This window comes from Corynebacterium sp. 11A, from assembly GCF_008930935.1.
In the GTDB taxonomy this organism is placed as follows: Bacteria; Actinomycetota; Actinomycetes; order Mycobacteriales; family Mycobacteriaceae; genus Corynebacterium; species Corynebacterium megadyptis.
Genome location: NZ_PQMR01000004.1, coordinates 57672 through 114815, shown reverse-complemented (window position 1 = coordinate 114815; position 57144 = coordinate 57672). Strand labels below are relative to the sequence as shown.

Genomic DNA, 57144 nt, shown 5'->3' with positions numbered 1-57144 from the left:
TGCGCGAGGGGCAGGCGCCGAGCGTATGTGTATTGGCCTGCTCGGATTCGCGTGCACCCATTGAGACCATCTTCGATCAGGGTCTCGGCGATGTTTTCGTGATCCGCACCGCCGGAGAAACCGTGGACAACGCCGTGCTGGCTTCCCTGGAATTCGCGGTGGAGGGCCTCGGCGTGCCGCTATTGGTGGTACTCGGCCACCAGTACTGCGGTGCGGTTGCTGCCACCGTCGGGGCGCTCGATGAGGGCCCCATTCCCGAGCGTTTCCAACGCGAGCTGGTGCAGCAGGTGGCCCCCTCCGTCATCGAGGCCCGCCGCAAGGGTGGTAACACCACCGATGACTTCGAACGTGAGCACGCCCTCCAAACGCTGAAGTCGGTCATTCACCGTATCCCCATCATTCAGGAGCTTGTCGACGCCGGCTCGCTCGGTGTCGTCAGCGCGCGCTACCGCCTCGACGACGGCGTGGTGGAGAAGCTCATCGCCTTCGGCGTGGAGTAGGTTCCGGCCAAGGATTCGGGCGCTGAGCTGTAAGAATGAGACAGACACGCCGGTGCAGTTGCGGGCTGTCTCACAGGGAGTGCAGTTAAGCTAGAGGGCGTGAACACTCCCAGACCGCAGAAGAGACTGCCCGATGAGATCTACATGCGCCGCCGCGTTGCGGCCGTGGTGATCTTGGTTGTCGTCATTGGCCTGCTTGTGTGGATCATCAGCGCGCTGGCTGGCGGGGACGATAACTCCACCGGACCGGATAACGCCGCACAGACCACCGCCACCTCTTCTAGCGATGAGGAGACGAATACAGACGGGGCCGACGCCGCCTCGGAGGAGGCGTCGACAAGCACCGAGACCTCCGCGAAGGAAGAGCCGAAGCCCAGCTGCCGCTTGGAGGATCTAGAGATTCGAGCGGAGATGAGGCAATCGGAGTTCGAACCGAACCAGACTCCGACCTTCTATATGATCGTCAATAATCCCACCAAGGTGGACTGTGCCATTGACCTGAGCAAGGAGCAGCTGCGCTATGAGGTGTATAACCTCGACACCAGCGAGCGGGTGTGGGCGGACACGGACTGCAATCCGCCGGAGGATGACTCCGAAAAGGTCTTCGAGGCAGGAACCGAGACCAACTATGAGGCGCAGTGGTCCAAGACCACCTCGGCGCCAGGGCAATGCGACAACCGGCAGCGGGTGCCCAGCGGCGCCTACTTCCTGCACACCGTCATCGGCGATAATGCCTCCGAGGCTGTGACCTTCAACCTGAAATAGTCGCTAGCGCCGAGAATCGAGAGCCACGATCGCATCCTGGATCGTGGCTACTTCTCTAATATCCATTGATCGGGCGCCCTTCGGTGCACCGGCTGGCAGATTACCCGCGGGAATCACGGCGCGGGTATAGCCGAGGCGGCTGGCCTCCACGAGACGCTTATCGGCGTCTGGGACCCGCCGAATCTCGCCGGCCAAGCCGACCTCGCCGAGCACCACGGTGCGGGAGGGCAGCGGGCGCCGATTCATCGCACTCACGGTGGCCAGCGCCACTGCGAGATCCGCTGCGGGTTCGTTCACCCGCATGCCCCCGACCGTGGCTACATACACCTCCTTATCGTCCGAGCGCTTCTGGGCGCGGGCCGCCAGTACCGCCAGGATCATCGGCACACGGGTGGCGTCGAGGCCGGTGACGGCGCGCCGAGGATTCTTCGATTGCGTGTCTACGAGGAGGGCCTGCACCTCGGCGAGTATGGGGCGGACCCCATCCATGGTGACCGTCACTGCAGAGCCATCGGGGGTGGTGCCCATGTGGGAAAGAAAGAGCCCGCTGGGGTCTTTCACCTCCTTAATTCCGGAAGAGGTTTGTTCGAAACAGCCCACCTCGTCCGTGGCGCCGAAACGGTTCTTCATTCCGCGCAACATGCGCAGCGAGGAGTGCTTATCACCCTCGAAGTTGAGCACCACATCTACGAGGTGCTCGAGTACCCGTGGGCCGGCAACAGTGCCGTCCTTGGTCACGTGCCCCACCAGCAGTACGGGGATACCGGATGCCTTGGCCATACTGGTCAGGGCGGCTGTGACCGCACGCGACTGGGCCACCCCGCCCTGCACGCCGTCGACATCGGCGGCGGTGACAGTCTGCACTGAGTCCACGATCACCAGCGAGGGCTGCAATTGCGTGATGTGGCCAAAAATCGTGTCCAGATCCGACTCAGCCGCAAGATAGAGGCTCTCCCGCAGCCCGCCGGTGCGCTCGGCGCGCATGCGGACTTGCCCCGCGGACTCCTCGGCGGTGACATAGAGGGCGGTGCGGGTGCTCTCTCCCTCACGTTGCGCGGCCCAGCGGGCGGCGACTTCCAGCAGCAAGGTGGACTTTCCCACTCCCGGCTCACCGGCCATCAGCACCACGGATCCGGGCACAATGCCCGCTCCCAGCACGCGATCCAATTCGGAGATGCCGGTGGTCATCGCCAGCGAGGAGGTGGGGTCGATGCTGGTGATCGATGCTGCTGCTGTGGTGGGAGTGAGTCCCTGGGTAGAGCGAGACGATGCTGCGCCGCCGCGTCCCGTGGCGTGCTGGGCGGGGGTGGCTCGCTCCGTCAGCGTGCCCCACTCGCCGCAGCTGGGGCAGCGTCCCAGCCACTTCGGGCTGGAGTGGCCGCACTCGGAGCAGACGAATGCTGTTTTGGGTTTGCGGGCCATGCAGCAGAGCCTTTCTAGACATGGGAAGTGGGCAAGAGAGGGACAGGCGGAGCAGCAGGGCACGCGGGCAGCGCTGCTACGGCGGGCACGCCAGAATGCAAAAATCCGGCATCATCAACTCTTGGAGGAAGTGTTGAGGATACCGGATAGGGTACGCGCCGTGGTGGTTTAGTTCTCCACTTCGCGTTCGCTCATGAAGGTCTCCTGCTGGTTGCCAGTGACGGTGGCGATCATGTCGATCGTGGCGTCATTGAAGGTGAAGGTGACGTTCACGTTGCCGCCGGCGGGGAAGCCCGGGTTATTCACGGTGGAAGTGGCGTAGGTGATGCAGGCATCGTCCTTGCCCGGCTTCTTTAGGGCCTTAATATTCTGCGCGGTATCGGCCACGAGAGAGCAGTTCTGACCCAGCGAGGGATTAGCGGAGAGCTGCACCTCATTGCCTTCCACCTCGACGGACTTAAGGGTATGCGAGGTGCCACTCGGATCCTGGTTGATCGCAGTGAACTTCAGGCCGGTGGTGGCGTCGTCCTCCACAATCACGTGGACATCCCGCACAGCCATGAGGCCATCCTCGGTGCCAGCGGAGGCACCGTCCACAGCGGCAACCTGATCAGAGGTCTGGGAGACCTGTCCGGCACCGCAGGCGGCGAGTGCAAGGGCCGAGAGGCCGGCCACCGCAGCCAGTCCGGCGCGACGGGCTGCCGAGTTCAGTGGATTCTTCACGTTCAATGCCCTCCATCTAAGGCTTCGCATGGATCTAGATTATTAACAGTCACTCTAGCTAATTCTAAGGTTATTCACACAGTTTCTTCCCCGTACGGGGGCGAGACTGAGACGGGTATTACCGCCTGCTTAGGGCACGCTATCCCACGTGTGTCTGCCTCGCGACGACCGCCGCTGCGGGAGGAAAAGCGGGCTGTTCCCGCGGTGATCGTGCGAGCTGAACTGGGCACTCTTTAGCGGCTGTGCTGCGGGCGCGTGCCCGCGGCTGTCGAGCTGCACCCGCCGGTGCGGTGTGATGTAGGAGGCGCTAGGGGAGCGGAGGGGCCCAGACCAGCTAGGCGGGCACCGCAGGTGGCGCTGCTGGCGTGCTAGAATAGACGCGCTTTACGTATCAGTGTCGTGGCGCGGTGCGCGCCGCGAACTGTGGAGCCGCCAACGCAGTGAGTCACACATTTCCCCAGTGAAGAGAGTGCAAAAGGTATGGATTTTAAGGTCGGAGACACGGTCGTCTACCCCCATCACGGTGCCGCCCGCATCGAGGCCATGGAGCAGCGGCAGATGGGAGACGACGTGCTCGACTTCCTCGTGCTGCAGATCCTGCAGTCCGATCTGGTGGTGCGGGTTCCTGCCAAGAACGTGGAGCTGGTGGGCGTTCGCGATGTCGTGGGCGATGAGGGCCTGCGCAAGGTCTTCTCGGTGCTGCGCGATATGGATGTGGAAGAGGCCGGTAACTGGTCTCGCCGCTATAAGGCCAATCAGGAGCGCCTCGCCTCGGGTGATGTGAATAAGGTCGCCGAGGTGGTGCGTGATCTGTGGCGCCGCGATCAGGATCGTGGCCTGTCCGCAGGTGAGAAGCGCATGCTGGCCAAGGCCCGCCAGATCCTGGTGGGCGAGCTGGCCCTCGCCAAGGAGCTGGACGAGTCCAAGGCGGAGGAGCGCGAGAAGCAGTACGCCGACGCCATCGCGCGGCACCGCGCCGCCGCGTCGGGAGTCACCGCCCCGGTGGAGGACGATGACCTCGATGATGTGGACCTCGACGACCTCAACTTCGACGACTAACCCTCAGCCCGCCGCGCCGCCATGTCCCCCACAGTGACTGCGATTATTGCCGCCGCAGGTTCCGGCACCCGCCTCGGTGCGCCGATGCCGAAGGCCTATGTGCCGCTGCGCGGAGTGACCTTGTTAGAACGCAGCATCACCGCGATGCTCACCTCTCAAGTGGTCGATGCCATCGTGGTCACCGTCAGCCCAGACATGGAGGACTACGCCCGCACCTTGCTGCGGAAACGGGGCCTTGACGGCGAGGTGACCCTCGTGCATGGCGGTGCCGAGCGCGCCGATTCCGTATGGCGCGGATTGCAGGCCATCACGCATGAGCAGGGCGTTGTGCTGGTGCACGATAGCGCCCGCGCGCTCACCCCGCCGGGCATGATCGCCCGCGTCGCCCGAGCCGTGGTCCAGGGCGCACCCGCGGTGATCCCAGTACTGCCGGTGGCGGATACCATCAAAGAGATCCGCGAGGTAGACGGGCAGCAACAGGTGGCATCCACCCCAGACCGCTCCACCTTGCGCGCCGTGCAAACCCCGCAGGGTTTTGATTTGGCGGTGCTCCGCGAGGCCAACCGCGCCTATTTCGCCCAGCCGAGTTTTGTGGCCACAGACGATGCCAGCCTCATGGAATGGTTCGGGGTGCCGGTGCGCTGTGTGCAGGGCGATCCCATGGCCTTTAAAGTAACCACCCCCATGGACATGCTCTTGGCCACTCAGGTGACCGATAGCGCAGAGTCCACGATTTTCGAGGTGCCCAGTGACTAGCCCCATCATTCCCCGCGTTGGCATCGCCACCGATGCCCACCAAGTCCAAGACGGCAAAGACTGCTGGATCGCCTGCCTCCTCTTCCCCGGCCAGCCCGGCTGTGAGGGACATTCCGACGGTGACGTTGTGGCGCATGCGCTTGTCGACGCCCTGCTCTCGGCCGCCAACCTCGGCGACCTAGGTAGTTTCGTCGGTGTGGGGCGGGCCGAATATGACGGCGTGAGTGGCGAGCAGCTCCTGCGCGAATGCCGCCAGCTGCTCGCTGAGCACGGGTTTGTCATCGGCAACGTTGCCGCCCAGCTTGTGGGCCAGTCTCCACGACTAGGACAGCGTCGACAAGAAGCAGAAGAAAAGATCTCCGAGATTCTGGGCTGCCCAGCATCCATCGCAGCCACATCGACCGACCACTTAGGCTTCACCGGCCGCCATGAGGGGCGCGCCGCCGTTGCTACCGCCGTGGTGTGGCAACCGTTAGACTAAGCGGCGTGACTTTACGCATTTTTGACACCGCAACCCGTAGCCAACGTGATTTCATCCCCGTGCGGGAAGGGCACGCCAGCGTCTACCTCTGTGGCGCTACCGTGCAAACCATCCCGCATATTGGGCACGTGCGTTCCGGTGTGGCCTTCGATATTTTGCGTAACTGGCTGGAAGCCAAGGGCCTTGATGTGGCGTTTATCCGCAACGTCACCAATATCGACGATAAAATCCTGAGCAAAGCGGCCGAGGCCGGCCGGCCGTGGTGGGAGTGGGCCGCCACGCACGAGCGCGCCTTTACCTGGGCCTATGATCAATTGGGCGTGACCCCGCCCTCGCTCGAGCCGCGCGCCACCGGCCATATCACCGAGATGATCGACTATATCCAGCGCATCATCGATAATGGCCACGGTTATGCCGCCGAGGGCAATGTGTATTGCCAGCCCACCACGATCGAGAACTACGGCATGATCTCCGGCCAGAAGCTCGAGGAGCTGGACCAAGGCGAATCGGCGGGCACCGGCAAGCGCGATCCGCGCGACTTCACTCTCTGGAAAGCCGCCAAGCCCGGTGAGCCCTCCTGGCCCTCGCCCTGGGGGCCGGGGCGTCCCGGCTGGCATATCGAATGCTCCGCCATGGCCACCGCCTATCTTGGCTCGGAGTTCGATATTCACTGCGGCGGGCTAGATCTGCAATTCCCGCACCACGAGAACGAGACCGCCCAAGCGCACGCCGCCGGCGATGGCTTCGCCAACTTCTGGATGCACAACGGCTGGGTCACCATGTCCGGGGAGAAGATGTCGAAATCCCTCGGCAATGTGCTTTCCGTGCCGAATATTCTCGAGCTGGTGCGGCCGGTGGAATTGCGCTACTACCTCGGTTCCGCCCACTATCGCTCCATGCTGGAGTACTCGGAGCAGTCGCTCACTGAGGCCGCCCAAGGCTATCGCCGCATCGAGGCCTTCCTCGATCGCGTGGGCCCGGTGGAGTCCACCACCTGGACCGAGGCCTTCGAGCAGGCCATGGACGATGATCTGGGCGTGCCCGCGGCGCTGGCAGAGATCCACAATGCGGTGCGTCGCGGCAATCAAGCACTGGCCGATGGGCGCACCGAGGACGCCCGCGCCGTTGCCGGTCAGGTGCGCGCCATGGCGGCGGTGCTGGGCGTGGATCCGCAGTCGCCAGTGTGGGCTGCCCGCCGCGATAGCGGCGACTCCGAGGCCACCAAAGCCCTGGACGTCTTGGTCGGAGCCGAGCTGGAGCGCCGCGCCGAGGCCCGCGCCGCCAAGGACTGGGCCACCGCCGATGCAGTGCGTGACCGCCTCCAGGCCGCAGGTATCACCGTGGTAGACGGCAAAGATGGCGCAAGCTGGACTTTAAGCTAAGCTAACCGGATGCGCTGGCACCGGCGCCACCGTAGATGCGAGCCCAGTGACAGTTCATCGCATACGCGGCGTTGCGCCCTGGAGAAGGCACCCGCGGTGTGCGCGAGACGATGTGTGAGGAATAGAAACAATCATGGGACAGAAGAACCGGCACGGCGGCGTTCGTAAATCTAATAAGAAGGGCGCGCCCAAGGGCAGCGGCGGTTTGGGGCGCAAGGCTCTGCGCGGCAAGGGCCCCACCCCGAAGGCCGAGGACCGCGAGTACCACAAGGCCTATAAGGCCAAGCAGGAAAAGAAGCGCCGCGATCAGGGCCGCCACTTTAAAAAGACCACCGTGGATGAGCTGGTCGTAGGCCGCAACCCGGTGGTGGAGTGCCTACACGCCAAGGTACCCGCCCAGACTCTATACGTGGTGGCGGGAACCGCCTATGATGAGCGCCTCAACGAGGCCGTCACCTTGGCTAAGTCCAAGGACATCGCCATCGTGGAGGTGCCGCGCCCCGAGCTGGATCAGATGACCGGCAATGGCCTGCACCAGGGTATTGGCCTGCTCATCGAGCCCTATAGCTACAAAAACGTGGAGGACCTTATCGCCGAGATCGCCGCACTCCCCGAACCGGGCATGGTGGTGTGTTTGGATAACATCACTGACCCGCGCAACCTGGGTGCGATTATCCGCTCGGTGGCAGCCTTCGGTGGCCACGGGGTAGTGATTCCAGAGCGTCGTTCCACCCACGTCACGGGCGTGACCTGGCGTAGCTCCGCGGGCACGGCCGCCCGCGTGCCCGTGTCGAAGGTGACGAACATGACGCGCACCGTCAAGACCTTCCAAGACAATGGCTACCAGGTCGTCGGCCTCGATGCCGGCGGCGATCACACCCTCGATACCTACGATGGCACCACTCCCGTGGTGATCGTGGTCGGCTCTGAGGGCAAGGGTATTTCTCGGCTGGTGCGGGAGAACTGTGACACCCTGATGTCCGTGCCCATGGCGGAGTGGGTGGAATCACTCAACGCCTCCGTGGCAGCGGGCGTGGTGCTCAGCGAGTTCGCCCGCCAACGCCGCGTCGGCCACTAGTAGCAAAACGCAGCACTACGCAGCAGCGCCTCCCGGTGTTTATTCGGGAGGCGCTGCTGCGTGCTGCGAAGAGGATATCCGCGCGGGGCTAGCCTGCCCATTGGGCATAGAGGCTGGCGTAGTGCTCCCCATTGGCGATGAGCTCCTCGTGCGTGCCGTCTTCGATGATGCGGCCCTGCTCCATGACGAGGATGCGATCAGCGCTGCGGGATTGATCGAGCCGGTGTGCGATCACCAAGGCGGTGCGGCCCTCGACGGCGCGCTGGGCGGCGGCCTCGAGATCTTGAGCATAGTCCGAGCCCGCCTCCGAGGTGGCCTCGTCCAGGATGAGAACGGGCGGATCCACCAAACTGATCCGGGCCAGCGCTATCTGCTGCATCACCTCTGGGGCGAGGTCCTCGTGCCCAGCACCGACCTTGGTGTCGAGTCCCTGGGGCAGCCAGCGCTGCCAGAGCGGAGACCGCGGCTGCAGTCCTGCGGCCGCCAGAGCCGCCATGAGCTCTGCGTCTTTCGCGCCGGGCCGAGCAAGCTGCAAATCCTCTCGCAAGGTGCCCGAGAAGACGTGCATTTCCTGGTTGGCCATGCTGATATGTCGCGCCACCCAGTTGTGCGAGACCTCCGCGGTGTTGATGCGGCCGGTGGGGGTGTCTACGTAGATGGCGCCGCCACTGGGCTCGAGCAGCCCGCTCAGCAACTGGGCGAGGGTGGATTTTCCGGCGCCGGAGGTGCCCACGAGCGCAGTGGTGCTGCCGGCCTCGAGCGTGAGGTTGAGGGGTTCAATCACATTCGATTGGCCGCCGTCATAGCTGAAGCTCAGATTCTCCACGGTGATCGCGGGAGGGGTGGTGAGATCCTCCTCGTTATCGTCCTTGTCCTGGCCGCTGAGCAGCGCCAAGGACACCGCGCGGCCCAAGGAGGTAGAGGCCGATTGGATCATGCTGGCGAAGTCGAGCACATTGAAAATATGAATTTCCATGCGGAACGCCAGGAGGATCACGGCAGCCGCTTGGCCGGGGGTGATGATCTCCTGCACCGCCATCCACGCGCCCAATGCGGTGGTGGAGAGCAAAAGAATCGAGAATCCGACATAGCCGCCGCTGAGGATGCGCGCATTGAGAGGAATGATGATGCGCTCGGCGTTGATGACCTGCCACGAGGTAGTAGTCATGCGGTGACGGGCCCAGCGGGACAAACCATAGTTGTGGATAGTGTCGAAACCCCGGATCGAGTCGAGGAGCACGTTATTGCGCTGCGCTTCGGCGGCAGCGGCACGGTTGACCGCGGCGGGTAGCTCGCTGAGCGAGCGGCGCAAAAATAGCCCCACGGGCACGGCCACGAGCACCCAGCACAGCAGGAACGCGGGGTGGATCGCCACCGTGGCGATGAGCGTGAGCGGAAACATCACCAGGGTGATCACCAGCCGCGCCCCAACCATGGTGACGGTGCGGTAGAGGTTATCGATATCGCGCGTCAGACGGGTGATCACATTGCCCGTGCCGAGCTCCAGAATGCGTGGTGCGGGGGCGCGGAGCACGGCCGAAAGACAGCGCTGGCGCAGCTCAACCGAGACCGTGCGGGTGAGAATGGACAACATATAGACCACGAGCTCGGTGGTGAACATCCGGGCTAGGGTGAGCGCGCCGATGGCGATGAGTGCCCAGGTGACCGCGGAGGGGCCGGAGCCAAAAATACTGAAGGAGCGCCCCGAGAACACGTCGATGGAGCGGCCCATGATGACGGAGCTGAGGTTTTGCGCCGCCACCGTCACAATCGCCACGGCCACCAGCAGTGCCCACCACCAGCGGCGGGGATAGGCGCGCAGGCTACGCAGATAGCGCAGGCTCTCGCGGGGAGTAGCGGGGGCGAGAGCATCGGCCCCAAGATTCTCGCTCTGGCTCATGAGGCGTCCTCCTTGTCCTGGGTCGCAGCGCGAGCGGGTGTGTCCTCGGCAGCGAGGATGCGATCGGCGGCGTGGCGCCATGCCCGCGAGCTGCTGATCACCACGGTGAGCTGGGCGGCACGTTGCTGCTTCACGTTGTGTATCACCCGCGAGAGCGTCACCGCGTCGAGGCCGGTGGTGGGTTCATCGAAGATGAGTACCTCGGCGTCGCTGAGTACGGCGCGGGCCACGCCGATGCGCTGGCGCTGCCCGCCCGAGAGATTCAACCCGGCCTCGCCGATGGCCCCGGTGGGCAGCTCGCCATGGGGCCCATAGCCGCCGAGGCGGCGCACGATGTCTTCACAGCAGGCGACGTCGAGGGCGTGGCGTAGTTCCGCGTCGCCGTGGCTGTGCTCGGGGTCCAAGTTTTCCCGCAGGCTCGTGGCGAAAATGGTGCTCACATGCGGCACCCGCAGCCCTGCCCAGCCGGGATCGCTATCGGCCACGACCAGGCCGGTGGCGGAGGTAGTGGTGTAGCGCTGTGCGGCGCTCGTGGTATCGAAGCCCGCCACGAGCTGGTGAATACGGCCGGCGGAGGTGCTGGCGCGGGCCACGGTTTCCACCGAGAGCCCCAGGGCCTTACCACTGATAAATAGTGCCGGTGGGGCACTGAGCATGATCGTCATGAACTCGCCAGCGGTGATATCGCCCGAGCTCACCAAGGTTCCGGCCAGAGCCACGCAGGCCACAATGAACACCACGGGGACGAACTGCCGGGCAAGCGAGGCATAAAACGCGATGCGAGCGTCGTGAAGCATGGCCCGCAGCGAGTGGGTGGCGGCCTCATCGAATCGCTTCTCGCAGGTATCGACCGCGCCGAGCCCCTTGATCACGCGGGAGCCCTGGGCAAAATCGGTGCCTAAGGAGACAACGTGAGCCTCAGCGGTGCGGCGCGAGGACGCAACCTGAGTGATGAACCGGCCGGTGTACATCGAGGCGGCGAGAGTGGTGAGGCCACCGAGGGGGATAAGCAGGGCTAGGCGGTAGTCGATGGGAATCGCCACGATCGTGGTGGCGAGGAGCATCATCACCATCTGCAGCGGGAAAGTATTGAGATACTTAGTTAGCGAGACGGTGTGGGAGTCCTCGTCGATGGTGTTCATCACCGTGCCCGGTGATGTGTGCAGATCATGGGCGCTTAAGAGCCGCTCAACCACGGCATTACGGATGCGGTGCACGAGACGGACACGCCCTAGCTCCACGAAGGCGGCGCTGTGTATCTCGGCGATCCAGCTGATGACGTAGAGAACCACGATGATCAGTAGGGGAATGAGCACCTCTGTAAAGGAGATGGCCTCGCCGAGGAGACGATCGGTGATGACACCAAGCAGGCGTGAGACCACGACAGACAGAGGGGTGATCAAAAGCCCCAAGGCCAGCGAAAGCGAGGTGACCTTGGGGAAGGAGAAGAAGGCGCGCCACGTGGCGCGAGTATTACCCGGCCACGGGCCTTCTGCCGCAGAGCGAACGAGGGCGATCTCTTCTTCCTCGGGTGGGTTCGTGGGCGCGAACCACAGCCACGTAGGAAGCGGGCGCGGCCTCGTGAGCTGAGAAAAAGATGTCCGAGCCATAATGCCCAAGCTACAACACGATAGTGAGATAGCGCACTAAAGGTTGCTCTGTGCTCGGCATGCGAGCACAGCAGGGTGTTAGGACACGGTGGCGGACTCTGTCTGCGGGGCCGGCTGGAAACGGAAGTGGCTTTCGGACTGGCGCGACTCGTGGGTGGGAGTCAAGGGAATGCCGGCTCGTTCCCGCAGGATGAACGCGCAGAAGAAGCCAACGCACGAGGCGACGACCAGGTAGACGCTCACAGCGAAGGTCGTGCCGGTGGCGCCCACCAGCGCCGCAGCGATGGTCGGGGCGAAGGCGCCGCCCACGATCGAGCCGAAGGCGTAGGTGATGGACACGCCCGAGGCGCGGATAGAGGCGGGGAAGAGCTCGGCGTACATGGCGGACTGTTGGCCATAGGTCAGGCCGAGGCCAACGGTGAGCAGAATGAGCGCCATGTAGAGCTTGCTCACATCGCCGGTATTGGTGAGCGGGAAGAGGGCAGCGGCACCCACGGCCTGCAGCACGAAGCCGATGAGATAGGTGCCGCGACGGCCGATATAGTCCGAGACCCAGCCCGCGAACAGAGTGAAGATCATCCACGTGAACGCCGAGACGGTCACAGCATTGAGCACCACGGAGCGTTCAATGCCCACATTGTCGCTGGCGTAGTTCTGAATGTAGCCGCCGGCCGTCATATAGCCCACGGCGGAGTTGCCGGCGAAGATGAGGGCGCCGGTGATGACCACGGGGAGGAAATTCTTGAAGAGCACACCGATGGGGTTGGTCACTTCGTCCTGCTTGCGTTCGGCGATCTCGGAGAACACCGGGGATTCGTCTACCCCGCGGCGCACGAAGTAGCCGATCACCACCAGCACGATGGAGAAGAGGAAGGGGATGCGCCAGCCCCACTCCATGAAGGCATTACCGGGTGCGATATAGGTCATCATCGATAGCGCAGCCGAGGACATCAGCAGACCCAAAGGCACACCGATCTGCGGGCCGGCGCCGTAGATGCCGCGCTTATTATTCGGGGCGTGCTCAACGGCCAGCAGCACTGCCGAGCCCCACTCACCACCGGCGGAAATTCCTTGGATGATGCGCAGGGTAATAAGCAGGATCGGGCCCCAGATGCCGGCGGTCTCATAGGTGGGCAACAGGCCAATGAGGGTAGTGGCCAAGCCCATGGCGAAGAGGGTGATCATGAGTACTACGCGGCGGCCGACGCGATCACCGTAGTGGCCAGCGAGGAAGGCGCCCAGGGGGCGGAAGAGGAAGGACAGGCCAACGGTGAGGAAGGCGATGACCGTGGCCAATCCACCCTCGAGGGAGCCGAACATGGTGGTCTTAAACACCAGTCCGGCAACCGCGGCATAGAGGAAATAGTCATACCACTCGATGGCAGTGCCGATAGTGGTGGCCGCGAGGACGCGGCGTCGCTCGGCAAAGGAAATGCCCTGAGTGTGTGGTTCGTGTGCCATATGTATATCCGTGAGGTAGGAGGGATTTATGGAAATTGACGCAAGTATATTTTCAGCCGCCCTCCCAAGCAACTGCGGGATGCATGACATGGGAGGTCGAATCGCGAGTCCAGAGCACCCTGAGGGAGGGTTATCTAGCCCGCGTTGTCGCGCATGTTGTGCGCTGACTCACTAAACACTAGCAAACGTTATTGATTTGTAATATTTATCCGCTGTGCACCAGCATCGCTGTCGCGGCGCGTGCGGTGTGCATCGGGAGTGAGTGAGGGGGCAGGGCGAGGGGAAGGGGATAGCGAAAAGTGCACGCCGAGCGTTCGAAACGCTGCGGTCGTGCACTCAACACAAAGATGCTGCCTTAGCGGGGCCTTAATAGGGATTTAGCTGGGCTTTAGCGGGGATCGCAGTGCGGTTCCTGTATGTACTGCGTGTGTTCCGCCGAGGTGATGCGGCGGCCCCGAACCGCGCCGATGCCGCGGCATACGAGATAGATGAGAAAGGACAGCGTAGTGACAAAGACCGAGACGGGAAGGCCTGGGGCGAGCGAGAGAATAATGCCGCCCACCGCAGATATTTCCGCAAACAGGGTGGAATAGATCACGGCCCGCACGGGGTGGGAGGTGATCTGCACGGCTGCCGCGCCGGGAGTGATGAGCAGGCTCATCACGAGCAGGGCACCCACAATCTGCACCGACTGGGCGGCGGTGAGGCCAACCAGAACTGCGAAGCCCACAGCCACCCAGCGGGTGGGGATGCCGCTCGCGGCGGCCAGCTGCGGATCGGCGCTGGCAAAGAGTAGGGGCCGCCAGAAAATCACCACGGCCCCCACCACGACCACGACCACGGCGGCAAGAAGCCACAGCGAGGCGGAGGAAACGCCCACGATTTGGCCCGTGAGAAGGGAAAAGGCAGTCGAGGTTTTACCGGGGTAGAGGTGAATGAACAGCACGGACAGGCCCATGCCGAAGCTCATCACCACGCCCACGGCGCTGTCTTGGCGTTTCATGCCCAAAAGTGCCAAGACAACCGCGGCGATCACGGAGCCCACCACGGCTCCCATGCCGATATTGATTCCGGCCAATAGTGCGGCGGAGGCGCCCATCAGTGCGAGCTCCGAGGTGCCATGCACAGAAAAGGACATCTGCCGCAGCACAATCAAAGGTGTCATCACACCGGAGACGATGCCGAGCAGGGCGGCGGCGATGAGCGCATCCTGCACGAAGCCGACGCTCAGCAGGTAGGCGGTGTCTTCCATGAGAGTAGAGATAGTCATTTACACCACCACCAAACGGCCATCGACCTCGGCGACCGTGACCTTGGTTCCGTATAGCTCACTAAGAATTTCAGAGCGCATCACCTCAGAGACGGTGCCCAAGGTGTGGCCCCTGGGGCCGATGTAGAGCACGCGGTCGGTGACCGAGAGAATCGGGTTAATCGAGTGCGTCACAAACACCACCGCCATGCCGGCGCGGCGCCGCTCATCTAGGCGTTGCACCGTCGCGCTCGAGGCGCGGAAGTCGAGCGAGAGCAAGGGCTCGTCACAGAGCAGCAGCTCGGGGTTGCCGCCAAAAGCCTGCGCCTGACGAATCAGCTGCTGCTGTCCGCCGGAGAGTCGACCCACGCGTGTCGAACCGAAGCCGCTTGCCCCCACCATGTCGAGGAGCTCATCAACTTGGCCGGCCCGGGGGCGGCGATGCCGCAGCACCCCGTGCGCCAAGGACAGCGATACCAGGTCGCGGGCGCGCAGTGGCAGCTCGGGATCAAACATTCGCTGCTGGGGAATGTAGCCGATCTTATTGGTTGCGAAGATCGAGCCTGAGGAGAGTGCTCGGTTGCCCATGATGGCGTGGAGCAGCGTGGATTTTCCCACACCATTGGGGCCCAATACGGCCAGAAACTCCCCTGGCGCGAGATCAAAAGAAAGATCGTGCCATAGGGGAGTGACCGCCGCGCTAGTCAGCGAAAGAATCATTGCTGCAATTCTAGCCTTCGTCTCCGCCGGCCCTGAGGCGATGATCGTCCCAGGGCTGGCGGGTTGGCGTTGAGGTAGGTGAAAGAGGGGCTGGCCTACTTCTTAATCTGTTCGGCCTTCTCCTTCAGCTCCTTGACGATGTTGTCGAGGAAGTCGAAGAAGTTCTCGCCCTGTGCGGGGGTCTCGGTGATTTCCACGATCGGAATATCCTGCTCCCCCGCGGCGTCGCGCAGGCGCTCGGTGTACTCGGTGGAGGTCTCCGGGGTATCGACCATCAGCTCCACCTCGCCACCGTTGACAGTCTCCAGCGCTTCGGCGAGGGCTGCTGCCGAGGGCTCCGAGTGGTTCAGGGTGGCCTTGCGGTAATCCTTGGGGGTCACATCGTGGAACTCGGTGTGCAGGAAGAGCTGGTCTGCGATCGGGTGAGTCTGCAGGAAGTGAATGTGCGGCAGCTCGTGAAGCTGATCGTGCAGGCTGTCCATGCGCTTATCGACGCGCTGTGCATCCGCATCAACCTCAGGGTGATCCTTCTCCAGACGCTGGTCCAAATCGTTTGCCACGGACATCACGAGCTTCGGGTTGAACCAGGAGTGCTCGTTCTCGGCGGCTCCAACGAGGGAGTGACTGTGGTCGTGGTCGTGGCCGTCTTCGCCTTCGTGGCCGTGGCCGTGGTCGTGGGCAGCTTCGCCCTCATGGTTGTGGCCGTGGTCGTGGGCAGCTTCGCCTTCGTGGCTGTGGTCGTGGTCGTGGGCGTCCTCGCCCTCATGGCCGTGGTCGTGCCCATGATCGTGACCGTGGTCGTGGTCATGGTGGTGCTCGGTGAGCGGCAGGGCGTGGATGATCTTGTCGTTGTTATCGAGGGCGTTGTAGAGCCAGGCGTCGTAGCCGCCGCCACCGACGATGACATAGTCGGCTTCTTCAACCTTGGCCATGTCAGAGGCGGTGGGTTCGAAGGAGTGGGGATCGATGCCATCGCCATCGATGATCGGGGTGATGGTGACGTCGTCGCTGTCCACTACCTCGTCGGCCACATCGGACCAGATGGAGGTAGAGGTGACGATGGTGATGGCGTCAGCATTCTTGCTGGAATCCGAGGCCGAGCTAGAGTCGGCCGAATCGGAGGCTGAGGAACATCCGGCTAGTGCAAGGGCACTGGCACTGGCGATACCAATGAGGGCTTTTAGGTGCTTCATACTCAACAGTGAACGTGTACTGAAAAGCATTGTCAACTGGAAATCAGTGAAAATGGGCGGCGTGCTAGATTTTGGCTATGGCCACCAACTCTCGCAGGCGTAATAACGGGCGCAGTAGCACCGGCAGTAGAGGGACTCTTGCCTCCATAGCGGCGGAACTCGGCATCAGCCGCACCACGGTGTCGAATGCCTATAATCACCCCGAACAGCTCTCTGAGGCACTGCGCGAAAAGATACTGGCCACCGCGCGTCGCGTGGGCTATACCGGCCCCGACCCCACCGCCCGCTCGCTGCGGATGAAGAAGACAGGCAACGTGGGCGTGCTCCTTACCGAGCACCTGCCCTATGCCTTCGAAGATTCCGCCTCGGTGGACTTTCTCGCCGGGCTCGCGGAATCCACCGTCGGTCGCGATGTGGCTCTCACCCTCGTGCCCTGTGGTCCAGAAACCAGCGAGGATAAGGACCTCGCCGCGGGAGTGGTGAACTCCAGTTCTGTCGACGGATTTGTGGTCTACTCCGTCTCCGCTGCTGATCCTTATCTGCATGCGGCGCGGCAGCGCGGACTGCCGCTGGTGGTCTGCGATCAACCCGACCGGTATGAGGACCTGCCCTATGTGGGTATTAATGACTACGACGCGATCGCCCCGGCCGCCCAGGCGCTGATCGACGCCGGCCACCAGAAGATCGGCATCCTCTGTATCCGCTTGGCCAATGTGCGTCATGACGGCATGGTCGATGAGCAGCGCCTGCGCACCGCCACCATGAATGTGCAGCAAGATCGAGTGCGCGGCGCACTCGATGTGCTGGCGGCCGCCGGTATCGATCCGGCGACGGTGCCGATTGTGGAGCGCCATATCAACGATCACGAGAACAATGTCGACGCCGCCCGCGAGCTACTGAGCTCTCATCCCGAGCTCACTGCGGTGCTGTGCACCACCGATTCTATGGCTATCGGGGTGCTCGAGTATGCCCGCTCCCAGGGGCTCTCGGTACCTCAGGATCTCTCGGTCACTGGCTTCGATGGCACCGCCGTGGCATTGCTGCGCAACCTCACCACGGTGATCCAGCCCAATAAACTCAAAGGCAAGACCACCGGCGAGCTGCTCAGTGCAGTCATCGACGCCGCCGAGGGCGGCGCGGAACCGGAATCCATTCGGGTGCAATTGGAGACCACCTTCAACGAGGGCTCCACCGTTGCCCCGCCACGGTCCTAGGCCCCGCCGCCGACCGTTGGAGCACTATTTATAGTCGCGGCGTGCCTCGTAGAGGGCGGTGAACATATCGGCAACGGCCTCGAGATCGTCCTCGAGGTGCATATGTGCTGCGCTCTCACCCGCTCCCACTTTGACACCCAGGTCGAAGTCGCCCAGGGCGCGGAAGCCATCCTCGTCGGTGACATCATCGCCGGCGAATACCACGCAATCGCAGTTCAGCTGCTCGCGCACCGCATCGATCCATGTCCCTTTGTTGATGTCCAGCATCGCCAGCTCGATGATGTTCTTGCCGCCCTTGACAATCACATCTTCACCGGAGAGCACCTCGCGGGCGCGGGCCAAGGCGTTCTCGCGCTTCTCGGGGTTGTCCATGCGGCGCACATGGAAGACGCGGTGGAAGGGTTTGCGCTCAACATACGCGCCGGGATAGTCCTCGGCCACTGCCTCGAGCGCCGTGGTGCAGCGCTGCAGAACAGTGACCTGCTCGTCGCTGAGCGTCACCGGTGAGGAGGAGGATTCAGCGCCATGCGAGCCCACCAGCATGATGGGGGCGTTGAGCTCCACGAGGGAGGTGAGATTGTCCAGGTCGCGGCCGGACAGGATAGCCACGAAGGTATTGGGCAAAAGGGCGAGCTCCTCGAGGGTGTGCATGGTGCGTGTGTTGATGGGCACCTGCGTGGGATCGTCGGCAAAACCGGCGATCGTGCCGTCGAAGTCAGAGACCACGAGGAGCTTGATGCTCTTGGCGGCGTCGATAATGCGGTCGGTCATGCTGCTCATAGCCATAGGGCCCTAGTGTACCGACGGCGCTTTGCGCATGAGACCCACTTAGAGTGCAGAAGTAAGCCGTAGGGCGGGGGCGTCGATCTCTTCAGCAGAAGAGCGCAGCAGCAGGCTGGACTCCTTGTACTCAATGTCGAGCTCACTGTTGAGCAGGGAAACGATGTGCTCATGGAAGTACTGGGCGGCACCCTCGCAGGTGGGGTCGTCGATGCGCAGATGATCGAAACGCAGGTGGGTGGCGTCGGCAGAGGTCGAGCCCTCCCCATCGTGGGAGTAGTGCACCTCGGCCTGGAAGGGGGCGCAGCCGGTATCGCCGGCGACCGTGTGTTCGCCCAGCGACATAACGGCCTGGCCGGCGATGGAATCGGGCAGCTGGGAGGGCGAATCCGGCTGGGTGTACACATCGGTGATATACCACGCAGGCCCAGTGATCGGGCTCTCCGGGCGCTCCTCGCTGCCGCAGCCGCTGAGCAGGATGAGCGAGAGGACTGTAGCTATCGCCGCATAGGGACGCATCACTTCTCACCCCCAGCCGGAGTGGCGAGAGCAGAGAGGAAGGACTCGGCCCAGTAGTGCACGTCATGTTCCATGACGGTGTGGTTCATTGCCTGCATGCGCTCCTTGCTCTGTGTGGAATCGTCTCGCAGATCGCGGACTGCAGAGAGCAGGGCGCGTTTGATCGATTCGATATCGTGCGGATTGCACAGATAGGCGTCGTGCAATTCCGCGGCGGCACCCGCAAATTCGGAGAGCACCAGTGCGCCATCGCCTTCGGGGTGGGCGCACACATACTCTTTGGCCACCAGGTTCATGCCGTCTTTTAGCGGGGTCACCAGCATGATATCGGCAGCGGCGTAGAGATTGACCAGCTCCGTTTTGTCCACGGCGTGATGCAGATAGTGCACCACGGGGCGGCCGATCTCGCCGAAGCGGCCATTAATCCGGCCCACCGTGTGTTCCACGCGGGCGCGGGTGGTGCGATAGTGCTCGATGCGTTCGCGGCTAGGGGTGGCCACCTGAACCACGACGGTGCTGGCCGGATCGAGCGCCTCGGTGTCGAATAGTTCCTCGCAGGCGTCGAGGCGGGCCTCGATGCCCTTGGTGTAGTCCAGACGATCAACGCCCAGGATCAGTACCTCGGGGTCGCCGAGCCGGGAGCGTAGGGCGGGCACATCCGCCGAGTTGAGAGCGGCGGTGATGTCGGAGGTATCGAGCGAGATCGGGAAGGAACCGATGCGCACGCTACGGTCGGTCGCGGTGGTCACCGTGGCCCGGTAGCAGTGGTGTTCTTGTGCGGAGACATCCGTGTCAAGGTCGCACTCTCCGTCGGCGCAGTACTCGCTGATAGCGAGCTCATCGGGCTGGCCGGTATGGGAGCCGGCGAGCCCGCCGACGCTACGGGCCAGGTGGACAAAGTTGGCGGCATCGCGGTCTAAGTGGAAGCCGATTACATCGGCGCCGAGCATGCCGCGCACGATCTCCTCGCGCCACGGCAGCTGTCGAAACAGGTCGGGGGAGGGGAAGGGAATGTGTAAGAAGAGCCCGATGGTGAGATCGGGGCGCAGATGGCGCAGGATGCCGGGGACCAGCTGCAGCTGATAGTCCTGCACCCAGACGGTGGCGCCCTCTTCGGCGATGGCGGCGGTGGCTTCGGCGAAGCGCAGGTTCACCTCGCGGTAGGTCTCCCACCAGTGGCGATGATATTCGGGGGTGACGATGAGGTCGTGGTAGAGCGGCCAGAGAGTGGCATTGGAAAAGCCCTCGTAGAACTCCTCGAAGTCGCGCTGGCGCAGCGTAACGGGGTGGAGATCATAGCCCTTCTCAGAGTGCAGCGGCTCGGGCGAAACATCTGGGATGCCGGGCCAGCCCACCCACGCGCCCTCATGGGCAGCGAGCACGGGGGTCAGCGCAGAGACCAGCCCGCCGGGGCTGGGAACCCAGCGTTGATTGCCTTTCGAGTCGCGCTCGAGATCTACGGGGAGTCGGTTGGCAACGACGATAAAGGAATAGCGTTCACTGCTAGCGCTGGACACGGGCGGGCCTTACTTCTCAAGCGGAGGTGGTTCGCGGCATCGTTCCTTCCGCTCAGCGACGACGCCACGCTAGGGTCTAGGTGGCCTTTTTAGTGGCCTTGGAGCTGGCTTTCTTCGTAGCCTTTTTGCGCGTGGTCTTCTTGGAGGACTTCTTGGTGGCCTTTTTGCTGGCCTTCTTCGACGCTTTCTTCGTAGCCTTTTTGCGCGTGGTCTTCTTGGAGGACTTCTTGGAGGCTTTTTTGCTGGCCTTCTTCGTAGCCTTCTTGGTTGCTTTCTTCTCTTCCGGCTCCTCGAACTCGGCGGCCACCTTGGAGTAGATCAGCCCCTCTGGTTCGATTCCGAGCATGCACGAGAGAGTGACAGCGTCGAGGAAGTCTTCGGAGTAGCTGGACACGATCTTCCGTGCGGCTTCGGCTGTCTCCTTTTCAACCGCGTGCAGCGACTCGGCGGCAGTGGAACGGGTGTCAGTCACCTTGGGTGGCAAGGATCCTCCTGTGAGAAATAAGAGAAAGCGTAAACAGACGTCAAGGAAGCAATTATACGCCATGGGTGGCGCGGACGTGCAGCCTAGACGGGGTCAATACCGGAGTGGGGCTGCGTTGTCGTCGTCGCGGTGCTGTAGCGGCGGGGGTGGCGAATAGCGCGATAGGCACGCATGATCGGCGGGCGGCGCAGCTTGCGGGCAATCCACTCACCAAACACCACGCCCGCAGCGAGCCCACCGGCGGTGGCGACTGCCAGAGCGATATAGGTGAAGCCGTTGATCAGCTGCTCATTCAGCATGGAGTACATGCCGCGATAGACCGCTAGACCCGGCAAGAAGGGGGTCACGCCGGAGATGGCGATGATCAGCGGCGGGATCAGGAATCGGCGGGCCAACAGGCCGCCGGCCAAGCCGATCATGGTGGCGGACATGGCCGTGGAGGTCAGCGCCCCCACTCCGAGCGGCTGCAGTACCAGCAGGTGCAGGGAGAAACCGGCTGCGCCGGTAAGCCAGGCCACCGCCACGGTCGACCATTCCGCATAGGAGCCCACCGCGAAGGTCGCCGCGGCGAGTGAACCCGCCGCCACCTTCACCACCGAGGAGGAGAACTGCAGCGGGGGAGAGGTCTGAATCGGCGGCAGTTCGACGCCCATCGTGGAGGCCACCTCGATGCCGAGGGCGACGCCACCGATGATGCCGCCGGTGATGAGCATCGTTTCAAAGAAGCGGGCAGAGGCCGTGACGGGCGCGCCCGTGATGCCATCTTGAAGGGCCTGCACCAGGGTCAGGCCGGCCAGCAGCACGATGATGCCGGTAGCAATGACCTGGCTGGGGTTGAAGGACCAGCCCAATTCGGTGGCTAGGCGATAGCCAAAGGCGGCGGGCAGGGTGGCGACGAAGCCGCCGAAGACGTTTTGGAAGAAAGAGGGCATGCCCTGCCGGTCGAGCAGGATATTAATCACCATGATGGCCAGGGTGGTGGCGAAGGAGAGCGAGGCCACCAAGGCATTACCGCCGAGCAGCACCGAGACGGCGGCCGCCATCGAGGCCCAGCCCAGCACCGAAATCTTGGCGCCATAGGGCGGCGGGGCGGCGATGATCTCGGTGAGGATCTTGTCTGCCACTTCCGGTGGGGTGGCGCCGGCCTGGATAGAGCGGATAAGGCGGTCGACGTCGCTCAGCTTGGAAAAGTTCACGTCGATGCGTCCGGCCACGCGGAAGGCGCTCACCGGCCGGCGACGCTTGCCGCCCACGTGGGAGAACACGGTGATGGTGTTCATCGTGATGTCCACGTGGCAGTAGTGCAGGCCATAGGACGAGCACACGGTGTGGATCTGCGATTTCACATCGTTATTGGCGGTGCCGGAAGAGAGCAGAATATCGCCGATACGGATGGCGACGTCCATCACGAAGGCCACTTGGTCGGCATCGGTGAGGTCAATAGGTGCGAGCGGGGAGGGCGGCGCGGCGGCCTGCGAGGCGTCGATGGTGGCCACGCGGCCCGAGGGGAACACCCACTCTTTAAAACGAGAGTAAACGCTAGTCACGGAGGTGGAACTTCCCATTCTGGTGGCGAATGATAGGGGAGAGCGCGCACAGCCGTCCGCCGGCGAGGCGGAATCCGGAAATTCAGGCGTTGTACTGCGCAGATTGGCAGTCTAACGCGCCTGGGCATCTGGCGCATATAGACTGCGCACACCCTACTTTTGTGGAGCCTTAGACACGCGCCCGTCCGCGGTAGCGTGACGACGCCACCTCGCGGCGGTTCTGGCTTGGAAATCCCGGCCGCTGGACTGTAATATCGTGCCTCGTACCTCGCTGCCTATACAGGCGGTGTATGTATGTGCTGGAGTGGCGCAATCGGTAGCGCAACGGTCTTGTAAACCGTAGGTTGCGAGTTCAAGTCTCGTCTCCAGCTCAACCTGAAGGCCAGGTGTGAGCGCGTCGCGTTCGCAGCTGGCCTTCAATCGTGTGCGGGTGGGGTTCCTGAGTACCTGCTGGTTTTCCTGAGAGTAGCCTAGGAAAATAGAATGTCTACGGCTGCGAACGTGCCGTGCATGGTCACGGGCGTGGTCAGTGTTGTTTTATCGCCTATTGTCCACGACTATGAAGGGGTTGTTCCCGCATGTCCACTGCCGTTGCACCAGCACCTACTGCCACCCCCGTCGAGGTCGTGGATGCCACGCTAGCCTCGGGCAAAGCCAAGGCAGCCAAGCCGTTGGTATCGCTGATCATTCTGGGTTTCTTCGCCGGCGCCGCCATTAGCCTCGGGGCCGTGGGCAATGTCATTCTCGCCGCCCCGCAGTCGGAGGCCGATAGCATCGGGCTGCTGCGCTTTTTGGGTTCGGCGGTATTCCCCGTTGGCCTGATGGCGATCGTGCTCCTCGGGATGGAGCTCTTTACCTCGAACACCATGATGGCGGCCGGACCGCTGCGCGGCCGTTTCTCGTGGGGTGCCATGCTCCGCAACTGGGGCATCGTCTATCTCTTCAACTTCGTCGGCGCCTTCGCTATCGCTGCGGCCGCTATTAAATCTGGGCTTTTCGACGCTCAGATGACCGACTTCCTGCTCACGCTCACCGATAAGAAGGCTCACGCTGGCGCGGGCAGCATCGTGGTCAAGGGCATCCTCTGTAACGTTCTCGTCTGTGCCGCCGTGCTCATGGCCACGGCCGCCCGCCACACCGTGGGCAAGCTCTTCGGCATCTGGTTCCCGATCATGCTCTTCGTGCTCCTTGGCTTCGAGCACTGCGTGGCCAATATGTTCTACATGCCGGCCGGTCTGCTCGCCGGGGCGGATTATGGCCTCGGCGGGATGGTGTACAACATCCTGTGGGCTACCGTCGGCAATCTCATCGGTGGCGCCGGTCTCTTTATCGGGCTGATGCTTAGCCACCCTCGCTCTTAATCTGTCGCGGCAGCTACACCCGAGGCCCCTGTTCCTTCATTCGTGAGTGAGGGGCCTAGTTCTCGTTTTCGGGGTGTGTGGGGCGGCAGGGTGGCGTCGATAAGCGAAAAAATGTGAAATAGCTCACCACTCTAGACCCCTTTTCTATAGGTGAACAGGGAAATTCTTGCAGCTAGAGGATAGTGGCACGGAGAAAAAGTGGGCAGAGCGCCGGAATCCATGTAGCGTGTGCTTATCTCAAGAAGTCAAACTATTGAAGGAGAGACAATGAGCACTGTACGCGCCGGCATCGTCGGCTACGGAAACCTTGGTAAGAGCGTGGAGAAGATCATCAACGATCAGCCCGACATGGAGCTGGCCGGAATCTTCACCCGCCGCGATAGCCTCGATACCGACACCCCAGTCTTCCCCGTGGACAAGGTGGAGGACTACAAGGATCAGATCGATGTGCTGTTCCTGTGCGTCGGTTCCGCTACCGATATCCCCGAGCAGGCCGTGAAGTTCGCTGAGCACTTCACCACGGTGGACACCTATGACAACCACCACGACATCCCGCGCCACTACCGCGATATGGATGCTGCTGCGAAGCAGGGCGAGAACGTCGCCGTCGTTTCTACCGGCTGGGATCCGGGTATGTTCTCCCTCAACCGTGTGATGGCTGGCTCCTTCATCAATGGCCAGCAGTCCACCTTCTGGGGCCCGGGCCTGTCCCAAGGCCACTCCGATGCGCTGCGTCGTATCGAGGGCGTGAAGAAGGCTGTGCAGTACACCCTGCCGGACGCCGAGGTGCTGGAGAAGGCCCGCAATGGCGAGCAGGTTGAGGCCGTGCACAAGCGTCAGTGCTGGGTCGTTGCAGACGAGTCCGAGCACGCACGTATTGAGGAAGAGATCCGCACCATGCCGGATTACTTCGTCGGCTACGAGGTAGAGGTGAACTTCATTGATGAGGCCACCTTCGATGCCGAGCACACCGGCATGCCGCACGGCGGTTATGTGATCAGCCACGGTCACGCCGGTTTCTCCGAGCACCTTGTGGAATACAAGCTGCAGCTGGAGCGTAACCCCGACTTCACCGGTGGTGTGATGGTGGCCTATGGCCGCGCTGCACACCGCTTGGCTGAGCAGGGCAAGACCGGCGCGTTCACCGTGCTTGAGGTCGCCCCCTACCTGCTCTCCGCCACCCCGCTGGAGGAGCTCATCGCTCAGGTCTAAACCGCGAGCATAGCTCAGCATGCGGCCTGCTCTCAGGCCGTATGCACATGCAATCACCGGAGCCCGCTATTCCGAGGTGTCTATTCCCCTCGAGATAGCGTGAGGCTCCGGTTTTTCTGCGCTGGGGCTTATAGCGCCGCTAGGCGGGCTGGCTGCTGTGGTCCAACTCGGGTTGGCGTACCGGTAGCAGGAGCAGCGCCCCGGCGGCGAGTACGACCACGATGCCCAATACGCCCGCGCGATCGCTGCCGGACAGAGCCACGAACAGCGCGAAGAGGGCGGGGGCGAGCCAGCTGATGGCGCGCCCGGTGGTGGCGTAGAGACCATACATTTGCCCATTGCGGCCAGCGGGGCTCAGCCGCTGCAAAAAGGACCGCGATGCGCTTTGGGCGGGGCCGACAAAGAAGCACAGGATCAGCCCGAGAATCCAGAAGGCGCGAGGTCCCTCAGCGAAGAAGAGGGCGATCCCATCGAGCACCATCAGCCCCAGCGATGCGAGAATCACCGGCTTCGGGCCGAAGCGATCGTCCAGCCAGCCGGCGCCTAAGGCCCCGAGTGCGGAGATCACATTGGCGGCGATACCGAAGAGGATGACGTCGTCTGCGCCCAATCCATACACCGTGACGGCGAGGACCGCTCCGAAGGAGAAGACGGCGGCGAGCCCATCGCGAAAGACCGCGGAGGCGATGAGGAAAAAGACCGCTCGACGGTCGCTGCGCCACAGCTGGGCGATCACCCGGCCGAGGTCCTTATAAGAATCCACCACCCCGCGCGGTGTGTGCGCCTCAGGCTGTGGCTCGATCTCAGGGACGCGCAGCAAGGTGGGAAGCGCGAAGGCCCCAAACCAGGCGGCCGCGAGTAGTGCCACCATACGCACGTTGAAGCCGCCCTCGGTGGGTAGCCTCAGCAGCCCGCCATCGCCGGAGATAAACCCGAAGAAGCAGATGAGCAGCAGCACGATACCGCCGAAATAGCCCATGGACCAGCCGAAGGCGGATACTCGTCCCACATTCGCCTTGGTGGAGACCTGCCCCAGCTGCGCAAAGTAATTGACCTCCGCGAACTGGAACGTAATGCTTGCCAGACCCATGATGGTGATGCCCACCCAGAAATAGATGGGGTGATCATTGCGGATAAAAGCCAAGCTGGCCATGAGCGCCACTGTCACTGCTGACCACAACAGCAGAGCGCGTCGACGCGTGCCGCGCACATCGTTCCGGCGCCCCACAATGGGAGCCAGCAGGGCAATGGCCACCCCAGCGAGCGCGATTGCCCAGCCCAAATAGGACGATGCTGGGGTGGATCCGCTGAGCGTCTGGCCCACCGAGTCGGTGAGATACACCCCGAAGATGAAGGTGACGAGCACAGCGTTGAAGGCGGCCGATCCCCAGTCCCAGAGCCCCCAACAGAAGACAGTGGTGGAATCGGTGCGCGATGTGGTGCGGCGAGTGCCCATGATGCGTGTGTCCTCTACGAAAAATTAGGTGCCGGGGGCTTTTCGCCCATTCCGCGAAAACAGATAGCTTTCCGGTACTAAGTGAGTGCCAAGGCTCAGAATAACAAGCGCTCTGTGCTGCGCAGTCCCTAGCCGGTGCGCAGACCACCGCGCCGCCGCAGCCCGCCGGCAGCTCGGATGTGTGATCAGCGGCACGGCAAGGAATAAAAAACCAGCACACAGCCGAGAATCTGGGCCGGTGGGTCCGCTGGGCGCGGGCGGGGCCCTAGCGCGGGGCGCGGGAAAGGGGCACAGTAGAGCGGGGTGGAGGCCCTACTGCAGCTGCGCTGCACGCTCAGCGGCCCCCAATAATCCCCGCACAGAAACCTATAAGGAGAATAGTCATGGCTTCATACGCACAGGTATTGGTGAAATACTTGGAAGATCTCGGTGTCAAGCGCATGTTTGGCATCGTCGGCGATAGCTTGAACCCCATCGTGGACGCCGTGTCCTCGTCCAGCATTGAATGGGTGCACGTACGCAATGAGGAGGCCGCAGCGTTTGCTGCCGGGGCCGAATCCCTCGTTACTGGTGAGCTCGCCGTGTGCGCCGCCTCCTGCGGCCCGGGTAATACCCACTTCATTCAGGGGCTGATGGATGCCCACCGCAATGGGGCGAAGGTGCTGGCTTTGGCCTCGCACATCCCTGCGGCCCAGATCGGGTCCAACTTCTTCCAAGAGACCAAGCCGGCCGAGATTTTCCGCCAGGCCTCCGGCTACTGCGAGACCGTCTTCAGCGGCGATCAGGGCGCCCGCATTACGCATCACGCCGTGCAGTCCACCTTGGCCGGCAAGGGTGTGTCTGTGCTGATTATTCCCGGCGATGTCTCCACCCAAGAGGTAGAGGACACGCGCTGGCTGGACTCCGCGGTCACCTCCAAGCGCTCCGTGGTGTACCCGAACCCCACGGATGCCGCTCGGCTGGTGGAGGCCATTAATGAGGCCGATACGGTGACGCTGTTCTGCGGTGCCGGCTGCGCCGACGCCCGCGAGGAGGTATTTGCCCTCGCGGAAAAGGTGAAGGCCCCGATCGGTCACGCCCTCGGCGGCAAAATGTATATCCAGCACGGCAATAGCTATGACGTGGGTATGTCTGGTCTGCTGGGCTATGGCGCCTGCCACGATGCCTGCGATAAGGCCGAGCTGCTCATTCTCTTGGGCACCGACTTCCCCTACGATGACTTCCTGCCGAAGAAGAACGTGGCTCAGGTGGATATCAAGGGCGAAAACATTGGCCGCCGCACCACGGTGCACTACCCGGTGGTGGGCGATGTGAAGGCCACCATTGAAAATATCTTGGAGCATGTGGAGGAAAAGAAGGATCGCAGCTTCCTCGACAAGATACTCAAGGAGCACTACACCAAGCTCAATGACATCGTGGATGCCTACACCACGGGTGTGGAGGAATTGAAGCCCATTCATCCCGAGTATGTGGCCGATGTCCTCGATGAACTGGCGGATGATAACGCCGTGTTCACCGTGGACACCGGTATGTGCAATGTGTGGGCCGCCCGCTACATCAACAACCCCACGGGTGAGCGCACGCTGCTCGGCTCTTTCCGCCACGGCACCATGGCCAACGCCTTGCCGCAGGCCCTCGGCGCCCAGGCCGCCGACCGCGAGCGCCAGGTGATCTCCATGTCCGGTGATGGCGGTCTCGGCATGCTCATGGGCGAGCTTTTGACCGTGAAGCTGCACAACCTGCCGATCAAGACGGTGGTGTTTAATAACTCCTCTCTCGGCATGGTCAAGCTGGAAATGCTCGTGCAGGGGCTGCCGGAAAGCGACACCGACCATGAGGGTGTGAACTACGCCGCGATCGCCGAGGCCATCGGCATCAAGCACGTGCGCATCGAAGATCCGCAGGATGTACAGCCCAAGCTGGCCGAGGCCCTAGCCTATGACGGCCCCGTGCTCATCGATGTGGTCACCGATCCGAACGCGCTGTCCATCCCGCCGAACATCACCATGGACATGCTGTTGGGCTTCTCCAAGGCGGCTACCCGCACCGTCTTCGGTGGCGGCGTGGGGCGCATGGTGAACTTGGCTCGCGCCAACCTGCGCAATATCGGCCCCAGCGTCAAGCACCTCTAAGCACCTCTCCGCCCCGGCCCCGCGCCCCTGCCTTCTCGCGCTGCAAGGCAGGGGCCGGTGGGCCTCGAGTGCAGCCCCCGGCCACCCCAGCGGCAACCTCCACTTCAACCATGGCGAAAGGCTAGGGCAGAATAGAAGCCATGAGTGTGACAGTGATGGTTGTGGACGATGAACCGAACATCGTCGAATTGCTCGACGTATCGCTGAAGTTCCAAGGCTTCACCGTGGTCACCGCCTACTCCGGGCCGGTAGCGCTGGAGAAGCTCAAAACCGAGCAGGTGGATGCCTTCATCCTTGATGTGATGATGCCGCATATGGACGGCTTCGAGCTGCTATCGACTATCCGCGCCCAAGGCAATGACGCCCCAGTGCTCTTCCTCACCGCGAAGGATGAGGTACCCGATAAGATCCGTGGGCTAACCCTCGGTGCCGATGACTATGTGACCAAGCCTTTCTCCTTGGAGGAGGTGGTCACGCGGCTGCGGGTGATCCTGCGTCGCTCCCAGAGCAGCCAGCCCGCAGAGCCTGGAGGGCGCGCCGGGCAGCGGCCGGTGCTGCGCTACGCCGATCTCGAGCTGGACGATAACACCCACGAGGTGCGCAAAGCCGGCGAGGTCGTGGAGCTTTCTCCCACCGAATACAACGTGCTGCACTATCTCATGGACAATGCCGAGATCGTGCTGTCGAAGGCCCAGATCCTCGACGCCGTGTGGAACTACGATTTCGGCGGCGATGGCAATGTGGTGGAATCCTATATCTCCTATCTGCGCCGCAAACTCGATACCACCGAGCCGCACCTGATCCACACTGTCCGCGGCGTCGGCTATATTCTGCGCGTTCCGAAGGATTAATAGCCCATGGCTTCCGCCTATTCCGCCGAGGAGAATCAGCCCCGCTGGTGGCGTCGTCCCCAGCGCCTGCCCTTACGGGTGTCTGTGGTGCTCATTGTGGTCGCCATCATGGGGGTGGGCATGATCGCCAGCGCCACCGCGGTGAATTCGATCATGCGGAATTTCGCCTATAACGAGGTAGATGGCCAGCTGGTGGGTGCCGCGAGCGGCTGGGCCAGCAATAGCGAGCTCTATTCCTCCCAATCCACCCAGCCCCGCCCGCCTTCGAGCTTCTATGTGGAGCAGATCTTTAGCGATGGCACCTCGGTGCGCTATAACGATTCGAATTCCTCCCCCGATTTGTCCATGGTGCGCATCGGGGAAGGCCCCTTTACCGTGGGCGCCTCGCCTGGTTCGGCAGATGAATCGAAGTGGCGGGTGGTGGCGATCGGCGATAATCGCAGTATCACAGTGGTGGCGCGCTCGGTGGCGGACGAGGAGCGGCTGCTGCGGAATTTGCGCACCGCGCAATGGGGCATTGGCGTGATGGTGCTGCTGGCAGCGGCTGGTATCGCCGCGGTGGTGGTGCATCGTTCTTTGCAGCCGCTGCGCAATGTGGCCGATACCGCAGAAGCCATCACCGGCGGCGATCTCGATCGGCGCGTGCAGTACACCTCCCACTCCACGGAGGTGGGCAAGGTTGGCGCCGCGATGAACACCATGCTGGAGCAGTTGCAGTCCTCGCTCACCGCCGCCCAGGACAAGGAAGAGCAGATGCGCCGCTTCGTTGGCGATGCCTCGCATGAGCTGCGCACCCCGCTGACCAGCGTGCGCGGCTATGCGGAGCTCTATCAATCGGGGGCGATGAATGACCCGGATCGGGTCGTGGCGAAGGTGCGGGAAGAGGCCGACCGCATGAGCGAGTTGGTGGAGGGGCTGCTGGCCCTCGCCCGGGCGGAGGGCATGACTTTGAACCTGCAGGACACAGACCTCGTGGAGCTGTGTCAGCGGGTGGTTGGCGACTATCGTGACGCCGAAATCACCGTGGCGGCCTCAGGCCCCGCGCGGGCGACGGTGGACGCCGACAAGATCCGGCAGGTGCTGGTGAATCTTCTCAATAATGCCCGTGCTCACGGCGCCGAACCCATCACGGTGCGGGTGCAGTCCACCCCCGAGCAGGTGGAGATCAGTGTGGCCGATTGTGGCCCAGGGATGAATGAGCACGACGCCCAGCATGTATTCGAGCGTTTTTATCGCGCCGATACGTCTCGGTCCCGCGCCTCGGGCGGCAGCGGGCTCGGTTTGGCGATCGTCTCTTCGCTTGTCGACGCCCACCAGGGGCAGATCAGCCTCGACACCGCCGAGGGGCGCGGCGCCGTCTTTAGCGTGCGCCTGCCCCGCACCCCTGATCCCGACGCCTAGAAGAGATAACTGACCTCGTAGGGGCCTTCGGAGTCGCGTTTAGTTTGGCAGGCGAGACGCTGATCATCGGCCACGTCATAGTCATCGAGCACGGCGTTGTTGTCCATATGCGATTCCCCGCCTTCGAGCGTGCATTGGCAGGCCCCGCATTGGCCCATCGTGCAGGAGTGGGGTGCCGGGATGCCGGCGTCGAGCATGGCGCTCAACAACGTGGTGTCGGCGGGCCAGTCGAAACTGTAGTCCTCGCCGTCGAGCTCGACGGTGGTATGTGCCATGGTCGCGTCCCCTTAGCGGTGGGGGTAGCCGTTGTCGTCGGTGTCGAGCACCGCGCGTAGCTTGGCGGCGGCCTCGTCGAGTTTGGCCTCTTCGGGCTCGGCGATGGCGTTGCCGAAGTTGAAATCGCTCATCGCGTTGGCGGGGAAGACGTGAATGTGGGTGTGCGGCACATCGAAACCGGCGATCACGGTGCCGGCGCGCTCGCAGCCGAAGGCTTCGATCTGGGCGCGGCCCACCTGCTGGGCCAGTTCGGTGAGAGAACGCAGCTCGGGCTGGGGCAAGTCAGTCCACTTATCCACCTCAGTCACCGGGACCACAAGGGTGTGGCCATAGGTGAGAGGCCGAATATCAAGAAAAGCGACCACACGGTCATCGCGGTAGACGAAACGGGCGGGAAGTTCTCCGGAAATGATTTTCGTGAAAATGCTGCTCATACCTTCAAGGCTAGACGAGATCGCTACGCGAATGTGGCGCCACACGAGACGGGGGGTTGAGTGTGTGTGCGGTCGCTACACTAAGAGCCATGCGCATCTTGGTTATCGGGTCGGGCGCCCGCGAACACGCCCTACTGCTGGCACTGAGTAAAGACGACTCCGTCACGGATCTGCACATCGCCCCTGGTGGCGATGGCATGACGGATCTGGCGGTGTGTCATCCCGAATGGGAGGGTGCCGCCATCGACGTGGAGGATGGCGCGCAGATCACCGCGCTCGCCACCGAGTTGCAGGCCGATCTCGTGGTGGTGGGGCCGGAGATCCCGCTGGTGGCCGGGGTGGGTGATGCCCTGCGCGAGGCGGGTATCGCCGTGTTCGGCCCCTCGAAGGAGGCCGCGATGATCGAGGGATCCAAGGCCTTCGCCAAGGATGTGATGAATGCCGCTGGGGTGGCCACGGCGACGGCCACCCGTATCGAGTCGAGCGAGGACATCGAGGCCGTGCTGGACGCGTACGGCCCGCAGTACGTGGTCAAAGACGATGGCTTGGCCGGCGGCAAGGGAGTTGTGGTCACCAGTGACCGCGCCGAGGCGGCGGCCCATGCCCGCTCGGTGCTCGACGCCGGCAATCCGGTGTTGGTGGAATCCTTCCTCGACGGCCCTGAAGTCTCACTCTTCTGCTTTGTCGATGGCGAGACCGTGGTGCCGCTGCTGCCGGCGCAGGACCACAAGCGCGCCTTCGATAATGATGAGGGCCCTAATACCGGCGGCATGGGCGCCTACGCCCCCTTGCCGTGGCTGCCGGAGGATGCCGTTCAGCGCATCGTCGATGAGGTGTGCGAGCCCGTAGCCCGCGAGATGGTGGCCCGCGGCTGCCCCTATTCGGGTCTGCTCTATGCGGGCCTGGCGTGGGGGAGTGCGGGGCCCGCCGTGGTGGAGTTCAATTGCCGCTTCGGCGATCCCGAAACCCAGGCCGTGCTGGCGCTGCTGACAACTCCGCTCGCCGAGGTGCTGGCCGCGACCGCGCAGGGGCGCCTGGCGGAGCTGCCGCCGCTTGAGTGGCATGAGGGAGCGGCCCTGACCGTGGTTCTTGCCGCCGCAGGCTATCCGGCCGCACCGCAGAAGGGCGATGTGATCCATGGCCTCGGCGCCGTGGATTATGAGGGGGATTCCTATGTACTGCACGCCGGCACGAAGCGTACGGAGGCGGGGGAGTTCGTGGCCAATGGCGGCCGCGTGCTCAACGCAGTGGCTCGGGGCACAGATGTGGAAGACGCCCGGGCTAAGGCTTATGAGCTGATCGAGTCCCTCGAGCTCGAGGGCGGTTTTTATCGCAGCGATATCGCCCTGAAGGCACAGCGCGGCGAGATCAGCATCTAGCGATGCGGGACCGGCAGGGCGCCCAGCGCCCTGCCACCCAAACGGGGGCCGTCTACCCCTTGTGATCCAACAAGCCCTTCATCTTAAGTGTGGAGTAGTGCACAATGGATCCATGAGCGAAAACAGTTTTGATCCCGAGACCTACTCCACGCTGGAGCAGATGCGCAGCGGAGAATGGTACTTGCCGAAGTCCAAGGAGCCCGCAGAGGCCCGTCGTGCCGCGGCCCGCACCCTGCGTGATTTCAACAGCACCACCGATGAGATTCGTCAGCAGGACCTGTTGCTCGGTCTGCTCGGCCACTTCGATACCGAGGACACCGAGGTGGAATCGCCGATCTATATCCAATACGGCGTGCATACCTCCATCGGCAAGGGCAGCCGTATCCAGGCCAATGTGACGATCCTCGATTCCGCCGAGGTGAAGATCGGGGAGCGCGTGAATATCTCCCCCGGTTGCCAGCTCTACACCGCCATGCCGCCGGTGCACGATGCGGAGATGCGCTCCTATGGCTGGAAAATAGCCAAGCCCATTACGGTCGAAGACGATGTGTGGATTGGTCCTGGCGTCACCGTGCTGCCGGGTGTGACCATTGGCCGCAAGTCTGTGATCGCTGCTGGTTCCGTGGTGGACCGCGATGTGCCGGCCCACTCCATCGCCTCCGGAAACCCCGTGCAGGTGACGAAGGGAGTTAACCCCGGCGCCAACGCTGAGCGGGATGAGCTTCCCGCGGGAATTCCCGTCGATCTGGGGGAGAGCGACGCCTAGCGGCGCAGCCACCCCGCAGGGCAGCGCAAAAAAGTTTACTGCCTCGCACTCTGTCGCACCCGCCCGTCGCCGAGATCAGTTCTCGGTGGCGGGCGGGTGTGCGTCGTGGTCTTGGGGCGTGCGCAGCGAAAAGTGTGTGAAACGGGTGTAAGAATGAACACGCCTGTGTAACTACCTATGAACCTAAGAGAGGCATATACTAGCGCTCCATGAAACGACCTGCGTTCCTCGTGGCGGGAGGATTCCTTATCCTCATCGCCATCGGTACCGCGCTACTGAGTCTGCCCGTGGCCCATGCGCCAGGGCAGAGCTACGACTTCATTACCTCTCTGTTCACCGCCACCTCGGCGGTGTGTCTGACCGGTTTGATTGTGGTGGATACCGCCAGCTACTTCTCCCACACCGGACAGGCCATCATCATGGTGCTGATCCAGCTGGGTGGTTTAGGCATTATGACCTTGACCGTGCTGGTGAGCTGGCTGGCCCTAGGCAAAGTGGGCCTTAAATCCAGCATCACCACCACCGCCGAAGGGCGAGTTTCGCACCTGGGTGATGTGAAAAAGGCGGTGCTCACTATCGTCGGTATCTCCTTGACCATGGAGCTTGTCACCGCGATCCTGCTCGCCGCACGTTTTGCCAAGGGCTATGGCTTCACTCCCGGCCAGGCCGTGTGGCAGGGCGGATTCCACGCCGTCTCCGCATTCAATAACGCCGGCTTTGCGCTGCATAGCGACTCGCTCATTCCCTATGCCAGTGATGCCCTGATCCTGCTGCCCGTGGCGGCGGCGATCATCATCGGCGGTCTGGGGTTCTATATTGTGGCCGCCCCCTCCCAGGCGATGAAATCCCTTTCTGGCTGGTTCACCGTCTGGGGCACCATCATCCTGCTCATCGTGGGCACCCTCGGTGCGCGCATGTTCGAAGACACTTCGTGGCTGCTGTCCTTCTTCCACTCGGCAACCACCCGTACCGCCGGCTTTAACGCCATCGACATGGAAACCATCCACCCCGGCTATATCGTTCTCACCGAGGTGCTCATGGCCATCGGCGGCGGCTCCGGCGGCACCGCCGGTGGTGTCCGCATCACCACGGTGGCCGTTCTACTCGTGGTGGTGCTGGCCGAGGTGCGTGGTCGCGAAGAGGTAGATATTCGCCGCAAGCGCATCCCCAATGCCACCGTGCGCCAGGCGCTGTCGGTGATCATGATGTCGCTGACCCTGCTCGTTGGCGCTACCCTTGGGGTGACCATGCTGGCGCCGGAGCTGGGCATGGAGAAGGTGACGTTCGAAGTCATTAGCGCATTCTCTACGACGGGACTATCCCTCGGCATCACGGATGCACTGCCGCCGGCGGCCCAGCTGATCCTAATTGGGTTGATGTTCGCGGGCAGGATCGGCCCCATTACCGTGGTGGCCGCGCTCGCCTCCCAAAAACGCAGCCATCTGTCCTATCCCAAAGAAAGGCCCTTCATTGGCTAAGCAAAGAGTTGTCATTCTCGGTCTGGGGCGCTTCGGCCTCGCTCTCGGCGAGGAGCTGGTTGCCTCCGGAGTGGACGTGGTGGGCGTGGACATTTCCGAACGCGCCCTCAAAGAGGCAGAAAAGCTCACCCATAGCGTGATCGCCGACGCCACCGATATCGAGGCCCTCAAACAGCTCGGTGTGCTCGATGCGGAACACGTGATCGTGGGCATCGGCGAGGACATGTCGGCCTCGCTGCTGACAGTGAATAACCTCAAGGAGCTCGGAGTCACGGGGGTGTGGGCCAAAGCGGATTCCAAGGCGCATGCCACGATCCTGCGCTCGATGGGCGTCAATAACCTCATTCGCCCCGGATTCTCCACCGGCAAGCGTTTGGCGCATGTGATCTCCGGCCACGCCGAGGACTATATCGAGTTCGATGTGGACTATGCGATGGTCAAGCTCGCCGCGCCGCGCTGGTTGCACGGGCACCAGGTCGCCGAAGCCGAACCGGACATTGTGGCCCTTAAGCGCTCCGGGCGTAGCTTCCGGCCCACCGTGCCGGACGATGTCATCGGCCCCGATGACATTCTCATTGCCGCCGGCCCGGTGAAAACCCTCGAGCGCTTCTGCGAGCGGCGCCGCTAGTCGCCTGCCCACTCGTGGGGCGGCAGGAGAGCGTCGATAAGCGAATGCCCGCGCCTTGAGAGCGTGGCGTGCGATAATAGCCACTATGTCGACACCACGCATCTCTAATGTCCTTGCTTCCCGCTATGCCTCGCCTGCACTGGCGCAGATTTGGAGCCCCGAGTACAAGATCATCACGGAACGCCGCCTGTGGATCGCCGTGATGCGCGCCCAAGCCGAGCTGGGAGTGGACATCCCCGCCGAGGCCATCACCGCCTATGAAGAGGTAGTGGAACAGATCGACCTGGATTCGATCGCCGCTCGCGAGCGGATCACCCGCCACGATGTGAAGGCCCGCATCGAGGAGTTCAATGCCCTCGCCGGCTATGAGCACATCCATAAGGGCATGACCAGCCGCGATCTCACCGAGAATGTCGAGCAGCTGCAGCTGCACTCCTCGCTTGAGCTCATTCGCAATAAATCCGTGGCCGTGCTCAGCCGCGTGGCCCGCCTCGCCGCGGAGAACAAGGCGCTGGTGATGGCTGGTCGTTCCCACAATGTGGCTGCCCAGGCCACCACCTTGGGCAAGCGTTTCGCCTCCGCCGCAGACGAGATGCTCGTGGCGGTGCAGCGCATCGAACACCAGCTGGAGAATTATCCGCTGCGCGGCATCAAGGGCCCGATGGGCACCGCCCAGGACATGCTGGATCTCATGGGCGGCGATCCCATGAAGCTGGCCGCTCTCGAGCGCAGCATCGCCGATCACCTCGGCTTCAGCCGCACCTTCGATTCCGTCGGCCAGGTCTATCCCCGCTCCCTCGATTTCGAGGTGCTCTCCGCTCTGGTGCAGCTGGGCGCCGGCCCCTCCTCGCTGGCCACCACGATCCGTCTTATGGCGGGCAATGAGGTAGTCACCGAAGGCTTCAAGGAAGGCCAGGTGGGCTCCTCGGCGATGCCGCACAAGATGAACGCTCGCTCCTGTGAGCGTGTCTGCGGCCTGCAGGTGGTGCTGCGCGGCTATCTCACCATGGTGGCCGATCTCGCCGGCCAGCAGTGGAACGAAGGCGATGTGTTCTGCTCGGTGGTTCGCCGCGTCGCCCTGCCCGATGCGTTCTTCGCCATCGACGGCATGTTTGAAACCTTCCTCACTGTCCTCGACGAGTTCGGGGTGTTCCCCGCCATGATCGAGCGCGAGCTGGATCGCTACCTGCCCTTCCTTGCCACCACCCGCATTCTCATGGCCGCCGTGCGCGCTGGGGTGGGCCGCGAACAGGCCCACGAGGTGATTAAGGAAAACGCCGTGGCGGTGGCGCTGAATATGCGCGAAAATGGCGCCGAGCAGGATCTGATCGAGCGCCTGGCCGCCGATGAGCGCCTTCCTTTGGGCGAAGAGGAGCTCAACGCCGCCCTGGCTGATCGTCACGCCTTCATTGGTGAGGCCGAATCGCAGGTGGAGCGGGTGCTCAACCACGTCCAAGAGCTGGCCAATCAGTACCCGGAGGCAGTGAACTACACCCCAGGAGAAATCGTCTAATACCCCGCCTTGCCTGCGGGGCAGAACAAACCTGAGCATAAGGTGTGCACCCGTGGGGTGAGAGGTCTACACTGCTTAATCATGCGTCCAGAACTTTCATCGTATGACCACGTCTCCGCAGGCAAGGTCCGTGAGATCTACGAGGTCGATGAGGAGACTCTGCTCATGGTGGTCTCCGATCGCATCTCGGCTTTCGACTACATCTTGGACACCGAAATCCCGGACAAGGGGCGCGTGCTCACCGCCATGAGTATGCACTTCTTCGACATTCTCGATGTACCCAATCACCTCGCCGGCCCCATTGACGATGAGCGAATCCCGGAGGAGGTGCTCGGCCGCGCCGTTCTGTGCAAGAAGCTGAAGATGCTGCCTTTCGAGTGCGTGGCCCGCGGTTATCTCACCGGCTCGGGTTTTGCCGAGTATCAGGAGCACGGCACCGTCTGCGGTATCGAGCTTCCCGACGGCCTGCGTGAGGCCTCTAAGCTGCCGGAGCCGATCTTCACCCCTGCCACGAAGGCGGAATTGGGCGATCACGATGAGAACGTCTCCTTCGAGCGAGTCGTGGAGAAGCTCGGCGAGAAGCGCGCCGATCAACTGCGCAAGGCCACTCTCTCCATCTACCGCACCGCTGCGGCCCTCGCCGAGGAGCGCGGGCTGATTCTGGCGGACACCAAGCTGGAATTCGGCGTGGACGAAGACGGCACCCTCGTGCTTGCCGATGAGGTGCTCACCCCCGATTCCTCCCGCTATTGGCCGAAGGACGGGTACAAGGAGGGCGCGGTTCAGCCCAGCTTCGATAAGCAGTACGTGCGCAACTGGCTCACCGGCCCGAAGTCGGGGTGGAAGAAGTCGGATCACACCCCGCCGCCGGCCCTGCCCGGCTCCGTGGTGGAGGCCACCCGGGAGCGCTATATCGACGCCTATGAGCGGGTATCGGGCAAGAAGTTTTCCGAGTGGATTGGCACCTGCGTATAGCAGCCGCCCCATCCCCTCCACGGTCGAGGTAGACTGCATAGCCTATCCTCATTAGTTTGTAGCAAAGCCGAGAGTGTTCTATGCTCTCGGCTTTTGTGTTCTCGCAGTTCAGCAGGCGGTGCGATGGAAGAGTCACCTACCACACCTAGCCAACTTAGCTAAGCCTATGTTAGCATTCACAAGTTCTATCAAATGGAACGCAGCGTTGCTGAGTTTATCTTTGCTGAGCGTGGCTTTTAGGTGTCAACGCAGGGCGGGGAGTGCCCGCGTGATGGCGTGGGTGTGAAGGGCGCTGCGTTCACACAAGTACCTGCAGGAGGAACTTCATGAGACGTGTGCGTAGTGTGGCACTCGGTCTAATCGCCACCGCTAGCCTCGCGCTGAGCGCCTGCGCCGGAGGAAACGGCGCCGACTCGGAGGCAGAGAAGGAAAGCACCACCCCAGAGGACACGGCGGTGACTGTCACCGACGTGAAGGGCCGGACCGTCACCTTCGACGAGCAGCCGGAGCGGGTGATCCTCGGCGAGGGCCGTGCCCTCTTCGCCACCTCGATTTTGAATAATGAGGACCCAATCGACCACGTGGTGGCGATCGGTAGCGACCTGACCAAGGGCGCTCCCTCCTTTAAGAAGCGCCTCGAGGAGTCCGTGCCCGAGGTCAACGAGTTGCCCGAGATCGGCAATATGGCCAAGGGCGATGTCACCGTGGAGAATCTGCTCTCCTTCGAGCCGGACGCGCTGGTGATGACCGCTGACCACTATGATGCGGTCTCCACCACCGGCATGTTGGACAAGCTCGATCAGGCCGGCATCAAATACATTGTTACTGACTTCCGCCAGCACCCGCTGGAGAACACCACCAAGTCCGTGACCGCATTGGGTGAGCTCTTCGACCACAAGGACGCGGCCGAGAAGTTCAACAAGGACTGGCAGGACACCATCGACCGCCTCGAGGAGAGGACCAAGGACCTCCCTGATGAGGATCGTCCCACCACCCTGCTGTGGCGCGCCGCTGGTCTGAAGGACTGCTGCGCCACCGTGTCCAAGTCCAACTTGGGCGAGTTCATCAACGTCGCCGGCGGCAAGAACCTCGGCGATGAGATTCTCGACACCGAGTCCGGCGATATCACCGCAGAAAAGGTGATCGCTGAGGCACCGGAGGCGATCATCGCTACCGGCGGTTCTTGGGGTGCCGACGTCACCGGTTCCAAGGATGATGCCACCAAGCAGGCTATCCCGCACGTGGAGCTCGGCTATTTCGCCACGGAGGAAAAGGCTCAGGAGACCCTCGCTGGTCTGCTCGCCACCAATGGCTTCGACCAGCTGGAGGCCCCGAAGCAGGGACACCTCTACGGCGTGTGGCACCAGTTCTATGATTCGCCGATGAACTTCCTCGCCCTGGAGCAGTTCGCCGCATGGCTGCACCCAGAGCTCTTCAAGGATGAGGACGTAGCGGCCCACTGGAAGCAGGCCCACGAGGACTACCTGCCCTTCGAGGCATCGGGCGTGTTCTTCGTCAAGCACAACAAGTAGGCACCTACCCACTTTTCGCGGCGCAGTCGGCTCACGGCTGCGCCGCCGTGTACTCAGGGACATTATTCATGACCTCACGCGTGCAAGATTCCAGCACGACATCACCCACGAACACCGCCGCCGACGCAGAGAATAAGGATGCGTCCGCCCGCCCCACCACTTTTGCCAGCACGGAGGTAACGGCGCAGCTGGTGCGGCAGCACCGCGCCACCACCGTCAAGCGCTGGCTGATTATCGCCCTTCTCGTGGCCGTGGCCATCATCGGCTTTATCGCCGCCACCGTGGTCGGGCCCACTAACTTGGGCGCGCGCGGCGTGGTGCTCGGCCTCATTAACCCCGGCTCGCTGAATAGCCAGGACCACACGGTGCTCTATAGCCTGCGCCTGCCGATGTCGGTGATGGCGCTGCTGGTCGGCATCGTGCTCTCGGTGGCCGGTGCGCAAATGCAAACCATTCTGGGCAATCCGCTGGCCGAGCCCTTTACCCTTGGTATCTCCGCCGCCGCGGCCTTCGGTGGTGCCGCCACCATCGTGCTGGGCTGGGTGATCATCGATCAACCCCAGTTCAACCTCGCCATGGTGGCGTGGGTGTCGGCGATGATCGCCACCTTCGTGATCGTCGGCGCCTCTATCTGGCGCGGCGCCAGCGCCGAAACCATGATCCTGCTCGGCATCGGCCTCGTCTTCCTCTTCCAGGCCCTGCTGGCGCTCATCCAATACCGCGCCTCCACCGAGGCCCTGCAGCAGATCGTCTTCTGGTCCATGGGCTCAATGACCCGCGCCACGTGGGCCGGCAACCTAGTGCTCGCCATTGTGGTGGCCATCAGCATCCCCATCTTCGTTCTGCTGTCCTGGCGACTAACCGCATTAAAGCTTGGCGACGCCCGCGCTCAGGCCATGGGCGTGAACGTCCAACGCCTCCGCGTGGGTGTGCTGGTGCTGTGCTCCCTCATGGCCGCCACCGCTGTGGCCTTCTCCGGAATCATCGGCTTCGTCGGCCTAGTGGGCCCGCATATCGCCCGCATGCTCGTGGGCGAGGACCAGCGCTACTTCATCCCCGCCTCCGCCGCCGCAGGGGCGGTGATGCTCTCGGTATCGCACGCGGTGAGCATGCTCATCATCCCCGGTGTGGCCGTGCCCATCGGCATCATCACCGCCCTGGTGGGCGTGCCCTTCTTCATCACCCTCATCGTGACCAAGAGGAGGAACCTGTGGTGACCACCCTGAACCTCAACCACGTATCGGTGCGCTATGGCCGCAGCGTGATCGTGCCCGGTTTCGATTGCGAGCCGCTGCACGCTGGAGAGCTCACCGCCCTGCTCGGCCCCAATGCCGCCGGTAAGTCCACACTGCTCAAAGCGATTTCCGGGGTGAATAAACACCGCGGAAGCGTGGTGCTCGATACGGGCGCGGAACGCTTCCAAGGTGCCAGCCTGCGCCGGCACGTGGGCTATGTACCCCAGGATTTGCCCAGCACCGCGGCGCTTCACGCCTTCGAGACGGTGCTCATCGCGGCGCGCCGGGCGAGCACCAGCACCGGCAAGCCGGAGGAAGCGGCCGCTGCCACCATGGAGCGGCTGGGTATCGCGGATCTGGCGCACAGCTATCTCGGCGAGCTCTCCGGCGGCCAGCGGCAGCTGGTGGCCGTGGCCCAAGCCCTGGTGACCTGCCCAGATGTGTTGGTGCTCGATGAGCCCACGAGTGCCCTTGATCTGCACCGACAGCTCTTTTTGCTGGATCTCGTGCGGGAGTGGGTGCGCGAGCACAACGCCATCGGCCTGCTGGCGATTCACGATATTAACCTTGCTGCCCGCTATTCGGACCGCCTAGTCGTGATGCAACAAGGCGAGCTGCACGCCGATGGTGCCCCCGATGCGGTGCTCACCCCAGAACTCATCCAGAACGTCTACGGGGTGCATGCCGAGGTATTCGAGCGTGGCGGGATGCGGATGGTGCAACCGCTACACGCGCTCGAGCACGAGGAACTGGCGCCGCATATATAGTCGGTGATATCACGACCGAAGGAAGGACAGTCATGGGGATCACCGAAATTTTGCTCATAGCCCTATCTCTGCTTCCGTTCATCGCGGTGCTCTACGGGCTCTACTGGATGGCCACGAAGCTGAACTCGATTGAGAAGAAGCTCGACGAGAATCTCTCCCGGCGCTAAACAGCACTAAACGGCGCTAAACAGCGCCCCGCCGGCTCGCTAGCGTGCGGACTGGGCGGGGCGGGGGCGGCAGGGAGGCGTCGATAAGCGTGGGCAGTCACCGGCGGGGAAGGGGACTGGGCCTCATTTGTAGAATGTGGGGTTATGACCGTACAGCCCCCTGTCGCTGACATCCGACCGATCACCCGCACCCACCATGGCCGCAGCTTTGTGGACAACTATGAATGGATGCGGGAGAAAACCGCCCCCGAGACGATCGAGTATCTCAACGCGGAAAACGCCTATACCGAGCAGGAAACCGCGCACCTAGCACCGCTGCGCGAGGCAATTTTCTCCGAGATCTCCTCCCGCATCAAGCAAACCGACATGTCCGTGCCCTCGCGCACGGAGAAGTACTGGTATTTCGGCCGCACCGAAGAAGGCAAGTCCTATGGGCGCTCCTGCCGCATCCCCGTGGAGGGCGACTCCTGGACTCCGCCGGAGATCCACCCGGACAGCCCGCATCCGCGCGAGGAAGTAGTGCTGGATATGGACGCCCTCGCCGAGGGCCATGACTTCTTCTCCCTCGGGGCGATGGTCGCCACCCGATCCGGGCGCTATGTGGCCTATTCCACCGATACCAGCGGCGATGAGCGCTTCGAGCTCGTGATCAAGGACCTCAGCACGGGCGAGCTGCTCCCGGATCGTATCGCCGACACCTTCTACGGGGCGTTGTTCTCCGAGGATGAGCGCTATATTTTCTACACCCGCGTCGATGAGGCCTGGCGCCCCGACTCGGTGTGGCGTCACGAGATCGGCACCGACGCCGCCGCGGATGTGCGCATCTTCCACGAGCCGGACGAGAAGTTCTGGGTGAGCATCGGGAAAACGCGCTCCAATAAGTATCTGGTGATCGACGATTCCTCCAAGCTCACCTCCGAGCAGTGGGTGTGCCCGATGTCTGATCCCACCGGCGAGTTCACATGCCTCATGCCCCGCACCCCCGGCGTCGAGTACGGGGTGGATCACGCCGTGGTGGGCGGCGAGGACCGCTGGCTAGTGCTGCACAACGCCACCGGCCCCAATTTCGCACTGGGCTGGGCCCCCGTGGGCGAGCTGACCACGGTGGAGGACCTCCACGAGCTGCTGCCACACCGCGAGGACGTGCGCCTCGAGGGTGTGGACTGCTTCGCTGAGCAGCTGGTTCTCAGCTACCGCAGCGCGGGGCTGGCGCGGCTGGCCATTATGGACCTATACGGTGCCGACTTTGGGAATTTCGAGCCGATCGAGTTCGATGAGGAGCTCTATTCCGCTGGGTTCGGCTCCAATGCGCTGTGGCACGCCCCGGTGCTGCGCATGGGCTATAGCTCCTACACCACGCCCACCCAGGTGCTGGACTATGTGGTGGCCACCGGCGAGTGCATCGTGCGCAAGGAGCAGGAGGTGCTCGGCGGCTATGAGCGCGATGACTACACCGCCACGCGGGAATGGGCCACCGCCAGCGATGGTTCGCGCATCCCGATCTCGCTGATTCGTCGTGCCGATCTGGACCTCTCCCAGCCCCATCCGACCATGCTCTACGGCTATGGCTCCTATGAGATGTCGAATGAGCCGGGCTTTTCTGTCTCCGCGCTATCGCTGATGGATCGAGGCATGGTGATCGCCATCGCCCATATTCGCGGCGGCGGCGAGATGGGCCGTGCCTGGTATGACGAGGGCAAGATGCTGAAGAAGATGAATACCTTCACCGACTTCATTGCCTGCGCCGACTACCTGCTGGATTCCGGCATGACCACCTCGCAGCAGCTGGTGGCCCAGGGCGGCTCTGCGGGCGGGCTACTCATGGGCGCGGTGGCCAACCTCGCCCCCGAGAAGTTCGCCGCGATCCAGGCGATTGTGCCCTTCGTGGATCCGCTGACCTCCATTCTCATGCCGGAGTTGCCGCTCACCGTGACCGAGTGGGAGGAGTGGGGCGACCCTTTGCACGATGCGAAGGTCTATGACTACATCGCCACCTACGCTCCCTACGAGAATGTGTGCGCCCAGAACTATCCCAAGATCATGGCGATCACCTCGCTCAATGACACCCGCGTGCTCTACGTGGAGCCGGCGAAGTGGATTGCGAAGCTGCGCGCTACCGCGACCGGCGGTCAGTTCCTGCTCAAGACCGAGATGGTTGCTGGTCATGGCGGTGTCTCCGGCCGCTACGACAAGTGGAAGCAGACCGCCTTCGAATACGCCTGGGTGCTCGATCAGGCGGGGGCGGCCTAGCATGGAGCTTTTCGACGCCATCTCCCGGCGCCGCGATGTGCGGGCCGAATACACCGGCGAGCGTATCGACGCCGACTCGCTTCGCCGTATTCTCCGCGCCGGCCATGCGGCCCCCTCGGTGGGTAACTCCCAGCCCTGGGACTTTGTGGTGGTGCAGGATACGGCCCGTCTCGAGGCCTTTGCCGCGCACGTGGCCGAGCGCCGCCGCGCCTTCGCGGACTCGCTGCCGGCAGAGCGCAAAGAGGTATTCAATCCCATCAAGATCGAGGGGATTCGCGAGTCCGGCACTGGGATTGTGGTGACCTATGATCCGGAGCGGGGTGGGCCGCATATTTTGGGCCGCCACACCATCGATGAGACCGGGTTGATGAGCGTCACCCTCGCCATTGAGAACATGTGGCTCGCTGCGACCGCGCTGGGGCTGGGTATGGGCTGGGTGAGCTTCTATGAGGAGGACTTTCTGGCCGACTTCGTGGGCTGCACGGGCCGCCAGCGCCCCGTGGCCTGGCTGTGCGTGGGGCCGGTGAGCCACCTCGAGGAGGTGCCGGATTTGGTGCGCTTCGGCTGGAACCACGGTCGCAGCCTCGACGACGCCGTCCACCAAGAGCGCCTGCCCTAGCGGCCTGAACCTGGGGCTGCTCGCGCTGCGGGCGCGGCGCTGGGGTGCGATAATCGCGCTATGCATCCCACGCTGCTGGTTTCACTCACCTCGGTTTTCGCTAGCACCATCGACGATGCGGCCGCGTTTGTGGAGCGGTGTCAGTGCCGAGATCTGCCGGTGTCCATTCTGGTGGCGCCGCGGATCGAGGAGTGGCGGCTGAAGCGCGATCGCGCCACCCAAGAGTGGCTGCGCGACTGCACTGAGCAGGGCCATGCCCTCGTGCTCAACGGATTCGATGCCTCGGTGCAGGGCCGCCGCACCGAGTTCGCCACGCTGCCTGCCCACGAGGCGCGGCTGCGGCTCCGTGGGGCGCTGCGGCTGATGGACGATGTCGGTTTCGAGCTCGACCTCTTTGCCCCGCCGCGCTGGCGCATGTCCACCGGCACCCTGCAGGTGCTGCCTGAACTGGGGTTTCGCGGTGGTGCCTCCACCAAAGGTATCTACGATTTTCAAACCGGTGACTTCGTGCGCACCCGCAATCTTTCCGTGGGTGAAGGCTATGGCAGTGTCTCCTGGTGGCGCAGCAGCATCGCCAAAGCCGCCCGCCGCGGCGCCGCCCGCGGCAATACAGTCCGACTGTCTATCTCCGCCCGCTCGCTGGCGAAACCGGGGGCGGAACGCGACTTTTTCCACGCCATCGACGCCGCCACCGGCTATGGTGCTGAGCCGCACACCTATCGCAGTATCCTCGATCGTTCCTGTGCGTAGGCTGGGAGCATGAGCACTTTTTATGACATTCCCGTGACCACTATCGATGGCAAAAAGACCACCATGGGCACCTGGGCTGGCCATGCCCTACTGATTGTGAACACCGCCTCCGAGTGCGGGCTCACCGAACAATACGAGGAGCTGCAGGAGCTCTTCGAGGAGTACATGATGCGTGGCTTCTATGTGATCGGCATGCCCTGCAATCAATTTGGCGAGCAAGAGCCGGGCAGTGATGCCGAGATCGCCGAGTTCGTGCGCCAGGACTTCGGAGTGGAGTTTCCGATGCTCGCTAAGGCCGATGTGAACGGTGAGGGAGCGCATCCGCTCTTTGCACACCTGAAGGAAAAGACCGGGGGAGAGGAGATCTCTTGGAACTTCGAGAAGTTCCTTGTGGATGACTCCGGCGAAGTCAGCAGCCGTTTCGGGCCCAAAACCGAACCCTATGACGACGATCTCATTGTGGCACTCGAAGAGATCCTTCCCATATAGATGTAGGTCTTTTCTACCAGCGGATTTGCAATAACGGGCCCTTAGTGAAAAGATAAGGTCGAAGAGAGTTTCCCACCGGGAAACTGATTGTTCTCAACTGGAGGCAATCCCCCAAGGATCTGTTTGAAAGAAAGGCGTGTTTTAAGATGACTCACGTACACGAGAACCACGATCACGAGCATGGCGAGGACTGCGGACACACCGCCTTCACTCACGGCGATCACACCGACTACGCCCACGACGGCCACATTCATCGCAAGGTCGATGGCCAGTGGGTCGAGTGCGAGCAGGATGCTCACACCGTCCACGAGGGGCACGACCACGAGCACGGCGAAGGCTGTGGCCACGAGGCCGTAAAGCACGGCGATCACGTGGACTACATCCACGATGGTCACCGCCACGCCAAGCACGGCGATCACTGGGACGATCACTAAACATCGTTCCGACGAGGGGCCTCAGAACCCCGCGTTGAATCGCTAGTTTACGTACACGCTTTCACCGGCACCTACCACGGGTAGGGGCCGGTTTTTGCTGTATATGTCCAGCTCATGCCTGGTGTTGTGGTGGAGTGTGGCGGGGTCTTCGCACTATGGCGGGATAAGGGGCTTGTATCTCGGAGGTGCGCGCACCACAACCCGCCCCGCAGCTCAGTCGACACGGCTAAACCTCCTGCGTGAGAGCACGCGCCAAGGCCGAGGTGGCCTGATTATTCCCACTCGGCGAGCGGCGGGGTGTAGAGCTCCGCGAGGCAGCCGTCGCTTTCGAAAACCACCAGCAGTCGCTCGTCGACTCGGAGGGCGTCGCTATAGCCGAAACTGCCGGTGGTGAGCGGGATGGTGCTGCCATCAATCATGTTGCTCAGCACGCCGGCACGTCGCTGCTGGTTATCGCGAGGGTGCAATAGCCACGGTCCGAGCTGGGTGCCATTGCAGCCGGGATCCTCCAGCTCGCGCACCTGCACTGGGCTAAAGTGCAGGCCATCCTCGCTTGTTGCCCAACAGCGTCGTCCCGCGCCACGCCCCTCGAAGCCCTGTACGCGGGCGTTGAGCACAATGCGCCCCCGATATATCGACAAGCTGGTTTCGTCCAGATTGAGCTCAGGATGGGCAATCGGCTCGGAACAGGCACGAACATCGGTGCCGACCACGTGCGCGATGCGGATATGGGCGCGTTCGCCCTGCCGCACCACATAGGGCACCAGTGCTGCGCCCTCCCACGTGATAGTGGAACCCGAGGTGGCGAATAGAGCATCGGCCTCCCAGTGCACATAGAGCTCGTCGAGTCTGCGGTGGACCAGTTCTTCGGGAGAGGGGCCGCTGGCCACCCACGGCTCGAGGCGCGGGCCGTGCCGAGTCGAAGAGATGTAGGACACGGGGCCGCTGACCGAGGCATAGGCCACAGTCATCCGGCCCTGGCTCGAAGCCACACAGGCATCGCTGGATACTGCCGGTCCGCCCTGCAGTGTGCGGGGCGAGGACCACTGCCCGGCGGCACCGCGGAGGAGATATGCCAGCCGATTGGGATTAGGCAGATCCGAGGCCATCACTTCGCCATTGAAGTCCGAGCCAACGCCATGCGGGGGACGGGGGCGTTGATCAAAGAAGCAATACAGAATGCCGTTATGGCGTACGAGGGCCGGAATCCGAACCTCTCCATCGGCGGAGGGGGAGAGGATGCGACGAGAATCCAACACCGTTTCATTGTGACGCGCAGAGAGCCCGAATTCCTCGATGGTTGCTGTGACACTTCACTCTTTTCTGTAGTCCAAGAACACTAATGGCGGTTTATTTCCGAGAAAATGCAGGACACCGCCCGTGGGGGAGAACTCGCCGGGGCCAGCTGCGTGTGCGGGGCCAATGAGCGGGGTGCATAGCTTTTCCTATAGATAGAAATAAGGGGGCCGTGAGCTGCGAAAACACTAAATAGATAGGATTGAATGTTGGGTTATTAGCGCTCATCACCCCTCTTTAAGGGGAGGTGTTGTCTGGTTGTTCATAGCGGGTGATAAAAGAGATGTAGACCTCTTTTCTGTGCGTTCGTGGATTAATCACACGCACCCGACATTCCTGCTCTCATGTCCGCCATCGTGGATTCAGGGGCGGGACCATAGCTGAAAAGGATTTCTATGGAAACGTGGGAACAAACACTCGGGGCCGGGCCATTGCTCGGTATTGCCGCGGGTGCCATCGCGCTCATTCTCTTTCTCATCATCGGGCTGAAACTGCACGCATTTCTGGTGCTCATTCTGATTTCTGCTGTCACCGCACTCGCCACTGGTATCCCGGTGGCTGAGATTCCTGGGGTGATGGTTTCCGGATTCGGCTCCACATTAGGAAGCGTGGCGCTTCTGGTGGGGCTTGGAGCCATGCTGGGCCGGCTAGTGGAAACATCTGGCGGTGCTCAATCCCTGGCTGATGTGCTCATCCGGCGCTTCGGTGAGGACAAAGCACCCTTCGCGCTCGGTGTGGCGTCGCTGTTTATCGGCTTCCCCATCTTTTTCGACGCCGGTTTGATGGTCATGCTGCCCGTGGTCTTCGCCGTGGCTCGTCGCCTTGGCGGCCCGATCCTGCTCTACGGCCTGCCCGCCGTGGGCGCCTTCTCTGTGATGCACGTGTTCATGCCGCCGCACCCAGGTCCGATCGCGGCTGCAGAGTTCTATAACGCCGATGTGGGTGTCACCCTGCTCGTTGGCCTCATCATGGTGTTCCCCCTGTGGTACATCACCGGTTATGTGCTCGCGAAGGTGCTGGGCCCGAAGTATAACCTCCCCGTGCCGGAGCTGCTCACCGGTGGACCCATGGACCACGATCAGCCGGCCAAGCCGGCGTCTGCGGGCTCTGTCGTGGCCCTGCTGGCCATCCCGCCGCTGCTCATCTTCCTCAACACCGGTACCTCCATGGCGGTAGCCGAAGGCTGGATCGCCGCTGATTCGCCCCTAGTGAGCATCGGCTCCTTCTTCGGTAACACCGCTATCGCCCTGCTAATTGCCACCCTTACAGCCGCCTATGTGCTGGGTACACGCCGCGGGCTCGACCGCAGCGCCATGGAGAAGTCCCTCGATGGTGCCCTCGGGCCGATCTGCTCGGTGGTGCTCATTACCGGCGCCGGCGGCATGTTCGGTGGTGTGCTGCGCACCTCCGGTATTGGTGACGCTGTGGCCAGCTCCATGGAGGGCATCGGTATTCCCGTTATTCTCGCCTGTTTCCTCGTGGCCGTCGTGCTGCGTGTGGCGCAGGGTTCGGCCACTGTGGCTCTCACGACCGCCGCAGCACTCATGGCCCCAGCGGTCGCCGCAGCCGGCTATAACGAATGGCAGCTGGGCACCATCGTGATGGCCACCGCCGCCGGTTCCGTCTTCGCCTCGCACGTCAATGACTCCGGCTTCTGGCTGGTGGGTCGCCTCATGGGCATGGACGTGGCCACCACGCTCAAGACCTGGACGGTGAACCAGACACTGATCGGTATCGTGGGCTTCGCCTTCTCCTACATTCTGTTCCAGATTGGAGCGCTACTCTAAATGACAGCTCAGGCTAGCGGCGCGACCTCAACCCCCACCGTGCGGCACATCGTGTGCATGGGTGTCTCGGGCACCGGAAAATCGGTGGTGGGGGAGTATCTCGCCGCGGAACTCGGGGCGGTATTCGCCGATGCGGATAGTTTCCACCCGCAGGCCAATAAAGCCAAGATGGCAGCGGGTATCCCGCTCACTGACGAGGACCGCTGGCCATGGTTGGAGAATCTGCGCCAGTGGATCGCCGATCAGGATAAAGATGGCGTGACCACTGTGCTCGCCTGCTCCGCGCTGAAGCGCTCCTACCGAGACATTCTCGCGGCTGGGGCCGAGGGTGTGTTCTTCTTACACCTCGTGGCCTCCAAGGCGATCACGGCCGAACGCATGAACGCCCGCGCTGGGCACTTCATGCCGGCCAGCCTCCTCGACTCGCAACTGGCTACCCTCGAAGACCTCGCCGCTGATGAGTTCGGCGAAGAGGTATCTAATAACGGCAGTTTGGCGCAAACACAAGCCTCGGCGCTGCGTAGTATCGCCGAGCACTCGCCCGAGGCGACGCGCTAGCGCGTGAGCCGCTGCCCGCCGCGGGCGGCGGATGATAGATGCACAACAACCTCCGAATCCCAGCTTCTGCTGAGACGGGGGTTGTTGTGTGCCTATAGGCGGGCGTCGATAAGCGCCTCCGGTGTCGGTAGCGCCACATAACGCGAACCGCCGCGTCCCGACAGTGCGGGAACGCGGCGGTGAGGTGAGAGGTTTAGCCCTCGGAGTTCAGCTCGGCGTCGACGCGCAGGATGCCTGCGCCGTCCTCACCGGCCACTGCGAGGCGATCGATGATCTCGGAGACGGTGGCCTCCTCCTCGATCTGCTCGTCGAGGAACCAGTTGAGCATCGGGCGGGAGTCGAAGTCAGAGGCTTCGTCGGCGGCACGAACGAGATCGCGGATCATTTCCGAAACCTTCTTCTCGTGCTCGAGAGCCAGCTTGAAGGCGTCGATGGGCTGGACGACCTTCATCTCCGGAACGCTGACGGTGTTGATCTGGGGAACAACGCCGCGGTTGAGCAGGTGGTTCGAGAAGCGCTCGGCGTGGCCCATCTCCTCGACGGAGTGGTTGCGCATCCACGCGGCCATGCCGGTGAGGCCCTTGTTCTCCAGCTCGTAGGAGAGCTGGAGGTAGATCATCGAGGCTTGAATTTCAGCCGTGGTCTGGTCGTTGAATTTCTTTGCGAGGTCCTGTGGAAAAGTTGTCATGCTTCGAATAGTAGCACCACACACCCACTGATGTTTAATTCACTGCCCGCTTTACTAGCTTTTTAAAGTATGGTTTACCTGCATGTTCTATGTTAGTAAAGCCTAATGTAAATACGTCTAACGTACTGATGGAAGTAAATAAAATATTTATTAAGACCTTTATTTGCCGGACAATCGGGGATGGTCAATATTATTTGTGTATTTCTCTATGTCGGTATTCACATGAATCTATATGTCGGGCGGGCGCGAAGAAGGTGAGCCTTGCTCTCTCACCGAACGGGGGTAGCGCGGCGGCAAGAGTGGGGTACGGGGTGTCGATATCGTTGATAGGCAGTGTCCTGCACCGGACCGAAGCCGGCGCTGGGGGAAGGGGCGAATCGGCGCCCAGCGGTAGTGCGTGAGGGGCGTGCGGGGGTTAAGCTAGGTGCTCTAATTGTGGCGCGCGCGAGCGCCGCCACTGCTATAGCACCGATTGTTGTATGTCCTCCATGCGCAACGCCGTGTCCCCGCTTCTATCTATTGAGGCGGGTACACGGCGTGGGCGCTCACGTGTCGCGCGTAGGCGCGACGTTGCTAGATAAGAAGGGAAAGAAACCATGGCGGTTCATCCTGAAGCCCAGACTCCCGTGCACATCACCTCGGGCGAACCTGGCCGCGCCACCCCGGTGCAAGCTATTGACTGGAACACCATCCCCGACGAGAAGGATCAGGAGGTCTGGGATCGCCTCACTGGTAACTTCTGGTTGCCGGAGAAGGTGCCGCTGTCGAATGACATCAAGAGCTGGAGCACACTCAATGAGCTGGAGCAGCGCGCCACTATGCGCGTGTTCACCGGTCTCACCATGCTGGACACGATCCAGGGCACGGTGGGTGCCGTGTCGTTGATCCCCGATGCTATTACCCCGCATGAGGAGGCGGTGTACACCAACATCGCCTTCATGGAGTCGGTGCATGCGAAGAGCTACTCCTCTATCTTCATGACGCTCTCCTCCACTGCGGAGATCAACGATGCCTTTCGCTGGTCCGAGGAGAATGAGAACCTCCAGAAGAAGGCTCACCTCATCTTGGACTACTACAAGGGCGATGATCCGCGGCGGAAGAAGGTGGCCTCCACGTTGCTGGAGTCCTTCCTCTTCTATTCGGGCTTCTATCTGCCGATGTATTGGTCTAGCCACGGCAAGCTGACCAACACTGCCGATGTTATCCGCCTGATCATTCGCGATGAGGCCGTGCATGGCTATTACATTGGCTATAAGTATCAGCGCAATCTCGAAGCGATCACCGAGGCGGAGCGTGCGGAGCTGAAGGAGTACACCTTCGACTTCCTCTACGACCTCTATGAAAACGAGATCGAGTACACCGAGGATCTCTACGATGATCTCGGCTGGACCGAAGACGCCAAGCGCTTCTTGCGCTACAACGCCAATAAGGCGCTGAATAATCTTGGCTATGAGGGACTCTTCCCGGCCGATGAGACGCGGGTGTCGCCCGCTATTCTCTCCGCGCTCTCGCCGAACGCCGATGAGAACCACGACTTCTTCTCCGGCTCCGGCTCGTCCTATGTGATCGGCACCGCCGAATCCACCACGGACGATGACTGGGACTTCTAAGTCTCACGAGGCTTGCTCGGGCGCGTCGATCAGTGCCATGCTTATCGACGCGAACCTATCGGCCGAGCTAACCCCCCTTTAGGTGTAGTCTCTCCATAAAAAGTGTGTTCGACGTCACTATCCCTAAGCATTTTCTTAGGTAGAGCGACGATTGGCGCAGCGGAAACCCTATTCTGGTTCCCAAAAGTAGTGGTAGCCGCTAAGGTAGGGGCAAGTCCAGATCCTAGGAGGACTGGCAGAAAAACTTATACTTCCCTTAAGATACGGAGTGTATGAACGTCGGCGGTGGGGGTTTATCTCTCAACGCCACCTAGTCAGGAGGAAATTATGACCGCTGTAGCGCCACGGGTCGACCAACCGGTCGCACCCACGCGGCCTGCGCCTACAGGTCACGCTCGCAAGGGTAATCTGGCCTGGCGGATGCTAACCACCACCGACCACAAGGTCCTGGGCATCATGTACATCATCGTGTCCTTCACCTACTTCTTTGTCGGCGGTTTGATGGCACTGCTTATCCGTACAGAGCTCTTCGAGCCTGGCCTTCAGATGCTGTCTAATGAGCAGTTCAACCAGCTGTTCACTATGCACGGCACGGTGATGCTGCTGCTGTACGGCACGCCCGTCGTGTGGGGCTTTGCCAACTACGTCATGCCGCTGCAAATCGGTGCGCCGGATGTTGCCTTCCCGCGCCTGAATGCCTTCGGCTTCTGGATCACCACCGTCGGTGGTCTCGTTATGCTCGCCGGATTCCTCACCCCTGGTGGTGCTGCGGACTTCGGCTGGACCATGTACTCGCCGTTGAATGACGCCATCCACTCCCCGGGCATCGGCTCGGACTTCTGGATCGTGGGTGTGGGCGCCACCGGTGTCGGTACCATTGCCTCGGCTATCAACATGCTCACCACCATCCTGTGCCTCCGCGCACCGGGTATGACCATGTTCCGTATGCCGATCTTCACCTGGAACATCTTTGTTACCTCGGTGATCGCACTGCTGATCTTCCCGCTGCTGACTGCAGCTGCTCTGGGCGTTCTTTATGATCGCAAGCTGGGCGGCCACATCTACGCTCCGGGTAACGGCGGCGCTCTGCTCTGGCAGCACCTGTTCTGGTTCTTCGGCCACCCCGAGGTGTACGTGCTGGCACTGCCGTTCTTCGGTATCGTCTCCGAGATCGTGCCGGTGTTCTCCCGCAAGCCCATGTTCGGCTACGTCGGACTGGTCTTCGCTACCCTCTCCATCGGTGCCCTGTCCATGGCCGTGTGGGCCCACCACATGTTCGTCACCGGTGCTATCCTGCTGCCCTTCTTCTCCTTCATGACGTTCCTCATTTCGGTTCCGACCGGCGTGAAGTTCTTCAACTGGGTGGGCACGATGTGGCGCGGTCACATTTCGTGGGAGACCCCGATGATCTGGACCATGGGCTTCCTGGTGACCTTCCTCTTCGGTGGTCTGACCGGCATTATGCTGGCCTCCCCGCCGCTGGACTTCCACATCTCTGAGTCCTACTTCCTCATCGCTCACTTCCACTACACCCTCTTCGGTACCATCGTGTTCGCATCCTGCGCTGGTGTGTACTTCTGGTTCCCGAAGATGACCGGTCGTATGCTGAGCGAGGGCTTGGGCAAGATCCACTTCTGGCTCACCTTCATCGGCTTCCACGGCACCTTCCTAGTTCAGCACTGGCTGGGCAACATGGGTATGCCGCGTCGTTACGCCGATTACCTTGAGTCCGACGGCTGGACCACCCTGAACCAGGTCTCCACGGTGTTCTCCTTCGTCTTGGGGCTGTCCGTGATCCCGTTCATCTGGAACGTGTTCAAGTCTTGGCGCTACGGCGAGATCGTCACCGTCGACGATCCGTGGGGTTATGGCAACTCCTTGGAGTGGGCAACCTCCTGCCCGCCCCCCGGCCACAACTTCACCTCGCTACCGCGTATCCGCTCCGAGCGTCCCGCGTTCGAGCTGCACTACCCGCACATGGTTGAGCGCATGCGCAAGGAAGCACACGTGGGTCGCCACTAGGCACCACGTTCGAGGGACATAACCTCCTAGAAACCTCCTCGACTAAGGCGTTACCGTCTGGATCCACCTCCAAGGTGGCCGGGCGGTAGCGCCTTTTGTGCGTTGTGCACCGCGGCCATTCGCCCCCGTATGGGCCTAAAAAGGCGGGTCCACGCGGCATAACTTCAGGAAAACACCGTGCAAGCGGGTAGCGTGAGAAATTTGTCAGAGCCATTAGCCCGCCTTCCATGCGCCCATAGCGCCTTGGGAGGGGCATCGATATCTCGAAGGACAGCAACTACCGTGACCACTCCGTCGCTTGCCACCAGCACCACCAGCGATATTTCCACCACCCTTCGGGAGGGGCTCACACCCGCCGTCATGACTGTCACGGGTCCCGACCGTTCCGGAGTGACCGCCGCCTTCTTCCGTGTGCTTGCCGCCCATCGCGTGCAGCTCTTAGACGTGGAGCAGTCCCAGTTCCGTGGCCGCCTATCACTGGCCGCGCTCGTCGGTTTCAATGTGGACAATGAAGAGATGCTGCGCGTCGGACTCACCGAGACCATGCGTGCCTATGGCATGCAGATCACCGTGGAAGTCAGCGATGCACTCTCACCCACCCGCCCCATGTCCACCCACGCGGTCGTGGTGCTCGGCTCCCCAGTGACGGCACAGCATATCTCGGCCATCGGCCAAACCCTGGCGGACTATGGCGCGAATATCGACACCATTAGGGGCCTCTCCGACTATCCCGTCACCGGAATCGAGCTGCTCGTCAGTGTGGCCAACCCCGAGCCTGGCGGCGGCGTCAGCCTGCGTAAGGCACTCGCCGAACTCACCGCCTCCTTGGGCATTGATATTGCGATCGAACGGGCGGGGCTGCAGCGCCGCTCCAAGCGCCTCATCTGCTTCGACTGCGACTCCACCCTCATCACCGGCGAGGTCATCGAGATGCTTGCCGCGCACGCGGGCAAAGAGGCCGAGGTCAAGGACGTCACCGATCGGGCAATGCGCGGCGAGTTGGACTTCGAGGAATCCCTGCGCGAGCGCGTCGCCGTGCTCGAGGGACTGGATTCCTCCATCATCGACGAGGTGGCCCGCGATATTCAGCTCACCCCCGGTGCCCGCACCACCATCCGGACCCTCAAGCGTATGGGCTACCGGGCCGCAGTGGTCTCCGGCGGCTTCATCCAGGTGCTGGAGAACCTCGCCGCCGATCTCGATCTGGATTATGTGCGCGCCAATACCCTCGAGATCAAGGACGGGAAACTCACCGGCAAGGTGATCGGGGAGATCGTCGACCGCGCTGCCAAGGCGCGCTTGCTGTCGGAGTTTGCCGCCGACGCTGGGCTGCAGATGCACCAGACCGTGGCCGTGGGCGATGGCGCCAACGATATCGACATGCTCTCTGCCGCCGGTCTCGGTATTGCCTTCAACGCCAAGCCGGCGCTCAAGGAGATCGCCGACACCAGCGTGAACCACCCGTATATGGATGAGATCCTGCATATCCTCGGCATTTCACGCGAAGAGATCGATTCCGAGGACCTCGCAGAGGGCACGTTCCGTCGCGTGCCGCTTCCCACTCACAGCTAGTTCTTCTATCCGCATGAGCGATATCCCCGATAGCTTCCGCGTGGCCCATGCGCGGCTCGCTGCTCTCAGCGAGCTGCGGCCGCCTCATCACGAGGATCCCTCCGATCCCTCTACGGTGCAGGCGATGCCGATCGTGCTGCACATGCCCAAGAATGAGCGACCGGATCGGCTGAGTCTGTCTGCGGCGGCAGCAATGGCCGTCGTGGCGTGCTGCCTCGACGAGCGCGCCGGCGGCGATACCGCCTACGCTGCGGGGCTCGCGGGCTGGTACGGTGCCAGGATCCGCAAGGTATCGCGCCGCGCTCGGAATATCCACTGGCGGCGCGCCCAAGAGGTACCTGGGGTGACGTGCAGCGTGAACGACGCCCACGCACGGGCCTGTGTACCCTCGGCCATCGCAGACACCGATCCGATGATTGCGAAACTGCAGATCGGCGGAACTGATCTCCCTTCGGTGGAGGAGGAGCCGCCGCTGCGGGATGTGCCCCTGATAGCAGTGGATCGGGATTTGCAGATGAGCGTCGGCAAGCAAACTGCGCAAGTGGGGCACGCCTCCATGCTGTTGGCTGCGGCGCTACCCGTGGAGGACGCCTGGACGTGGGCGCGCACGGGCTTCGAACTGCAGGTCCGTGAGCTGCCTCGGCCGCACTTCCGCGAGTTCTGCGCCCAGCCCGGCGCCGTCGAGGTGGCCGATGCTGGGTTTACAGAGGTGGCGCCAGGGTCTGTGACCGCCGCTGCTATCTACTGTTTCCACTAGTGCAGTTCTCGTAGTGCATGCGCTACCGTTGTGGCATGACCTACCCCCAGAATCCTTACGGCGGACAGCCGGATCCGAACTTTAACGCGTACGACGGTTACGGCCAGACTGGAGGAACCCAACCCCTCGGTTCCCCAGACTTGAGCAGCGCGCTGACCATCTCGTGGAAAGTATTTGCCCAGAACTGGGTTCCCTTGGTGTTGGGCAATCTGCTGTTTACCATCCTCTCCACGGCCATAGCAGTAGGCCAACTCGGCCTGACATCCTTTGCCACGGATGCGAGCGCCAACGAGGAGCTCACGGGCTCAGAGATCAGTAGCATGATCCTGTTTCTGTTGCTGTTTATGGCGCTGACCTTCCTCTCGAGCTTCTTCCTGTACCGCACCTCC

At 62.5% G+C, this 57144-nt stretch carries 53 protein-coding genes and 1 tRNA gene (2 of these 54 running past the window's edge); 36 read left to right on the top strand and 18 right to left on the bottom strand.

The annotated features are described in order from the left end of the window. Positions 1–500: the 3' portion of a carbonic anhydrase gene (locus GBB18_RS05080; RefSeq protein WP_151640939.1), read on the top strand. It extends 130 nt beyond the left edge of the window; only the last 500 of its 630 coding nucleotides appear in the window; its start codon lies beyond the left edge, outside the window; its stop codon occupies positions 498–500. Positions 501–599: 99 nt separating this feature from the next. Further along, on the top strand, positions 600–1265 hold the full coding sequence (locus GBB18_RS05075; RefSeq protein WP_225990241.1) for a hypothetical protein: 666 nt from the start codon (positions 600–602) through the stop codon (positions 1263–1265). Between the two features lie 3 nt (positions 1266–1268). Here the strand turns inward: GBB18_RS05075 and radA are convergent, their stop codons facing one another. Both radA and GBB18_RS05065 read right to left on the bottom strand, forming a co-directional pair. After that, on the bottom strand, positions 1269–2687 hold the full coding sequence (gene radA / locus GBB18_RS05070; protein WP_151640938.1) for a DNA repair protein RadA: 1419 nt from the start codon (positions 2685–2687) through the stop codon (positions 1269–1271). A gap of 168 nt (positions 2688–2855) precedes the next feature. Continuing rightward, on the bottom strand, positions 2856–3410 hold the full coding sequence (locus GBB18_RS05065; RefSeq protein ID WP_151549858.1) for a hypothetical protein: 555 nt from the start codon (positions 3408–3410) through the stop codon (positions 2856–2858). A 480-nt stretch (positions 3411–3890) separates the two neighbouring features. Between GBB18_RS05065 and GBB18_RS05060 the strand changes: the two genes are divergently transcribed. The 5 genes from GBB18_RS05060 to rlmB all read left to right on the top strand — a co-directional run bounded on the left by GBB18_RS05060 (position 3891) and on the right by rlmB (position 8166). Beyond that, complete coding sequence (locus GBB18_RS05060) at positions 3891–4469, top strand: CarD family transcriptional regulator (RefSeq protein WP_151529823.1); 579 nt, start codon at positions 3891–3893, stop codon at positions 4467–4469. Between the two features lie 21 nt (positions 4470–4490). Beyond that, positions 4491–5225: a 2-C-methyl-D-erythritol 4-phosphate cytidylyltransferase gene (gene ispD / locus GBB18_RS05055; protein ID WP_151529822.1), complete on the top strand. Its 735-nt coding sequence runs from the start codon at positions 4491–4493 to the stop codon at positions 5223–5225. Next, positions 5218–5706 carry a 2-C-methyl-D-erythritol 2,4-cyclodiphosphate synthase gene (ispF, locus tag GBB18_RS05050; protein WP_151549859.1) on the top strand — a complete coding sequence of 163 codons (489 nt, stop codon included), beginning with the start codon at positions 5218–5220 and terminating at the stop codon, positions 5704–5706. Before ispD ends, ispF begins: the two co-directional genes overlap by 8 nt. Positions 5707–5711: 5 nt before the next feature. After that, the gene (gene cysS / locus GBB18_RS05045; protein ID WP_151640937.1) at positions 5712–7088 is read left to right on the top strand and encodes a cysteine--tRNA ligase; all 1377 of its coding nucleotides are present in this window, start codon (positions 5712–5714) and stop codon (positions 7086–7088) included. A 133-nt stretch (positions 7089–7221) separates the two neighbouring features. Further along, positions 7222–8166: a 23S rRNA (guanosine(2251)-2'-O)-methyltransferase RlmB gene (gene rlmB, locus GBB18_RS05040; protein ID WP_151529819.1), complete on the top strand. Its 945-nt coding sequence runs from the start codon at positions 7222–7224 to the stop codon at positions 8164–8166. An 88-nt stretch (positions 8167–8254) separates the two neighbouring features. On the opposite strand, the gene GBB18_RS05035 is transcribed toward rlmB, so the two are convergent. From GBB18_RS05035 to GBB18_RS05010, 6 genes are all read right to left on the bottom strand, one after another. Continuing rightward, on the bottom strand, positions 8255–10066 hold the full coding sequence (locus tag GBB18_RS05035) for an ABC transporter ATP-binding protein (RefSeq protein ID WP_151640936.1): 1812 nt from the start codon (positions 10064–10066) through the stop codon (positions 8255–8257). Beyond that, positions 10063–11676: an ABC transporter ATP-binding protein gene (locus GBB18_RS10840; RefSeq protein WP_151640935.1), complete on the bottom strand. Its 1614-nt coding sequence runs from the start codon at positions 11674–11676 to the stop codon at positions 10063–10065. Before GBB18_RS10840 ends, GBB18_RS05035 begins: the two co-directional genes overlap by 4 nt. Positions 11677–11754: 78 nt before the next feature. Next, positions 11755–13137 carry an MFS transporter gene (locus GBB18_RS05025; RefSeq protein ID WP_151640934.1) on the bottom strand — a complete coding sequence of 461 codons (1383 nt, stop codon included), beginning with the start codon at positions 13135–13137 and terminating at the stop codon, positions 11755–11757. A gap of 388 nt (positions 13138–13525) precedes the next feature. After that, entirely contained in the window at positions 13526–14407 is an 882-nt protein-coding gene (locus GBB18_RS05020; protein ID WP_151640933.1) for a metal ABC transporter permease, read from the bottom strand. Next, positions 14408–15106, bottom strand: a complete 699-nt coding sequence (locus GBB18_RS05015) for a metal ABC transporter ATP-binding protein (protein ID WP_151640932.1) — start codon at positions 15104–15106, stop codon at positions 14408–14410. It abuts the gene before it with no gap. Positions 15107–15201: 95 nt separating this feature from the next. After that, positions 15202–16299 (bottom strand): metal ABC transporter solute-binding protein, Zn/Mn family, encoded by a 1098-nt coding sequence (locus tag GBB18_RS05010; RefSeq protein ID WP_151640931.1) that lies wholly within the window; start codon positions 16297–16299, stop codon positions 15202–15204. A gap of 77 nt (positions 16300–16376) precedes the next feature. Between GBB18_RS05010 and GBB18_RS05005 the strand changes: the two genes are divergently transcribed. Beyond that, complete coding sequence (locus GBB18_RS05005) at positions 16377–17513, top strand: LacI family DNA-binding transcriptional regulator (protein ID WP_151549866.1); 1137 nt, start codon at positions 16377–16379, stop codon at positions 17511–17513. 24 nt (positions 17514–17537) lie between these two features. Here GBB18_RS05005 and otsB read toward each other — a convergent pair whose 3' ends face one another. The 5 genes from otsB to GBB18_RS04980 form a co-directional block, all read right to left on the bottom strand. Continuing rightward, positions 17538–18299 (bottom strand): trehalose-phosphatase, encoded by a 762-nt coding sequence (gene otsB / locus GBB18_RS05000; protein ID WP_225979240.1) that lies wholly within the window; start codon positions 18297–18299, stop codon positions 17538–17540. Between the two features lie 42 nt (positions 18300–18341). Beyond that, on the bottom strand, positions 18342–18812 hold the full coding sequence (locus GBB18_RS04995) for an META domain-containing protein (RefSeq protein WP_151550463.1): 471 nt from the start codon (positions 18810–18812) through the stop codon (positions 18342–18344). After that, a complete protein-coding gene (locus GBB18_RS04990) occupies positions 18812–20329 on the bottom strand; it encodes a trehalose-6-phosphate synthase (protein WP_151549868.1) in 1518 nt (505 codons plus the stop codon). Before GBB18_RS04990 ends, GBB18_RS04995 begins: the two co-directional genes overlap by 1 nt. Positions 20330–20405: 76 nt before the next feature. Further along, positions 20406–20813 (bottom strand): hypothetical protein, encoded by a 408-nt coding sequence (locus tag GBB18_RS04985; protein WP_151529809.1) that lies wholly within the window; start codon positions 20811–20813, stop codon positions 20406–20408. A gap of 83 nt (positions 20814–20896) precedes the next feature. Further along, positions 20897–22360, bottom strand: a complete 1464-nt coding sequence (locus GBB18_RS04980; protein WP_225979241.1) for a threonine/serine exporter ThrE family protein — start codon at positions 22358–22360, stop codon at positions 20897–20899. Positions 22361–22658: 298 nt separating this feature from the next. On the opposite strand from GBB18_RS04980, the gene GBB18_RS04975 reads away from it, so the two are divergent. The 3 genes from GBB18_RS04975 (at position 22659) to GBB18_RS04965 (ending at position 24933) form a co-directional block, all read left to right on the top strand. Then, a tRNA-Thr gene (locus GBB18_RS04975) sits at positions 22659–22731 on the top strand. 207 nt (positions 22732–22938) lie between these two features. Then, positions 22939–23721 carry a formate/nitrite transporter family protein gene (locus GBB18_RS04970; RefSeq protein WP_151640930.1) on the top strand — a complete coding sequence of 261 codons (783 nt, stop codon included), beginning with the start codon at positions 22939–22941 and terminating at the stop codon, positions 23719–23721. A gap of 267 nt (positions 23722–23988) precedes the next feature. Continuing rightward, on the top strand, positions 23989–24933 hold the full coding sequence (locus GBB18_RS04965) for a diaminopimelate dehydrogenase (RefSeq protein WP_151529806.1): 945 nt from the start codon (positions 23989–23991) through the stop codon (positions 24931–24933). Positions 24934–25072: 139 nt separating this feature from the next. Here GBB18_RS04965 and GBB18_RS04960 read toward each other — a convergent pair whose 3' ends face one another. Beyond that, positions 25073–26389 carry an MFS transporter gene (locus GBB18_RS04960; RefSeq protein WP_151549870.1) on the bottom strand — a complete coding sequence of 439 codons (1317 nt, stop codon included), beginning with the start codon at positions 26387–26389 and terminating at the stop codon, positions 25073–25075. Between the two features lie 383 nt (positions 26390–26772). Here GBB18_RS04960 and GBB18_RS04955 point away from each other — a divergent pair, with 383 nt between their 5' ends. The 3 genes from GBB18_RS04955 (at position 26773) to GBB18_RS04945 (ending at position 30773) form a co-directional block, all read left to right on the top strand. After that, entirely contained in the window at positions 26773–28521 is a 1749-nt protein-coding gene (locus GBB18_RS04955; protein WP_151640929.1) for a pyruvate dehydrogenase, read from the top strand. A gap of 140 nt (positions 28522–28661) precedes the next feature. Next, complete coding sequence (locus GBB18_RS04950; protein ID WP_151549872.1) at positions 28662–29372, top strand: response regulator transcription factor; 711 nt, start codon at positions 28662–28664, stop codon at positions 29370–29372. A gap of 6 nt (positions 29373–29378) precedes the next feature. Continuing rightward, positions 29379–30773: a cell wall metabolism sensor histidine kinase WalK gene (locus tag GBB18_RS04945; RefSeq protein ID WP_151640928.1), complete on the top strand. Its 1395-nt coding sequence runs from the start codon at positions 29379–29381 to the stop codon at positions 30771–30773. On the opposite strand, the gene GBB18_RS04940 is transcribed toward GBB18_RS04945, so the two are convergent. Both GBB18_RS04940 and GBB18_RS04935 read right to left on the bottom strand, forming a co-directional pair. After that, complete coding sequence (locus GBB18_RS04940; protein WP_151529801.1) at positions 30770–31048, bottom strand: 2Fe-2S iron-sulfur cluster binding domain-containing protein; 279 nt, start codon at positions 31046–31048, stop codon at positions 30770–30772. The genes GBB18_RS04945 and GBB18_RS04940 overlap by 4 nt on opposite strands. 12 nt (positions 31049–31060) lie before the next feature. After that, positions 31061–31483 (bottom strand): HIT family protein, encoded by a 423-nt coding sequence (locus GBB18_RS04935; RefSeq protein WP_151549874.1) that lies wholly within the window; start codon positions 31481–31483, stop codon positions 31061–31063. A gap of 89 nt (positions 31484–31572) precedes the next feature. On the opposite strand from GBB18_RS04935, the gene purD reads away from it, so the two are divergent. From purD to GBB18_RS04865, 15 genes are all read left to right on the top strand, one after another. Then, complete coding sequence (purD, locus tag GBB18_RS04930; RefSeq protein WP_151549875.1) at positions 31573–32862, top strand: phosphoribosylamine--glycine ligase; 1290 nt, start codon at positions 31573–31575, stop codon at positions 32860–32862. A gap of 112 nt (positions 32863–32974) precedes the next feature. Further along, positions 32975–33628, top strand: coding sequence for a DapH/DapD/GlmU-related protein (locus GBB18_RS04925; protein WP_151549876.1), 654 nt, complete (start codon positions 32975–32977; stop codon positions 33626–33628). Between the two features lie 209 nt (positions 33629–33837). Then, a complete protein-coding gene (locus tag GBB18_RS04920) occupies positions 33838–35106 on the top strand; it encodes a TrkH family potassium uptake protein (RefSeq protein WP_151550461.1) in 1269 nt (422 codons plus the stop codon). Then, positions 35099–35734: a TrkA family potassium uptake protein gene (locus GBB18_RS04915; RefSeq protein WP_151529796.1), complete on the top strand. Its 636-nt coding sequence runs from the start codon at positions 35099–35101 to the stop codon at positions 35732–35734. The genes GBB18_RS04920 and GBB18_RS04915 overlap by 8 nt, the downstream gene beginning before the upstream one ends. Before the next feature lie 85 nt (positions 35735–35819). After that, positions 35820–37247 carry an adenylosuccinate lyase gene (gene purB / locus GBB18_RS04910; RefSeq protein WP_151549878.1) on the top strand — a complete coding sequence of 476 codons (1428 nt, stop codon included), beginning with the start codon at positions 35820–35822 and terminating at the stop codon, positions 37245–37247. An 81-nt stretch (positions 37248–37328) separates the two neighbouring features. Beyond that, positions 37329–38222: a phosphoribosylaminoimidazolesuccinocarboxamide synthase gene (locus tag GBB18_RS04905; RefSeq protein WP_151640927.1), complete on the top strand. Its 894-nt coding sequence runs from the start codon at positions 37329–37331 to the stop codon at positions 38220–38222. 326 nt (positions 38223–38548) lie between these two features. Next, positions 38549–39754, top strand: a complete 1206-nt coding sequence (locus tag GBB18_RS04900) for an ABC transporter substrate-binding protein (RefSeq protein WP_151640926.1) — start codon at positions 38549–38551, stop codon at positions 39752–39754. Between the two features lie 68 nt (positions 39755–39822). Beyond that, entirely contained in the window at positions 39823–40971 is a 1149-nt protein-coding gene (locus GBB18_RS04895) for an iron ABC transporter permease (protein WP_225990240.1), read from the top strand. Continuing rightward, positions 40968–41756, top strand: a complete 789-nt coding sequence (locus GBB18_RS04890; RefSeq protein ID WP_225990239.1) for an ABC transporter ATP-binding protein — start codon at positions 40968–40970, stop codon at positions 41754–41756. Before GBB18_RS04895 ends, GBB18_RS04890 begins: the two co-directional genes overlap by 4 nt. 32 nt (positions 41757–41788) lie before the next feature. Beyond that, complete coding sequence (locus tag GBB18_RS10820; RefSeq protein ID WP_255441716.1) at positions 41789–41923, top strand: hypothetical protein; 135 nt, start codon at positions 41789–41791, stop codon at positions 41921–41923. A 144-nt stretch (positions 41924–42067) separates the two neighbouring features. Further along, positions 42068–44173: a S9 family peptidase gene (locus tag GBB18_RS04885; RefSeq protein ID WP_151640924.1), complete on the top strand. Its 2106-nt coding sequence runs from the start codon at positions 42068–42070 to the stop codon at positions 44171–44173. Position 44174: 1 nt separating this feature from the next. Further along, positions 44175–44792, top strand: coding sequence for a 5,6-dimethylbenzimidazole synthase (gene bluB / locus GBB18_RS04880; RefSeq protein WP_151640923.1), 618 nt, complete (start codon positions 44175–44177; stop codon positions 44790–44792). 60 nt (positions 44793–44852) lie between these two features. Then, positions 44853–45542 (top strand): DUF2334 domain-containing protein, encoded by a 690-nt coding sequence (locus GBB18_RS04875; RefSeq protein ID WP_151549884.1) that lies wholly within the window; start codon positions 44853–44855, stop codon positions 45540–45542. A 9-nt stretch (positions 45543–45551) separates the two neighbouring features. Next, positions 45552–46031, top strand: a complete 480-nt coding sequence (locus GBB18_RS04870) for a glutathione peroxidase (protein ID WP_151640922.1) — start codon at positions 45552–45554, stop codon at positions 46029–46031. A 146-nt stretch (positions 46032–46177) separates the two neighbouring features. After that, the gene (locus tag GBB18_RS04865; RefSeq protein WP_151529787.1) at positions 46178–46465 is read left to right on the top strand and encodes a hypothetical protein; all 288 of its coding nucleotides are present in this window, start codon (positions 46178–46180) and stop codon (positions 46463–46465) included. Between the two features lie 272 nt (positions 46466–46737). Here GBB18_RS04865 and GBB18_RS04860 read toward each other — a convergent pair whose 3' ends face one another. Then, positions 46738–47724, bottom strand: coding sequence for a sialidase family protein (locus tag GBB18_RS04860; protein ID WP_151640921.1), 987 nt, complete (start codon positions 47722–47724; stop codon positions 46738–46740). 432 nt (positions 47725–48156) lie between these two features. Between GBB18_RS04860 and GBB18_RS04855 the strand changes: the two genes are divergently transcribed. Next, positions 48157–49548, top strand: a complete 1392-nt coding sequence (locus GBB18_RS04855; protein WP_151549892.1) for a GntP family permease — start codon at positions 48157–48159, stop codon at positions 49546–49548. Continuing rightward, positions 49549–50106: a gluconokinase gene (locus GBB18_RS04850; RefSeq protein WP_151640920.1), complete on the top strand. Its 558-nt coding sequence runs from the start codon at positions 49549–49551 to the stop codon at positions 50104–50106. A gap of 193 nt (positions 50107–50299) precedes the next feature. Here the strand turns inward: GBB18_RS04850 and GBB18_RS04845 are convergent, their stop codons facing one another. Continuing rightward, positions 50300–50794 carry a ferritin gene (locus GBB18_RS04845; protein WP_151529783.1) on the bottom strand — a complete coding sequence of 165 codons (495 nt, stop codon included), beginning with the start codon at positions 50792–50794 and terminating at the stop codon, positions 50300–50302. 596 nt (positions 50795–51390) lie between these two features. On the opposite strand from GBB18_RS04845, the gene nrdF reads away from it, so the two are divergent. From nrdF to GBB18_RS04820, 5 genes are all read left to right on the top strand, one after another. Then, entirely contained in the window at positions 51391–52404 is a 1014-nt protein-coding gene (gene nrdF, locus GBB18_RS04840; RefSeq protein ID WP_151549895.1) for a class 1b ribonucleoside-diphosphate reductase subunit beta, read from the top strand. Between the two features lie 327 nt (positions 52405–52731). Beyond that, positions 52732–54426, top strand: coding sequence for a cytochrome c oxidase subunit I (ctaD, locus tag GBB18_RS04835; protein ID WP_151529781.1), 1695 nt, complete (start codon positions 52732–52734; stop codon positions 54424–54426). 360 nt (positions 54427–54786) lie between these two features. Continuing rightward, entirely contained in the window at positions 54787–55998 is a 1212-nt protein-coding gene (serB, locus tag GBB18_RS04830) for a phosphoserine phosphatase SerB (RefSeq protein ID WP_225990243.1), read from the top strand. A gap of 13 nt (positions 55999–56011) precedes the next feature. After that, the gene (locus GBB18_RS04825; RefSeq protein WP_151640918.1) at positions 56012–56755 is read left to right on the top strand and encodes a peptidyl-tRNA hydrolase; all 744 of its coding nucleotides are present in this window, start codon (positions 56012–56014) and stop codon (positions 56753–56755) included. A 35-nt stretch (positions 56756–56790) separates the two neighbouring features. Next, a protein-coding gene (locus GBB18_RS04820; RefSeq protein ID WP_151640917.1) for a hypothetical protein crosses the window boundary here: on the top strand, positions 56791–57144 show its 5' end (the start). 807 nt of this gene lie beyond the right edge of the window; only the first 354 of its 1161 coding nucleotides appear in the window; it begins with the start codon at positions 56791–56793; the stop codon falls past the right edge of the window.

Coding starts and splice junctions, on each gene's coding strand:
- radA (WP_151640938.1), bottom strand. CDS start 2,687: ATGGCCCGCAAACCCAAAACAGCATTCGTCTGCTCCGAGTGCGGCCAC.
- GBB18_RS05060 (WP_151529823.1), top strand. CDS start 3,891: ATGGATTTTAAGGTCGGAGACACGGTCGTCTACCCCCATCACGGTGCC.
- ispD (WP_151529822.1), top strand. CDS start 4,491: ATGTCCCCCACAGTGACTGCGATTATTGCCGCCGCAGGTTCCGGCACC.
- rlmB (WP_151529819.1), top strand. CDS start 7,222: ATGGGACAGAAGAACCGGCACGGCGGCGTTCGTAAATCTAATAAGAAG.
- GBB18_RS05035 (WP_151640936.1), bottom strand. CDS start 10,066: ATGAGCCAGAGCGAGAATCTTGGGGCCGATGCTCTCGCCCCCGCTACT.
- GBB18_RS10840 (WP_151640935.1), bottom strand. CDS start 11,676: ATGGCTCGGACATCTTTTTCTCAGCTCACGAGGCCGCGCCCGCTTCCT.
- GBB18_RS05025 (WP_151640934.1), bottom strand. CDS start 13,137: ATGGCACACGAACCACACACTCAGGGCATTTCCTTTGCCGAGCGACGC.
- GBB18_RS05020 (WP_151640933.1), bottom strand. CDS start 14,407: ATGACTATCTCTACTCTCATGGAAGACACCGCCTACCTGCTGAGCGTC.
- GBB18_RS05015 (WP_151640932.1), bottom strand. CDS start 15,106: ATGATTCTTTCGCTGACTAGCGCGGCGGTCACTCCCCTATGGCACGAT.
- GBB18_RS05010 (WP_151640931.1), bottom strand. CDS start 16,299: ATGAAGCACCTAAAAGCCCTCATTGGTATCGCCAGTGCCAGTGCCCTT.
- GBB18_RS05005 (WP_151549866.1), top strand. CDS start 16,377: ATGGCCACCAACTCTCGCAGGCGTAATAACGGGCGCAGTAGCACCGGC.
- otsB (WP_225979240.1), bottom strand. CDS start 18,299: ATGGCTATGAGCAGCATGACCGACCGCATTATCGACGCCGCCAAGAGC.
- GBB18_RS04995 (WP_151550463.1), bottom strand. CDS start 18,812: ATGCGTCCCTATGCGGCGATAGCTACAGTCCTCTCGCTCATCCTGCTC.
- GBB18_RS04970 (WP_151640930.1), top strand. CDS start 22,939: ATGTCCACTGCCGTTGCACCAGCACCTACTGCCACCCCCGTCGAGGTC.
- GBB18_RS04965 (WP_151529806.1), top strand. CDS start 23,989: ATGAGCACTGTACGCGCCGGCATCGTCGGCTACGGAAACCTTGGTAAG.
- GBB18_RS04960 (WP_151549870.1), bottom strand. CDS start 26,389: ATGGGCACTCGCCGCACCACATCGCGCACCGATTCCACCACTGTCTTC.
- GBB18_RS04955 (WP_151640929.1), top strand. CDS start 26,773: ATGGCTTCATACGCACAGGTATTGGTGAAATACTTGGAAGATCTCGGT.
- GBB18_RS04950 (WP_151549872.1), top strand. CDS start 28,662: ATGAGTGTGACAGTGATGGTTGTGGACGATGAACCGAACATCGTCGAA.
- GBB18_RS04945 (WP_151640928.1), top strand. CDS start 29,379: ATGGCTTCCGCCTATTCCGCCGAGGAGAATCAGCCCCGCTGGTGGCGT.
- GBB18_RS04940 (WP_151529801.1), bottom strand. CDS start 31,048: ATGGCACATACCACCGTCGAGCTCGACGGCGAGGACTACAGTTTCGAC.
- GBB18_RS04935 (WP_151549874.1), bottom strand. CDS start 31,483: ATGAGCAGCATTTTCACGAAAATCATTTCCGGAGAACTTCCCGCCCGT.
- purD (WP_151549875.1), top strand. CDS start 31,573: ATGCGCATCTTGGTTATCGGGTCGGGCGCCCGCGAACACGCCCTACTG.
- GBB18_RS04925 (WP_151549876.1), top strand. CDS start 32,975: ATGAGCGAAAACAGTTTTGATCCCGAGACCTACTCCACGCTGGAGCAG.
- GBB18_RS04920 (WP_151550461.1), top strand. CDS start 33,838: ATGAAACGACCTGCGTTCCTCGTGGCGGGAGGATTCCTTATCCTCATC.
- purB (WP_151549878.1), top strand. CDS start 35,820: ATGTCGACACCACGCATCTCTAATGTCCTTGCTTCCCGCTATGCCTCG.
- GBB18_RS04905 (WP_151640927.1), top strand. CDS start 37,329: ATGCGTCCAGAACTTTCATCGTATGACCACGTCTCCGCAGGCAAGGTC.
- GBB18_RS04900 (WP_151640926.1), top strand. CDS start 38,549: ATGAGACGTGTGCGTAGTGTGGCACTCGGTCTAATCGCCACCGCTAGC.
- GBB18_RS04895 (WP_225990240.1), top strand. CDS start 39,823: ATGACCTCACGCGTGCAAGATTCCAGCACGACATCACCCACGAACACC.
- GBB18_RS10820 (WP_255441716.1), top strand. CDS start 41,789: ATGGGGATCACCGAAATTTTGCTCATAGCCCTATCTCTGCTTCCGTTC.
- GBB18_RS04885 (WP_151640924.1), top strand. CDS start 42,068: ATGACCGTACAGCCCCCTGTCGCTGACATCCGACCGATCACCCGCACC.
- bluB (WP_151640923.1), top strand. CDS start 44,175: ATGGAGCTTTTCGACGCCATCTCCCGGCGCCGCGATGTGCGGGCCGAA.
- GBB18_RS04875 (WP_151549884.1), top strand. CDS start 44,853: ATGCATCCCACGCTGCTGGTTTCACTCACCTCGGTTTTCGCTAGCACC.
- GBB18_RS04870 (WP_151640922.1), top strand. CDS start 45,552: ATGAGCACTTTTTATGACATTCCCGTGACCACTATCGATGGCAAAAAG.
- GBB18_RS04865 (WP_151529787.1), top strand. CDS start 46,178: ATGACTCACGTACACGAGAACCACGATCACGAGCATGGCGAGGACTGC.
- GBB18_RS04855 (WP_151549892.1), top strand. CDS start 48,157: ATGGAAACGTGGGAACAAACACTCGGGGCCGGGCCATTGCTCGGTATT.
- GBB18_RS04850 (WP_151640920.1), top strand. CDS start 49,549: ATGACAGCTCAGGCTAGCGGCGCGACCTCAACCCCCACCGTGCGGCAC.
- GBB18_RS04845 (WP_151529783.1), bottom strand. CDS start 50,794: ATGACAACTTTTCCACAGGACCTCGCAAAGAAATTCAACGACCAGACC.
- nrdF (WP_151549895.1), top strand. CDS start 51,391: ATGGCGGTTCATCCTGAAGCCCAGACTCCCGTGCACATCACCTCGGGC.
- ctaD (WP_151529781.1), top strand. CDS start 52,732: ATGACCGCTGTAGCGCCACGGGTCGACCAACCGGTCGCACCCACGCGG.
- serB (WP_225990243.1), top strand. CDS start 54,787: ATGACTGTCACGGGTCCCGACCGTTCCGGAGTGACCGCCGCCTTCTTC.
- GBB18_RS04825 (WP_151640918.1), top strand. CDS start 56,012: ATGAGCGATATCCCCGATAGCTTCCGCGTGGCCCATGCGCGGCTCGCT.